A 57671-nucleotide genomic window follows, 5' to 3' on the forward strand; every position below is an offset into this window, starting at 1 on the left:
GTGAGATTAATCGCTTAAGATAATGATTTCCAGGGTTTTAAACAAATATTTCTGATGTTATTTTATTGATTTTCAAATATTTAACTAAATTATTAGTAAAGTAGTTTCAACCCTTAATTCGCATTAATAACTATTTTTGTTTAACGGCTTTAAATATTACAAGGACCTAACTCAGGTATTTGCAGTTTAACTCCATATTTTATCATAAATAGAATCAAAATCGTCGGCTTCAATTATATCAAAACCTAAGGATTTTATAAAGATTTTTTTGCCCTCAATATTTTTATCTTCAGAATCCTTTTTGATTAAACACTAACTATTGTCTTTCTATCAGGTATTTCTTAAAATATTTTGCTCGTTCAATTAATAACCTCACTCCCCAAGTTTTAATAACTCTTTCTTAAGCAATTTCAGAATTGGTTTGATTTGGATATTCAGCTCATCGGTTAGATCTTTTGCTAAATGAAGGTTCTCCTTCTTATCTTCCAACTTTTCAATCTTTAAAAGTAATCCTGCAATATTATAGATTTTAAACTGTCTGAATGCAGGTTTCATCTTATGTGCAATTGCCGAAGCATTTTTCAGATCCTTCTCCTGAATATGGCTATTCAGTTCGAGAAGATTCTTATGGGTATTTTCCAAAAAGGTTGAAAGAATCAGTTTCGCCGATTGCATATCGCCCCCAGAAAATCGGAAAATATCGGTTAGGTCGTACCCTAAATCACTATTTACATCATCTTCAAAATGAGGCATATCCACTTTTTGTACCTCAACAAACGGTTCAACGACCTTCATTAAGTCCTCCTCGGAAAAAGGCTTTATTAAGTAACCCGAAAATCCTTTTTCGATAAAATAGTTAGGGTTATCAATTACGCTATTCGCTGTAATCGCAATTACAGGCATTGGTTTTTCTAAACTATTTATCATTTCAACAATATCGTAACCGCTTATCCCAGGCATGTGAATATCAGTAAATATGATATGATACTCTTTTTTAGAAATCAAATCCATCACTTTACAAGGATCGCCAGTTGAGTCAGCAGCAATTCCTAAGGTTTTAAATAGTTCCTCAGATATAATGCGATTAACCTCATCGTCATCAACTACCAGAACCCGAATATCATTGCTAACAATAAGCGGATTAATCGATTCCTCCCTCCTCTTTAGATGTTCACCCTTCAATCGGTATGGTATGGTAATATTTATTGATGTACCCACACCCTGCTGGCTCTCAATACTTACCTCCCCTCCCTGAAGTTCAGTTAGTCTTTTAACAATTGTAAGCCCAAGCCCAGTTCCACCGTACTTGCGGGTAGTACTCGGATCTGCTTGGGTAAACTCTTCAAAAATAAAAGATTGATGCTCGGGTGAAATGCCTATGCCTGTATCCTTTACGGTAATACGCACCCTAACAAAATCCTCATTTATATCGGTAAAGTTTGATATTAGAGTTACACTACCAATTTCGGTAAATTTAATTGCATTGCTAAGTAGGTTTAAAACTATCTGTTTTAATCTGAATGGATCGCCCCAAAGAGTAATATTTTCATTGTCATCAACAATAAGATCGAGAATGATTCCTTTTTCGTTAGCTTTCTCGCGCATAGTATTCAAAGATTCCTGAAGAACCTCTAAAAGGTTAAAGGGCAGGTTTTCGATTTTCATCTGTCCCGCTTCAATCTTGGAAAAATCGAGAATATCGTTTATAACACTAAGTAGATGATTAGATGATGAAGTAAGCAGTTTAATATAATCGGTTTGTTTTGTATTAAGGTCTGTTCTTTCGATTTGCCTTGACAGTCCTATGATTGAACTCAAAGGTGTTCTAATTTCATGGCTCATATTTGCCAAAAATTGTTCCTTCACCTTAAGCAACTTCTCAGCATATTTTTTTGATTCATAAAGTTCGTTCCTATAATAATTACCTTTTGTGATATCTCTAAAGATTACTGCAAGAAAGAGCAATAGCATTATTAGGGCAGCACCCCCAAGTGCCAGTACTATGATGGTTGATTTATATACAACTTCTTGGGCATTATTTGCACGTTTATAGGATTGGGATAGTTCTTCGCGCTCAAGGAGTGATACGATAATCCGAATTTGATCCATGAGTTCCTTATCACTTTTTAGCAATTCCAGCTCTTTTGAACTGGCAAGATCTCTGGCAATCTCCTGCTCTTTTTTTATTTGGTGAAGAATTCCAATAACATTCCCCATCACACTATCGGATACATAGCCAGAACGAACTATTGTATCTATTCTGGTTTCAACCTGAACATTGGTAAAGATTGTATCAACCTTTTCTTTCCCTGATATCCAATTCTTTATCTTACCAAAAAAACTAGCCTTTTGATTTGTAGAGCGTTCAACGATAGTATCCTTCTTTGAAGTGGTTGTGGTTGTTGTTTTAGCAACAACTGGTTTTCTTGTATTAGGATTCGATTGGGCTTTTGCTATCTCATCAAGAGCCCTATCGTAAAAAATCGATGAACGATCTTTCTTTTTAAGATCTATAAATTCATCGAGTACTTTTTCTTTTCGCCCCAAAAACTGCTTAATGGTCTTGATTTTAGCCCGTTGACTCGAATTATCTTTAGTTAAGTAAAGTAGCGAATCAACCTTATCATTAATTTTCAGAAGAAATGAAAAATAGAAGTTCAAGTAATCCTCATTCTGGGAAAGATTATAAGCACGAATATTACTTTCAGCTTCGTAAATATCTGCAAGAACTGAATTTAATGTGATTAACTTTTTATTGGGATGCGATAGCGATTGCTTAGTTCGAGAGAGTTCAATAAAGCCATTATAAGTTATTGATATTGCTGCTATAGCAAAGGCTAGAATAATAGTAAAACCAGCTAATACTTTTGGTTTAATCCAAATCCGAATAGGACCTTCTACCTTTGACATCTAGCAATTTATGGTTTTAGCTAATTTATACAGTTTTTAGAAACAAAAAACAGAAACCTTAAAATGCCTAAAAATAAATAAGGGAAAGCATTTCTGCTTTCCCTTATAAAACGTTATTACTAACTATTATTCAACGACTAAAACAAGATATTTTGATGCACTCCAAAATTTATTAGCATCTAAAATCTCTATTTTTTCAACAACACCCTCTTGATTTGCAACTAGTTTATAGGAATCGCTTGGATGTACAGTAATTATCTTCACTTTTTTGCTTGATAATGGGATACTAGCAAGTTTTGTAATGTCGATTTTTGTAAAATAGCTGGTGTTAAAATCATCTTTCAGTTTACTTGTTTTTCCAAGACCAAGGAAACCACCTGTTTTATCAATGATCTTATTCAACTCAAGTTCCTTTTTTGTACCAAATGCATAGTAAGCAGTATTAATTGTTTCAACCTGTTGATTTACTGTTTCTGTCAGTTTGGTTTTCTCGGTATTTAGTGTATCAACCTTTGCATTTAAAACTGTGATTGAAAAATCCATTTGGGAAAGTTTATCTTTAAGAACTGATATTTCAGCATCCCTTTCCTGAATAGTTTGATTTGTTTGCGCAATCAACTTCTCGAATCCAGCAATTTTAATATTGGATTCTTTGAGTTTGCTGTTCAAATATTGGATAGAGCGCTTATTCTTAGCCATTAATTCGTTGATAACTTTAATATCCTCATTAATCTGCTCGCGAGTATCCTTTTTAAGTTCTGTTCCAACGGTGGTGTTTTTCGAGATAACATTCTCTTTCTCTTTTATTAGCGCAAGATTGGACTCAATCTCATTTAACATCTGAAAGAATCCATTAATCGTTGAGTCTTTCGCTTTAGTCTCGGTGCGTAATGCAGCATTCTCCTTGGTCAGAAGTTCTATCTGTTTCTTTTCCTTTTCTTTGCAACTAGTAGCAACTAAAACAAGTGCCAATGATGCAATAATCATTATTCTGTTCATGTTTAGTATTTTTTTTCACAATAAGTGCGAAAATCGATCCAAATAGTATGAAGACTATGCATACAATTCATACCAGTCTAACATTATGACACTTACATGCATAATGAATAATAGTTCCATTTTATATAACTGAGTATCTGTGGATAATATTCAACAAAATGGGGTTGAAGAATTAGAGGATTCCAAACCATTTTACCTTAATTCGACTATTAGTATAACGTAAGTTCGATACAAGAATCTCATTAAGAATATAATAAACAGATATTTATAAATATAATATTTATAGACGGAATAGTGAAACAATGGAACTGGAGCGAAGCGAAACTCGGCGAAGTCAATATTGGAAAACAAGAAGTTAGATTTTTGCTTATATCTTCCATTTTTCCAACATTCCACTGATTCAAAATAAAATTATTGATACCTAGGTTAATACATTGTTTCTTACATCGAACTAACGTTAGTACAATAAATCAAATCAATCACCTTCAAAGCATTTTGAAATGGTTGAGTATAAGTCATCGGATTCTATCGGTTTGATTATATAGTATTTGCATCCAGCCTCAAGCGAAAGATTTTTCTCTTCATCTAGCACATTTGCTGTTTGGGCTATAACAGTTAAATTCTTTCTTATCGATTTGATCTGTTTAGTAGCCTCATGCCCAGACATGAAAGGGAGTTGGATATCCATTAGGACAAGATCAATCACCTCGTCAGATTGGCAAATGGTTACGGCATCCTCACCACTTTTTGCATGAATAAGCCTAAGACCGCTTCCTTTCAGGATTGCTTGGATAAACTGAAAACTGATTTGATCATCCTCTACAACAAGTACGACTTTATTCGGCCAGTAATTAGTATTCTTTTTAGGTATCGAGGTAGTGTTATTATCAATTAATTCAGCAGGAGTAAAAGGGATAACAAAATAGAATAAAGAACCTTTATTAGGAATGGACTCCACATATAAATCACCACCTAAGATGTTTGCCAATCGCTTAGATATAGACAAACCCAACCCTGCGCCACGATGCGAGGGTTGATTAGGTTGAATATGCCGGTAAAAGCGATTAAATATTTTATCCAACTGATCTTCAGGAATTCCAACTCCCGTATCTTTCACATAAAACTTAATGGTATTATGCTTTTCGAATGAATAGCCAAGCTCAATTTCACCTTCGCTTGTAAATTTATATGCATTATCAATAAGATTTATTAGAATTTGCTCAACTCTAACCGGGTCTATAACGATATTACTCTTTTCGTTGCTTTGCGTTTTAACTATTTTTAAAGCAACCCCATCTTTTTTATAAAGGTAGGTTGGGTTGTTAAAAATTAGTGAAAGATCATCGAGTTTTTTATTGATATTGCAGGCGGTATTCTTAATTTCCATTTGACCTGCCTCAATCTTAGACAGACTGATTATATCATTTATTATTTGAAGCAAACTTCTACCCTGCCTATTAATTACATCAAGGTAAAGCCTCCTATCTTCTGCTGAAAGTTCATTATTTTCAAGGACTTTAGCAAAACCAAGTATCCCATTCATAGGTGTTCGAACCTCGTGGCTTATATTGGCTAAAAATTCACTCTTGAGTTTATCAGATTCCTCTGTTTTTCTTAATGCATCAGTGAGTTCTTTCGTTTTCCTAGCGGTGTTAGCCTCAAGTTCAACATTTAGATTATTTAACTCCTTATTAATCTGCACAACCTGATAATTCTTAATACGTAATTTTCTTAATAAGAAAATTGTATAGATGAGAAGGGAAATAAAAACTATACAGATAATAAAGAAAAAAAACTGTACCTCTTTTGATCGCTGAAACCTTACACTTTCAATTTCAAGATTTGCTTGTAGAAATTTATTTTGATACTCTTTCTTTTCAGTTTCATGCTTAGCAGTTAGTTCCGATAACTTATCAGAGACTTGTTTGCTGAAAATTCTCTCAACCATTAATGCGTATTTAAGCATCATTGCACGTGATTGATAAGGATTTCCAATGGCTAAGTTGTAATCGGATAGAACTTTGTAACTGTCTTTTAAGGCTATATAATTCTCAACATGCTCGGCTTTTTTTTCAATCTCCGACAAGTATTCATAAACTTTCTGATAATTTTTTATCTTAATGTTAACGCTCGCCAAACTGATATAATCCTCTACCACACCATAGTTATTTTTGATAAGTTGATGAAGTCTTAAGGCTTCCGAATAATATTCTATTGCTTTACTAAAGTTATCAATTTTTTCGTGTACTTGCCCTATACTCTCATAGGTATTAGCCAGATTTAAGGTGTCATTAATTTCATTCTTAATTATTATTGCTTTATTGAACCACACCAAGGCCTCTTGGTACTTACCAATAGAGCTGTATGCTAATCCAATATTATTTTGAGTAGATGAGTAACCCTTTTTATCGCCAATCTCATTGAAAAGTAGTAGTGCTTGATTATGGTAGTTTAGAGATTGATCATATTGCTTAGTTTGTTGGTAAATTATCCCTAAATTATTGAGAATTGAAGCATTTATTTTTTTGATCCTCAAATTTTCGCTGATTTTTAGTGCTTTTTGCAAATATTCAATTGCTCTATCATACTCGCTTATCATCTGGTAGCAATTACCAATATTATTCATCGCACCAGCTAAAGAAGCACTATCCTTCAACTGGATAAATATTTGTTCTGAACGTTTATAGAAATCTATTGCAGTGCTAAACTGATTTAAATCGCGGTTTGATTTTCCTAATAGTTGATAAGCCTTTGCCACTAAATCTGGTTTATCAACCTTTGAAAGCAAAGCAAGAACTTGATTAGAAAGTTGAATTACCTGCTCAGGCTTACGACCATCCTCGGAAGCTATCTTTAATATTGTAGCAGGATCCTCTCGATCAATTCGATTCTGAGATAATAATGGAGTTAAAGAGGAAACTGAGATGAAAAATAATAGCAGGAAATATGTAAACTTATTCATATCATTAATTTACTGGTTGCGAATATAACTTGCATTTTCTTTAAAGTCAACATTTGATTGATAAGATAATCGTTACTTACCATGGGTAATAAATTCTTATCTTTGTTCACTTTTTAATAATTATGCCTAAAACACAAAGCGTTGGTAATGGTTTCTATCTCTGGATCGAGAGTCTAGCCGAAAGGGTATTCAATTACTGGGAAAGTCATAAAGTCGGAATACTTGGTACTATTTCTATTCACCTTTCAATTCTAATTGTACTACTTATCGTAAAAATGAAGAGTAATCCAGTAGTTAAAAACGACATAGAGATAAACTTCAACAATGAGTTTCTTCCTATTTCTGAGGAACAAAAAGAAAAAATCGACAAAGAAGCTTTGGCAATAGAAAAGTTACTCCATCAAGGGTTGGAGGCTAATGCCGTAAAAAATGTAACTGTTGATGCCGCTACTTCTAATGAGTTAAACCCAACTCTACAGGACGACAAAGGGATTAATGCTTCGGATTTGTATCAAGAAGCAGGAAGGGTTAAAGAAAAATTAAATCAAAGCAAGAATCTTTACGAGGAATCGCAGTTAAAGGGTCAGGAGGAGATTCCAAATACTCCTGATAAAAATACGATTCCAAAAGATGAAAGTAAATATAAAGGACCAGCAGTAATATCATACTATCTAGAAGGAAGGAAAGCGATTTCACTACCAGTTCCATCCTATAAATGCCAATTCGGAGGGCAAGTTGTTGTAGATATTGAGGTAGGACGAGATGGAAAGGTTGTCAATGCTAGAATTGATTCAAAAAACTCATTAAATGACGATTGTATTGATGAAGCCGCAATAAAATCAGCATACGACAGCAATTTTACCGTATCACCAGATTCACCAACAAAACAAAAGGGGAGTATCACATATCTATTTGTACCACAATAGCTAAAAAGCAGCCATCAGTAAGTTGATATCTCTTGAGGGAATATTGTAGAGCCTTCCCAGATAATCATTTGTTAGTATGCCGTTAAAAATATATACGCCATTTCTAAGACCAGGATCATCTTTCAGCTGCGATTTAATTCCGCCAGCCTCCGCTATTTCAGTAATTAAAGGTGAAAAAACATTGCTCATGGCAATAGATGCAGTACGTGCAACCCTTGATGTGATATTCGGCACACAATAGTGTATTACATCATGTTTAACAAAAGCAGGTTTGCTATTATCACGCATTTCGGATGTTTCAAAGCATCCACCTTTATCAATACTTAAATCAATAATAACAGAGCCTTTCTTCATCTTTTTAACCAACTCCTCCGAGACAATAAACCCACCCTTAATCTCTTCTGGCGAAAGTGTGCCAATTACAACATCAGCAGTTCTAAGAACCCTTTCAAGAACCTGGGGGTGAAAAATTGATGTATACAACCTTTGTCCAAGGATATTTTGAAGATCATTCAGCCTCTTAATGGAATCATCAAATACCTTTACCGTAGCGCCTAAGCCAAGAGCCGCTCTTGCAGCAAATTCTGCGGCTGTTCCTGCTCCAAGGATAACAACTTCGGTTGGTGTTATACCTGTAACGCCACCAAGCATAACTCCCTTGCCTTTATTTACATTGCTTAAGTACTCTGCTGCAACAAGTATGGAAGTACTACCTGCAATTGAACTCATGGCTCGCACAAGAGGAAAAGCTCCATCCTGATCGTGTATGCTTTCGAATGCAATAGCGGTGATACGCTTTTGCATAAGGTTTCGAAGATATTGACCCGCAGATGAGTTCAAGTGTAGAGATGATATTATAACCTGCCCCTCATTTAAATACTCGGTTTCCTTTAATATTAAGGGTGCAACCTTAAGAATAATCTCACTTTTAAAAACTTCCTGAGATGTTTCTACAATTTGTCCGCCACGTTCGCTATAATCAGTATCGGTATAATTAGTTAGATTCCCAGCTCCTTTCTCAATAATTATTTCATGCCCCTGATCAACTAGCATCTCTACTGCTTCTGGGGTTAGTGGAATTCTACACTCTGTAGCATCAGTCTCTTTTGGAATTCCGATTGTAATACGCTTATTCCTCCTACCAGTTTCTAGCATTTCCTCTTGTGGCATAAGTCCTTTTGAATAAGGAAATTGAGGCGTAGGTTTAGATATCCTTCCCATCATATACAGTATTATATATCAATTATTTAAATCTAAATAAAAGTAAATTCAATTGAGTTTTACCCTTTAATTATAAGTCGCTTATAAATATATGGTAAAGTTTACCTTTAATCAACTTAAAATATGAATATATTAAAATATAGAAGAGAAAAATATATATAAAATTTTATTCAACTCTTGTTATAACTCTACTCCCATCGCTATTAGCGAGGATAGATATTTTGCATACTCTTTCAACAGGTAGAATTTCATCAATAAGTTCAGGCCATTCAATAAAACACAAACCCTCTGTTTTATAGAAATATTCCTCATAACCAAAATCAAAAACCTCTTCAATTTTATTAATTCGATAAAAATCAAAATGGTAGATTGGTTGTAAGTCTTTATCTCGATACTCATTTACCAATGCAAAAGTTGGACTTGCCACATTATCCTTAACTCCAAGTTCTTGGCAAATCGCTTTTATTAAAGTTGTCTTCCCAGCACCCATGCTTCCATAAAAACAAATAATTCTGTTTTTATCAATCATCTGCAAAACATCTTTTGCAGCTCTATGGATTTCTGTGAGCGATTGTATTGTAATTGATTCCATTAATGACTAGTCTATAGGTTTTAGTTCAATAAAAGGAATAAGCATCTCCTCAAGTGAAATTCCACCATGCTGAAAAGTGTTACGGTAATATTTAACATAGTGGTTATAGTTATTGGGGTAGGCAAAAAAGTCTGCATTTAAAGCAAAAATGAATGATGAGCTGATATTCTGTTTTGGAAGATGCACCTCTTCAGGTTTTCGGATCTCAAAAACCTCTTTGTGATTGTAATTCAGGTTTCTTCCAAGTTTGTATCGAAGATTTGACGAAGTATCTTTATCACCAATCACTTTAACAGGATTTTGCACCAGAATAGTTCCGTGGTCAGAGGTAATAATAAGTTTCACTTTTTGAGTTGCTGCCTCCTTGAGTAATGCCCAAAGTTCAGAGTGTAGAAACCAAGATTTGGTTATAGATAGATATGCAGCCTCGTCTGAGGCTAATTCTCGCATCATTTCCATTTCGGTACGAGCATGGGAGAGAATATCAACAAAATTATATACAAGAACAGTAAGATCTTTTTTTAGAATCTCTTTAAGGTTATCAACTATTTTCTGCCCAGGTTTAAGGGTATTACTTTTTTCATAGTACCATTTGTAGTTCTTACCTAATCGGTGTAATTGCTTACTCAATAGTTCCTCCTCATGAAGGTTTTTTCCCTCATCCTCCTCGTCGAACACCCATAAATCTGGATATAATTTTTGTATCTCGAATGGCATTAATCCTGCAAAAATTGAATTTCGAGCATATTGGGTTACAGTAGGTAGAATCCCGCAGTATAGATTCTCGTTTTCAACTCTCCATTGTGTTGAAATAATTGGCTCGATGATTTTCCACTGGTCAAATCTAAAATTATCGATTAATATAAAAAGCACCTTCTGTCCTGAATCAACTAAAGGAAAAACTTTAGATTGAAATAGGTTTGGAGAAAGTAGTGGCTTATCAACAGTTTCTGAACGAAACCAACTTACATAATTATTCTTAATGAATTTTGAAAATTCGTTATTTGCCTCAGTCTTTTGATGTTCTAGAATTTGGGCCACCCCTTGATCGTTAAGATCTGCAAGTTCTAAATTCCACATCACTAGTTTTCGAAAAACATCTGTCCAATCGTTAAAATCTCTTGCAGAACTAATTAGCTGACTTATTTTCCCAAACTCGGAGCGGTAATCAGCCGTTGTTTTTTCGCTTACCAGCTGTCGGTTATGTACATTTTTCTTTATTGAAAGGAGCACCTGTTTTGGGCTTACTGGCTTTATCAAATAATCAGCAATTTTAGAACCAATTGCCTGATCCATAATGTTCTCCTCTTCACTCTTGGTTATCATAACAACAGGAAGAGCCGATTTAATTTCCTTTATAATCGTTAGCGTCTCCAGACCGCTTAAACCTGGCATATTTTCATCTAAAAAAACGAGATCAAGGTCGGTTTCCCGAACGATATCTAGTGCATCCTGCCCGTTATTGGCAGTAAGCATGGTATACCCTTTCTGTTCAAGAAAAATAATATGAGTTTGTAAAAAATCAATCTCATCATCAACCCAAAGAATTGTAATATTCATATCAAAAGGTATTGTAAAAAATTACTTATAGGTTGAATTGAAAAACCTGAGATAATCAACTAAAGATTTATCCACAAGGAAAAGGGAGTAGTTCTCCGAACTAATAATAAAAAGGGTATACTCCTCTGGCTTTAGAGGGTTAAACAAACCTTCTTTACTGATAATTGCTTGGTAGTACTCCATTGCCTGCTTACTATCCTTGAACTTCTCCACACGAATTAGATCAAAGAATTCGTTCAAAGGTTGGCTATTTACTGATAGATCAATATTAATAAATGCATCAACGTTGAATGAAACCAAATTAAACTTAAGCTGATTTAGATTTGATTTCTTAGGCACTACAGCTATAAATAAATGTTCCCCATTAGGTTCATTAAATGCTATAGCCGTTTTAACATCTGTTTTTATAGTTTCTACATTATTTACCGTGTCCTTGGTTTGAACTGAAGCGAGTTGAAGTTCTTGTTTTCTAATATATTCTAAGATATTAGTTGCCACTTCTGAAACTTCCGTTTTTGGATACTTTTCAACTATTTCATTTAACGATGTTCTAAACGTATGTAAATCGGAGGTTTTTCCGATACTTAGGGATTTGAGAAGATTAAATTGAGATTCAAGTTTTGAACCCTTAAATTTACTCAAGCCCAGATCCGCTTGTGCTATGGTATTTAAAAAATCTCCTTTTTGATAATTATCGTAAACCTCCTGATAGAATCTATTCTCTTCATTCTGCTTTTCTGATAACTCTTTAAGGTAGTTAGGATTGGTAAGCATTAGAGCATAGACACTTGATGGAAAGCGTGATACTATGATATCTTTATATTTCTGTGCATTTATGGTATTATTGGTAAACAGGCTAACCTGATAAAGGTTGTAATATGCCTTTAGAGTATAAGGGTTATCGGGGAATCGTTGAGCAAATTTTTCAAAAGCTTTTACGGTTTCTGAATAATCTTTTAAGTCGTTTTGGTAAACCTCGCCAACCTTAAACATAGCATCAACTATTTTCTCATTTGAAATGCGAATTAATGAGTCATTCGTAGGTAAATCCTGTAAATAGAATTCAATACTTTTATTAGAAAGCACTTTCTGAGGGGTTTTACTTGAATCAGAAGAATTTTGCTGATTTGCTGTTCCAATTTCAATATTGGTTATCCGTCTATTCTTCCTTCTCCAGTTATCCTCCAACTTCCTCTTTCCCCATTTCATCTGAAATTCAGACTGCCCAAAACTAAGCTGTGCCTGATTATAGAAATACCATTTTCCACTTTGAGTTTCGTTTTGCTTGTATTGCATATTCTGTTGGTAAAGTGCAGAACGTTGTCTATCCTCATTCTCTTCGGCAATCTTTTTTTCCTCTTCTACTCTAATCTTATTGATTATTCCGGCAATTAGAGCATTTCTGTCTGTTATAGACATTTTCGCAATACGTTGTAAACTGTCCTCCCTATTGACAGTATTAAGGTTTTCAACTAGTTTTGTCAGGTAATGTGTTTTAGTTTCCAGTTTTTGATAATCGGGGAAAGTATTATCAAGCGATGTTAAAGCGCTATCATAGTAAGCTTGTGATTGGGTATAATTAGGTTTTGCAAAATAATAATCGGCCAAAGTCAGATAGGACATTCCTTTCTGATGATTATTTCCACTGCTTTTTGATGCAGAGAGTTTAAAGTATTCAATAGCTTTTTCAGTATTCCCTTCCGATTTTTCAATATTCCCTAAAGCATAGTAGATTTGATCGAGATATTCCTTATTTTTTTCATCTTTCGAAAGTTTAATAAGCAATTTTTTCATTTCTCGCTCATTACCAGCACCTTTAACAACTGAAGCTAAGCCAATTTTAGCATTAAAGGCCATCTCGTATGATGGATTCATCCTAATAATCTTTGCAAAGTAAAGTGACGCATCGTCATTTTTTTCGGCCTTAAATGATAGCTGAGCAAGTAGATACGTAAGCCTCAATCTCTCGCTCTTAAAGGATGATAAATCAAGAGTCTTCTTAATATATGGAATAGCCTCATTATACTTAGCCTGCTTTGCGTAAAAGAAAGCCCATGTTGATGATAAAAGATATTTATATTTATTTGTCTTAGGCCTCTTTTTATTCGACTCAATTGATTTTAACTTGTCCTCTGCATTTAAATAATCTCCATTGATTATACTAATACGCGCTAGCCAAATCTGTGCTTCAAAAAAGATTGTAGAATTGGGATATTGAATTGTAATGTACTCAAATGTCTGCGTTGCCTCATCAAAAGAACCCTTCCATGCTCTAGAAATACCAATCAGCAACCATGCTTCACGCACCCACTTAACATATTCAGTTTGACTGTAAAATTCTTTTTCCTTAAGCGTTGTAGCCCCTTTTTTTCGAGCAGGCTTAACGGTAATTGAATGTTTGGTGATAAGATCGGTACTCTTTTTAATTGCCCTATCCATATCACCACCAACTATTCCGGCCACATCGCTATTGCCCAATAAAAGAACCGGTAGAGGAAAAGTGTAATTATACTTATAGGTTTGATCAACCCTACGGAGGCTTCTTTTATAACTCTCGTAAGCATTGAAGTAGTAATTATAATATGATGTTAACTCATGAAAGTTTCTACTAACCAATGTGTTTTTTTTGGTTGAGCAGGAGAAAAGTACTAAAATTGCAAGTACACAGAGGGAAATCTTCGATTTAAAACTTTTCAAACTATAATTGTTTTGATATGTAAACTACAAAAAACACTCATTATTTTATATACACAAATAAAAATCAATAAAACCTGAATAGCCTACAATATTAATAAATTCTAATCAGAGTTCAGAATTCTTTAATCATATGGTAATCTTTTTAAATAAAAAAGGGAAGGAGATTCCCTTCCCAAATACTATTTAGAGTTATCTCACCTATGCCATATTCACTGCAACAACCTCTTTAATTTCGGGCACATCACGACGAATAGCTTGCTCAACTCCATTTTTCAGAGTCATCAAACTGTAAGGGCAAGTACCGCATGCTCCATGTAATTTTACTTTTACAGTTAAATCTTCAGTTATTTCAACAAGGGAAATATCTCCACCATCATTTTGCAGATATGGTCGGATAACGTCTATTGCAGTGTTAACTTTGGTAATAATTTCTTCTTTAGTAGCCATAATGACTTTATTTTTTGGTTTAAAATTATTTCTTTAGTTCTACTTTACGTGTTGGAGGCATGTTAAGGTTACGCTTATCAATCTCCAAAATTAAGTTTTTAGCTAACAAATCAAAAGCTTCTGCCATTAAAGTATTTCCTAAGGCAGCAGGTTTCCCATAATCTCCCCCTTCACGGATTCCCTGTACAATAGGAATCTGTCCGAGAAGAGGTAGTTTCATCCTCTCAGCAAGTTTTTTACATCCATCTTTCCCGAAAATATAATATTTGTTGTTTGGAAGTTCCTCGGGTGTAAACCAAGACATATTCTCAACAAGACCAAGAATTGGAACGTTTATACTCTCTGAAGTAAACATACTTACCCCTTTAATTGCAGCAGCCAATGCAACATCTTGGGGTGTGCTTACAATCACAGCACCTGTGACCTTTATCTCTTGAACCATCGTTAGGTGTATATCACTGGTTCCTGGTGGTAGATCGATAAACAGATAATCGAGTTCACCCCACGCTCCCTGATGGATAAGTTGCTTGAGAGCACTGGTTGCCATTGGCCCACGCCAAATCAATGCGTTATCGGGTTGTACAAAAAATCCAATTGAAAGAATTTTCACACCATAGTTTTCAACAGGTTCGATTAGCTCCATTCCATCCTCTTTCAGCATCACAGGTTGAGCCAGTTCAAGGTTGAACATTTTGGGAATAGTAGGGCCATAAATATCAGCATCAATAAGACCAACCTTTGCCCCTGTTTTGGCAACAGCCACGGCCAAATTAGCGGCAATTGTTGATTTCCCAACGCCTCCCTTCCCAGAAGCTACAGCAATAATATTTTTTACTCTACTAACAGATGCCTTGGTTTTATAAGGGGACTCAGGTTTTGCACCTACATTGGCTTTAATCTTTATATCAACACTTAGATCATTCCCAAAATTCTCGGTAATAATTTTTATACAAGTTTTTTTTATTGAACTTGCGAATGGATCATTCCCTTTTTGAAGAGATAAACTTAAAGAGACATTTTTTTCGCCTACAACAAGTTCCTGAACCATTCCAAGCGATACTATGTCCTTCCCATGCTCAGGATGTACTACTTGCTTTAAAACCTCTAAAACGGTATTGTTAGATAGTTCCATTGTTATAATATTAACCTTATCAAAAAAAATTAATGTTTAATTTTTCTATCCATTAGAGAATACAACAAATCAACCTAGTTCAATGTTCGGATCCCAGTAAAGTTTTTCGAAATCAACAACTTTATCGTCCTCAACCCTTACTCCTTCACTCTCTAATAGTTGTTTCATTGTATCAGAACCCGGGAAATGGTGCTTTCCACTCAACAAACCAAACCTATTCACCACTCTATGAGCCGGAATCCAATCCTCTGTATTATGGCAACCATTTAACGCCCAACCAACCATTCTGGACGATTGCCCAGAACCCAAATATCTTGCAATTGCCCCATAACTAGTCACTCTCCCGTATGGGACTAATTTTGTAACCTGATAAACCTGTTCAAAAAAATTAGGTTCGTTGGTATTTGTATTCGATAAAGGGTTGTTCATTTGACAATTCAAAGCAGATGTAGGTGATTGGAAGGTTTTGTTCTAAAAACTTCTCCTCGTAGAATGTTTTTATTGTAAGAATTTGATCTTCAATACCACTACCGTATAAATCTTCGGTTGATGTATGAACTTTCAAGTTATTCAATTCTACAAGAGAGCTAGTATAACGATGCAAAGCAAGGCAATCGGTTTTAAGATGGATAAGGCCATTTGGTTTCAGAATGGTTTTATATAAACCCAGAAAAGCACTTGAAGTAAGTCGTTTCATTGAATTGATTCGTTTCAACTGAGGATCAGGAAAAGTAATCCAAATCTCACTCACTTCATTAGCACTAAAGAAAGATGATATATGTTCAATTCTGGTTCTTATGAATGCCACATTACTCATTTTACTTTCATGAGCAGTTTTTGCACCACGCCACATTCTAGCACCCTTAATATCAATTCCTATAAAATTCTTATTGGGAAACATTTTAGCCATCCCAACCGTGTACTCTCCCTTACCGCATCCCAATTCAAGAACAATTGGATTTTCATTTTTGAAAAAGGTTTTATTCCAATTGCCTTTTAATGAGTAATCGGTTCTAAAAACCTCATTCAATTTAGGTTGGATGAGATTTGGAAATGTTGTATTCTCGGCAAATCGTTTCAGCTTATTTTTACCCACTGTGCTATAATTTTCAGGAAATAAAAACCGGAGGGTTTATAATCGTTATAGTTGAAATTTATTTGTGATTATTCCTTTCAACCCTTATACCAACAGAAGCAATACCTTTTAGTTCTTCGGTGCGCATTGCTTGTTTGAGTTCAAATTTATATGACCCCTTTAGAGGAAACCGAATATTATGCTTGTACGGAATACGGTTATCGCGAATATAACCAAAGCCTTTTCCTAGCCATTTCCCTTGCTCATCGGCAAGAAAACATTCAAGAGTATCCAGTTTAGTAAATCCTGCAGGCGATGTAGTGGTTATAAACAAGTACAAATTGCTGTTAGAATAATCTGTTGTGTTTCTAACATTTACATAAATATTATGGGATGAAATGGTGTCCTCAATTTCAACCTGGAATTTTGCTGTATTAGTTTCACTCCAAGAATTTTTTAGAGTATTAATATTTTCTTCATAAACACCATTCCTATCGCATGATAATAGCCCTAAACTAGATATAAATATGATGAAAAATTTAGCTTTGCACATTGTTATCTGGATTTCTAGGCTTATGTTTTTTCTTTTTCTTCTTTGGCTGACTCCTTTCATCAAACCTTGTCAAACTACCTTCCTCAATAACTCCATGATAATCAAGTTTAACTTTTTCTAAAGGTTGTTCCAATCTTTCCTCAACTAATCGACTTGCTCTTAATCCTTTTTTATTCATCTCCATAACCTCAATTACCCTATCAACAGGAACGGGCGTAACGTTAACTGCCATATCAGGAGATGAACTAAACCACATTGTCCGATTGAATATATCAGTCTTCATATGGTAAAAAGTTGCGTCCTTTGTCTCGAGTGGAATATTAGTTTCGGGGAAATCCTTACGGGCATCAACATAACAATCCAACTCATAGTTTAAACAGCATTTGAGTTTGCTGCATTGACCTGCAAGTTTCTGAGGATTAAGGGAAATCTCTTGGACCCTAGCAGAGTTTGTTGTTACAGAGATAAAATTAGTAACCCATGTAGAGCAGCAAAGTTCACGACCACAAGAGCCAATACCTCCAATACGTCCAGCTTCCTGTCGAGCTCCGATTTGTCGCATCTCAACACGAATCTTAAACTCTTCCGCTAATAATTTAATCAACTCCCTAAAATCAACCCGTTCATCTGCTATATAGTAGAAAATGGCCTTTGTTTTATCTCCCTGATACTCAACATCTCCAATTTTCATGTTGAGTTTAAGACTTTCGGCAAGTCCTCTGGCCTTAATCATTGTAGCATGTTCAAGAGCAATCGCTTCGAGCCATTTTTCAGTATCAACTGGTTTTGCTTTTCGGTAAATCTTCTTTAGTTCAGTTGACTCAGGATCGACATTTAATTTTTTTAGCTGCCTAAGCACAAGCCAGCCAGTGAGAGAAACAACTCCAATATCATGTCCAGGAGAAGCCTCAACAGCAATAATATCGCCTTTATTCAGATGAAGTTGATTAGCATTACGAAAAAAAGCCTTTCGTGTATTCTTAAACTGAACCTCAACAATATCATAGTTTTGTAAAGTTTTCGGAGTGTCATCAACCCAATCGAATGAGCTCAACTTCGAACAGCCTTTACAATGAGTAAGTACAGGTTCAGGGGTATCCCCCTGTTTTATAATTATTCCTCTGGAGCGAGTGCTCTTATCGGTTTCCACTATTTTACGTTTTTACAAGAACGCAAAGTTAGCAAATTTTCAAATGTTTAATACTACCCAAAATAGTTGTTTCGCAATTTATTAATAAGAGCTAGGGAGGTAAATATTGTAATTATCCTTTTATCGCTTATTTTTGCAAACAGACAAAACCTAAATGACGTTACCTGCAGGCAATCACTCTAAGGAAGAACTGGCTAAGTTTAGATCGATATTCGATCTCTACTATGAGACCATCCGTAGTTTTGCCTATTACAAAACAGGTGATGTTGATTTAGCTGATGACATTGTTCAAGAAGTATTTCTTAAACTATGGTCAAACCTTAAAGATGTTAAAGAGGAAACTGTAAAGGCACTTCTTTATACTATCGCTTCGAACACTATAAAAAATCACTTTAAGCATCAAAAAGTAGTTTTTAATTTTCAGAAACAAGATCAAAACAATAATACTGAAGACGAAGCCGATTCCTCTCTTCGACAGGAAGAATTAAACAGAAAACTGCAGGATGCTCTAGCCGAGATTCCTGAAAAAGCTCGTGAAGTTTTTTTGATGAATAGAATTGAAGGTTTAACCTACGTCGATATTGCAGAAAGGCTTGGGTTGAGTGTAAAAGCTATTGAGAAAAGAATGTCAGAGGCTCTTAGTATCCTCCGATCACGCATAAGCTATAAGATATGAGCAAGAAGGAAAGAGAAATATTGAATAGTAATTCGGACTCTGACTTCGAGAGATTTTTTGAATCAACCTCAAAGTTGAAAGTGCCCTCCTCTAATTTAGGAAAAGAGGCTACTTGGGATAAACTTATGCAATCTATTGAGCAAGAAAGCGCTAAAAAAACAAAAGTAGTGCGTATTTCACCCTTTATTGTTCGAATGAGCATTGCAGCAACCCTTATAATCCTTTTCACAATAGCCACATTATCATACAAATACTCTACCTTAGAATTTATATCACAAAAAGGAAGTACAGCAAATATTGTACTACCTGATAGCTCTAGTATAATATTAAATGCTGATTCGCGAATCGAATATCGTCGATTTGGCTGGTTGTCGGAAAGAGAGATAAAACTTAATGGGGAAGCTTATTTTAGCGTTAAGCATGGCAATCGCTTCTCAGTTTTAACCGAATTCAACAGGAATATTATTGTTACAGGAACAAAGTTTAACGTTTTTACAAGAGGTACTCAATTTGAGGTAAAGTGTTTTGAGGGTTCTATAAGAGTAGAGATTCCTAAAACAAAACCTATCACTTTATCAAAAGGGAAAGGAATCAATTTCAGTATAGAAGCTGAATCCCCTCAACAAGTTGAAGTAGATTCAACATTAACGACTCCAAAATGGATAGGGGGTGATTACTATTTTAACAATGCTCCTCTAAGCGAGGTTCTTGATGAGCTAAGTCGCCAGTTCAATGTAACTATTAGCATACAAGGGTTTAAACCAGAGACCAGAAATTACACTGGGTTTTTTAAAAGCAAAAACCTCTCCCAAGCACTTGATTTAGTTTGCATTCCAATGGGTTTAACCTATCAAATATCATCAGATAGCACTTCTATAATGATCAAAAAATAGCACAAAAAGTATTAGGGTAAAACCACTTAGCGTTGTATTATCTGAAACCATAGTGAATTATTAAGGTGATTTATTAAAATGAGCATTAGACTAAAATACCTATCACTTTTAATTTTAGTAATCCTTTCTGGATATAATACTGCTTTATCCCAAACTCGAATTTCTGAAACATTCGATGGTAAACCGCTGAATAAAGTACTGGATTTAATATCGAAAAACTATAGTATAAAATTTGCTTACGACAATTCGGCATTAGATACAGTTGTTGTATCAGGGAATTTTAGGAATGAGTCAGTTGATGATGTTCTTAATCTACTTCTAAAAAAAACAAACCTTGAGGTACTACATATTAATGAGGTCTACATTATAAAACAGCGAATTGAACTACCAAAAACTGAAGTTAAGGTTGAAGTTGTTAAACCAATAAAATACAGGGTATTGGGTATTGTTAAAGAAAAGGGTACAGGAGAGAGCTTGCCCTATGCCTCGGTTGCAGTTCAGGAAACACAAAATGGAACATCTACTAATACTGATGGATATTTTTCACTCTCTAGCAATAAAACAGATTCACTAACATTAATGGTAAACTATTTAGGATTTCAGCCAGTTCGACTCAAAGTGGCCCCTTTGTTTAAAAATGAGATCATTACCATCGAACTTAATAGAAATAATACCTTAATATCTGATATTGTTGTTATAAAAAACCTACATGAATCATTGGCCGTTAAAGAAGAACCTGGTGTTTATCAGTGGAATTCCAAAAACAATGCAACTTCTCCATGTCTTTCAAATCTAGATATTGCAGCACCACTACAACTACTTCCAGGCATAGATGGCACAACTGAATCCCTCTCTGGACTTGTTGTGCGCCATTCCCCATCGGATAAAAATCTATTTGTTTACGATGGGTTTACCATCTACCATATCGACCATTTTTTTGGAGCATTTACAAGTTTCAACTCAAAGGCTATAAAAGATATTAGAATAACCCGCGGAGGGTTTGATAGTCATTGGGGAGGCAGAGTTTCTTCTGTAATAGAAATTACTGGGAAAACTGGAAATGAAAGGAAATTTATTACTGATATTGGCTTAGATCAACTAAGCTCCGATATTGAACTTGAAGGTCCCATAGGCAAAAAAACAACTTTTGTTTTTGCCGCCCGAAGATCTTATACTGATTTGTACCATAGTAATTTATATTACAATTTATTCGAAAGTGCTCGCTCAGATCTTTCCTTGCTAAAAAAAGTTCCGACCTCATTCACAACAGATCCTAGCCAACCAGGATACTATTACTATGACATGAATGCCAAAATCAGCTTTAAGCCTGGACCAAAAGATATTGTTTCTGTCAGCGGTTATCAGGGGTACGACAATCTTAATCTCAACGCCACAGAATCAATTCCAATAGTTAAGGAAAACTCCAGCTGGGGCAATAAGGGTGCTGGAATGCGTTGGTCTCGCCAATGGAATAATATCTTTTATCACAATATAACAGCAGGAATATCTAAGTATAATATGCATTACAATCACTTAGATTATAGGCTAAGAAACAGATTCGTCAACGATACTATTGCTTCCCATACATATTTAATCAACAACCAAATTAATGATATCAATATCAACTTTAATGGAGAGATTAATATTGGCTCAACAAACAAAATCGAATTTGGATTAAGCGAAAATAGTGTTAGTATTAATGCCAATGATGGTTATAGCTATTATTCATTAGGCGCAAGGATTATAGACACTTTAAAGGTATACGACAATAGAGTAAGTAATTCAACCTTTTGGGCTCAAGGATTTGTCTCTGATGGTCCATTAAAAGCGTTTAGATTCGGAGGGAGAATAACCTACAATAACTTAACCAATAAATACTATTTCGAACCGAGATCCCAACTCGAAATTCAACTTTCGAAAAAATTCTCAATCAAAATGGCTGCTGGCTTATACTACCAGTTTGTAAATAAAATTAACTCTTACAGCAATGGTAATTATAGAAGTATCTGGAAAGTATCCGATGGTGACCGATTTCCGGTAGTTAAATCAACCCATTTGATTGGAGGTTTCCTTTGGGATATAGGAAGTGGTTTTAGTCTTGATTTCGAAGGATATTTAAAAAAAACAAGCAATCTTAGCTTTGAGCAATCCTTAATAAAAAGAATTGACGGTGTTAAGATAGTTGAAGAGCAAAGAGTTTTTCAAATAGACAATAAGGCCTTGGGGGCTGATATGCTTCTAAAAAAGAATTGGAGCAAAGGACAATCTTGGATTTCCTATTCACTCAGTAGATCATTGAACCAATCTAAGAAGCTGAATGGTAATAATGAATACCCTGCTCTTGATGATCATTTAAGTGAACTTAAAATTGTAAATGTAATTAATCTTAAGCATTGGGATTTTACAATTGCCTGGATTTATGGGTCAGGAAATCCTTGGGATGAGATTCTATTAACCTCATCACTTCAACTCTCACCCTATTACGAAAAAAATTCTGCTCGTTTATCGCCCTACAATAGAATAGATTTAGGGTTAAACTATAATTTCAAAATAAAAAATGGTGAACTAAAAATTGGAACCAAAGTTTTCAACCTTCTCAATGGCACAAACATTCTATCAAAACCATATCAACTCTCCGATACACCATTCCAAGATTATCTTGATGGTAAATCACCTATTGTGTACAAAGAAATTCCCGGAATGGGATTCACCCCCTCTTTCTTCATAAACCTTAGATTCTAACCTCTACACCAACCATTTTTCTTTTGTTTTATTAATTATTTTATCCTTTTGGTAGGGTGAACCTCATTTGTATTGTATTAATATCAAAGCAAAAAATGTTCTTTAAATATTTTGAATTTATTTTTAAAAAGAGGTAGGGTAAAATAAAAGTCCGTTGTATTATATGTAAACAAGCTAAACTTAATTCTTGTGAACCGAATAATTAAAAATAGAGAGAATGGGTTGACCGGTTCAACAGAAAATAAAACCAGAGATGAGTTTGATGCTATAATAAGTGATCTTAGAGTACCATCAGGCAAGTCGAAGGAACAGGCTTGGCAGGCGATCTTTGAAAAATTAGAAGAAAAACCGAGTACAAGAACTATTCCTTTAATTCGGATTGCACTAAAAGTTGCAGCGTCATTAATTATCCCGATTGCGATCGGTGGTTCAATATGGGTTTGGGGGTATGGAAAAGTAGATATCTACTGTCCAAAAGGGCAACATATTACTCAATTGTTACCCGATAGTAGTAAAATTCAAATAAATGCTGACACACGAATTTCTTACAACAAAGTTCTTTGGTTTACTAGTCGTAAGATATACATAAAAGGCGAAGCCCTTTTCAAAGTAAAAAAAGGGAAGCAGTTTGATGTTATTGCCGACATGGCAACTACATCGGTACTAGGGACAACCTTTGATGTTTATGCCAGAGATGGAAAGGTAAAAGTTAGCTGTATTGAAGGGCGGGTATCAGTTAAGAACAATGACTCAAACAGCAAAGTTATTCTTACAGCTGGTCTTCATACCCAAGCCGTCAAGAAGGAACTAACAAAACCTGTAGAAATGATTAAGGACGAAGAATTAACATGGCCCTATGGTGAATTCTATTTCAACAACACCCCCTTAATTGATGTGTTAAAGGAAATTGAGAGGCAGTTTAATGTTGATATTATTTTTAAAAGCACAGAAAAAAGGTTCTATACAGGGTACTTCAAAAACAATGATTTAAACGAAGCCCTAAGGTTGGTATGCATACCAATGGGAATAAGTTACACCGTAAATGAGAGATCGATTGAAATAAAACAAATAAAAAAATAATTGTTAAACCTTAAAATTAAAAGTTATGAAACGTACAAATGTAATTTTCGCAGCAAGCCTATTTGTGTTTGCAACTTCTTTCTCCGCATGTCAAAAATCTGAGACAACCGATCCTTTGGTAGATTCAAGCCAGGATGACGATCAGGTAACTGCGCTAATCGACAATGTTCAAAGTGAGGCTGATGAAGTTATATCGGCACCTGCAAAATCACCTGCAGAATCTGCTGATTATGCAATGCTAACTGCTGGATCTGGCACACGTACAATTGTTACATCCTTTTCCGGAGATACCCTTATTAAAACCATTACTTTCGCAAGTTTTATTAATGGCAATTCTCAGAATGGTCATGTAAAGAATGGTGTTATTATTGTTAAAATCCTTGGTAGACCTTCATTGGCTCAATTCTTAAAAATTGTTACCCTACAAAATTTTACTATCGATGATATTAAAATTGAAGGTAAAACTACAACCACAAAAACTGGGGATTATACGTTCTCAGAAGCTCTTATCGGTGGCAAAATAACTCTTCCTGATAATACAACTTACACCCGTGCTTATAACCATACCCGTACATGGACTGCTGGTTTTGACACGCCAATTAATATATGGGATGATGTTTTCACAATCGAAGGAAACGCTACGGGAATCAACCGTAAAGGGAACACCTACACTCATACAATTACTAATCCACTTGTTATTGAAAATGATTGTCGTTGGATTGTCCAAGGTACAATTGAATTAACTACTAATGGCCAAACAGCAACCCTTGATTATGGAATGGGCGATTGCGACAATCTAGCAACCATCACTATCAACGGTAAAACCACTGAAATCAAGATTAGAACTAAAAGATAATTTAAACATCTTTTAATTTTTAGAATAGGAAACCGCCCTGAAAGGCGGTTTCTTGTTTTATAACAAGATGTAAATCATTGATAATAAACAGTATGAATATCTATAATCATTACTAATATCAACCTGTCTATCATTGATTTCAGTTTTTTACATCGTTATGTTTACTGATTTTATTTTTTACGCTGACAGCCTAAAAAAAGTTGGTTTTATTGTATTATAGATCTAGCCATCCTTTACAAAAAAATTATATTTTAACAATTGAACCTTTTTACATCCAAAATGCGTATTAAATGTTGTGTTTAATGGCATAATATATTACCTATTTGTTTTTTATAATAAAATTTATTATTATTGTAATCATATATATGTTGTTGATATAAAACAAATCTAATTATGGACTTGAAGGTTACTAGGGAAATGATTTCTGCTTTTTTGCTAAACACACTCCCTATGGAAAAAATGTCTTTGGTTGCAGATGCAATACTTTCCAACGAACGTTTAGGAAAAATCTACAATGAAGAAAAACTTAAATACGATGCACGTAGATACCGTGATAATAAGTTGGATTCATCCCAACAAATAGAGTTTGAGTTCGAACTAAAGAAGCGTCTAGAACTTATAAAGGATTTTAACCAACAAAGAGAGATAGACAATCTCTCAGAGGACAATCTCCTTAAACTACAACTTGAGGAGGCTTACAACAACCATATCGCCTATCAAGAACAGAAAAGCAGCACCCGTCAAACACACACTATTGGTATGAATATTAAATACTGGCTAGTTGCCGCATCCATTACTGCACTAACTATTCTAGGAGGAGGGGCTATATTCTTTTTTCAAAACGGGGATTCTATAGAGAACAAGCTATACGCCGAATACTATTCTCCACTTAGCAAACATAATTTCTACCTATTCAATAACAGCTCTTTGGCTATTGCCAAGCAGAAGTATATGGATGGGGATTACACCAACGCCATACTACTTTTAAAAGACTTACCATCGTATGTTACCATTGAGGCTGAAAAAAACCTATTCATCGGTTTATCTTTGATTGAAATTGGCGAATATAAAGGTGCTATAGATTATTTCGAGGAAGTTCTAAATGCCCAAAAAAAGCATGAATACATCCAACAGGTTAGGTGGTATTTAGGGTTATGCTATCTGAAAGTTGGCGATAGGAGAAAAGCGATAGATACCTTTCGGAGTATCGCTGACAATAATGGCTATAACTATAAAGAAGCTAAACAGATTCTGAAAAAACTTCGAGATTAACACTCCTTCTCATTACGGGGATTGTTCAATCTAAAATATTTAAGAAATTCAAACTCTGATAGGTTCTTCGAACTCTATCAGGTTATTCTTCTACGCATGACCTTTCGGAGTCGCTAGACCCGAAAGAGTCTGTATAAAAATATTACGATGCTGTATATTTCAACCTAGCCAAAACACCGATAGGTCTTTGAGACCCTATCGGGTTTTTCCTTTAGGCAAGACCTTTTGGAGTCGCCAGACCCGAAAGAGTCTAAAAATCTTCCCCGTTTTATCTATCCTCTTCTCTTTTATATAGAAAATTTCTCATCGCTTTCCGCTTCCTAAAAGTAAAAACCAGTGCCAAAATTACGATTGTAACAAAAATCAATTTCTTTAGATACCAGTAATGATACAACTCATTCTGATTGCCATTTACCACTATACCTGCCCAAAAACGAGGGTGTGCATAAATTGGATCCGCCTTTGCGAGGTTTTTTAATTTGGCAAGCCTTAGAGCCTCATCCTTACGCATCCCCTTTAGAAGGTTCAGGAAAAAATCGTTAAGCATATTGTTTGTTGTCCTATCGGCTGCTGCCCAAAGCGACATCACCACGGACTTGCTACCAGCAAACATAAAACTTCGACTTATGCTTAGCACCCCTTCCCCCTCGGATAATCTCCCAGAGCCAGAGTAGCATGATCCCAGCACTACCATCTCCGCATTTAAATGCATGTTGTATACCTCCCATGCGTGCAGGTAGCCATCCTCTGAGGAATCGGTTGGGTTAGATAGAACGAGCTTTGAGTTGGCAGGGTTAAGGGTATCCTCAAGCCCATGGGCATAGAATTGGATGATACCGTATTTGCTAAAGTACTTCTTAAAATTCGCTTCCGTTGCTTTGTTCCCGGTTAGGGATTTTCCGAGGGTTAGCAGAGCAACCTTTCTTACACTCCTGAGTCCCATCGGGATACTCCTTAGCGAATCCTTTGAGTTTTTATAATCGGGGGCAATTCCAAGAAAATTGGGGGAGCCTTTATAATTGCTATTTAGGGTATTCCTGTAAAGAGTGGCTGAATAGGCGTAGCCTATCGGGTATTTCCTAAGCAGGTACGATTCATTAGCATAATCGCAATTATCGCTATCCTTGTATGGTTTATCGATAAGTACATCAAAAGGGATAATGCTCAGCCCACCATCAGGGATTATTAGCAGACTTTTGTTTTTTAGCAGTGGTTCAACCGGGTATATAAGTTTTCTGTAAAGGGTATACGCCACTTCCCTGTAAGTAACATAATCCGATGAGTACTCGCTGTGAAGGGCTGATATAAAAAATTTGAGGCTTGAATTGAAGGTACTATCAACTTCCTGCTTTAGCAGATGGAATGTATCCTTAGTAATGGTAAAGGTATATAATGCACTGTCACTTAGCACATATTCGAGAATAGCCTCCTTTTCCCCCATTGCTTTTTGTAGCTGCGGTACGCTTACAACCTGATTGCTGTATTTTAGCCTGTAGTAATCGGGGTAATTGCTCTCAAGCAGCTGCACAAGCCCTTCGAGCCTCTGCGTTAGGGTAAACAGTTGCCTGTTCCACTCATCAATCTTCGCTCTGTTAGGGTGCTCCTGCTTGCTCTCCCCCTCAACCTGCATCCTTATATCGCTAATCTGCAATTCTATACCTCTTTCCTTTTTGCTGATGCTATCGGGTACTCCAGCAATTCCTTTGGCCATCTCATCATTCTTCAACTCCCTTAGCACGGCGTACTTGCCATACTCAGCGTACCGAAATGCTACAGCCATGTACTTTGAATCCCCCGAAATTTCGTATAGAGAATTTGCAATTTTCACCAAGGACAGATAAATTTCGTGCTCCTTTGCTGCCAGCTGCAGCTTAGAACCCTCGTACAGGTAACCCGTGCGCAAACGCTCAATAAAGGTAGCAGCCAGCTCAAGCGTTGCAAGGGCAGCATTTAGGTTCCCCTCCCTGCGCTCCTGTTCAACCAACCTCTCAAAGGCTTGCGCCTTTAGCTTTAGGATATCCAGCAAATCCATATCTGGGAGTACATCAACGCTGGGATTTGCATATACTGAACTATCGTTAAAATTGTATATCTTGGATACTAAGGATTGCTGGTAGTATTTTAACGCCCGCTTATAATTTCCTGTTCTATAGTATATTTGTCCGTTATTTACTAAGCATAAAGATGTGTAAGGATGTTTAATTCCGAGAGTACTGGTTAAGATTTTATAAGCCTTCCTGTAAAGTTGTTCACTTTTAAAGAACTCTCCTGTTTCTGAATAAAAGAAAGCATAATTTATATATGCCATCCCGGTCATGTAGTGATTTTCACCAAACTCAATGACATTAAATTCTATTGCCTTTTTAAAAAAGTAATCCGCTCTATTTAAACTATCCAACTTCTGATATACTAGCCCACAATTAAAATATGTCACGCTATTCTCCCCGAGTTTATTCTCCTTAGATATTTGAATGCTTTTCAGATAACTTACTCTGGCAAGTTTATAGTTTCCAAGTTTGTGGTAGGAGTAACCCAAATTATGATAGTTATCAACGATATAGCCGTATTTCTTCTTGTCTTTGCTCTTTTCTAGCACCGATAGTGTATTCTCTATATAGTAAATGGCCTTAGGGTAATCACCACTAAAAGAGTAGATAATAGCAATATTCCCATTTATAACCGATAAACTAAAAACATCAGATGTCTTTTCTTTTGCCTTTTTGTAATAATCAATAGCTACGCTTAGATTACCAGACTCTCTATTCACCAATCCAAGTAGGTTATACACCCTAAAATATTCTGGGCTAATATCCTCTGGTATTTTACTCTTTAAAGCAAGAATCCTATTAAGAGATACTAAGGCACTATTATAATCCCCTGCGGCATAGTAAGCCTTGCTGCTATCGTAAAGCGCATTTATTTTATCGGTATTGTTAACCTGCTGAGCGACAATCCTTGATTGGTTAATAGAAATAAATACTATTGGCAAAAGAAGGAGTTTGAAAACCAGTAAATTAAAAGAATTCATTATTATTGCGATAATGTTCTTTAAATAGAGCAAAAATAAACCTAAAAACTTAACTTAAAACTTAAAATCATGAAAACGTTAAAAAAAATGAAACAAAACAGGACTTTAGAGGGATTTATTGCTATTAAAGCAAAGCACTTACAAGAAATCAAAGGTGGCGAGGCTGCCCCACTTCCAAGAGGTAGTGTTCTTTAGCTAGCAATACCCACAAGAACATAAGGAAAAAACCCGCAGATAGCAGAATGGGGATTTTGGCTGTCAGAGAATTAAGCTGTATTCTAAAAGAATTCATTATATTGCTATAATGTTCCATTGTTGGCACAAAAATAAACCAAATGTTTAACTAAAAACCGAAGATTAGGAAAACCAAAAAATGAAGAGAAGAAGACGGTAAAAGGGTTTAGAACCCTTAATGTGAAGAAACTATTACAGATCAGAAATGGTAAAAAGATATTGTTTTTTAATTTGCAATAAAAACAAAAATAAATCCAAATGATTGTTTTTTTACTAAAACACTTGATTTTGAAATAATATAATAAAGCCATACTGTCCATGAAAATTCTTTTACCAAGGTTTTAATCAATAAAAATAAGGTTTATAGATTAAGTCGTTTTGAGTTTGATAAGAGTTCCGAACTTTTAAAAAGTTCGGAACTCTGGTGTTTTAAGGGATTATTCAACATAGATATTAGGAGATTCAAACGCTGTTAGGTTCTTCGAACTCTATCAGGTTAAGACCTTCCAGAGTCGGCAGATCTGGAAGAGTCTAAAAGTAAACCCGTCATTGCGAGCCTCGTTCTTTGAGGCGAAGCAATCCGACCCCAAACATGGGATTAACCTTGTAGAGTTCACACATTCGGATTGCTTCGCAAAAAACGTTCGCAATGACGGCGAATAACAATGATTTATGGAATGACGAAGATTCTATAAATATTGGGGTGTTCCGCATTGTAACCCTACCGAAACGCCGATAGGTCTTTCAGACCCTATCAGGTTTTCCCGCTAGGCAAGACCTTCCAGAGTCGGTAGACCTGGAAGAGTCTGTAGTTTCAGTATAGAACTAAATCTTGGTAGAATCTGTCGGGCGTTTCCTATAAATCAGATATTTTGGGAACAGTAGACGTGAAAATTTGCAAGCAACACGCCGATAGGCTTTTCGGATTATATGTAAAACCTGCATTTTCAGAGTCAACAGACCTGAAAGAGCCTGTGATGCGAGGATTCTTCCTGTCTTTTTTGCTTTATGCGGAAAGCTTCTTATCGCTTTCCGCTTCTTAAAGGTAAAAAGTAGCAGTAAAACTATAATGGTTACAAGAATTATTTTCTTTAAGTACCAGTAGCGGTACAACCCGTTCTGATTGCCGTTCACTACAATACCAGCCCAAAACCGGGGGTGTGCCAGAACGGGATTTGCCTTTTCGAGGTAGTCCAGCTTGGCGAGCCTCAGCGCCTCATCCTTGCGCATCCCCTTTAGCAGGTTCTGGTAAAAGCTATTTAGCATACCGATTGTTGACCTATCGTATGCCCTCCATAGCGACATCACCACCGATTGGCTACCCGCATACATAAAACTTCTGCTAATGCTCAGTGCCCCTTCCCCTTTGGATAATTTCCCAGATCCAGAATTGCATGATGCCAGAACCACCAACTCCGCGTTTAGCTGCATGCTATTTATCTCCCAGGCATGTAGGTAGCCATCGTCCGTTGAATCGGCTTGGGGCGATAGGAATAGCATAGAGCTGGCAGGGTTTAGCGTATCCTCAAACCCATGCGCGTAGAAATGGATGATATTGTACTTACCACAATATTTCTTAAAATTCCCTTCCGTTGCCGTACTCCCAGCTAGCGGTTTCCCTAGGGTTAGCAGGGCTACCCTTCGTACGCTCTTTAAACCCAAGGGGATGCTCCTTAGGGAATCCTTTGATCCCTTGTAATCGGGGGCTATTCCAAGAAATTTGGGTGAGCTGCTGCCCTTACTATTTATGGAGTTATAGTACAGGGTTGCGGAATAGCCGTAGCCTATAGGGTATTTCCTTAGCAGGTACGACTCTTTCCCGTAGTCGCACTTATCGCTATCCTTGTAGGGCTTATCGATTAGGACATCAAAAGGGATCAGGCTTAGCCTACCTCCTGGGATTACCAGCAGGTTTTTACTCTTTAGCAGGGGTTCAGCTGGGCGGATAAGCCTTTCGTATAGGTTGTACGAGGCATTTCTATACGCAACGTAATCCGATGAGTACTCGCTGCGCAGGGCGGAATTAAAGAAGTTCAGGTTTGCATAGAAGGTGCTATCGGCTACCTGCTTGGTCAATGAAAATGTATCACGAGTGATGGTGAAGGTATACAGCTCATTACCCTCCAGAACGTATTCGAGTATAGCCTCCTTTTTGCCCATTGCCCCCTGTAGCTGCGGTAAACTTACAACCTGGTTGCAGTACTTCTGCCTGAAGTACTCGGGGTACTTACTCTCAAGCCGTTGCTCTAATCTTTCAAGTCTCTGCGTTAAAGTAAACCGCTGCAAGTTCAATTTCTCAATTTTCCCTTTACTAGGATGCTCAAGCTTATTCTCCTCCTCAATCTGCATCCTAGTACTGCTAATCTGCGCCTCTACTCTTCTTTCGCTATCAATAATGCTATCGGAAATTCCTGCAACCCCCTTTGCCAACGCCTCATCCTTCAGCTCCCTTAGCACGCCGTATTTGCTATATTCGGAGTACCGGAATGCTAACCCTGCATACGTTAAATCCCCTGAAATTTCGTATAGGGAATTCGCAGTGCTTACCAGCGATAAATAGATTTCATGCTCCTTTGCGGTGAGTTGTAGCTTAGAGACTTCGTATAGACAGCCTGTGCGTAGCTGCTCAGTAAATGTAGCAGCAAGCTCAAGGGTGGCAAGGGCAGCTCTAAGGTTTTCCGTTCTGTTTTCATTCCCTGCTAGCTTGGTAAAGGCCTGCGCCTTTGATTTCAGAATATCCAGCAAATCCATATCGGGGAGTACATCCGCTTTTGGATTAGCATAAATTGAGCTATCGTTGAAATTATAAATCTTTGATATTAGCGATTTTTGGTAATACTTTAATGCTTGTTTGAAACTTCCTTTCCGATAAAATAGTTGTCCGTTATTCATTAGGCATAAAGAGGTGTACGAATGCTTTCTTCCAAGGGTATTAATCAATATCTTATATGCCTTGCTGTACAACTGCTCACTTTTTGTTAACTGTCCAATTTCCGAATAAAAGCAGGCGTAGTTAATATATGCCATCCCTGTCATGTAGTGATTTTCACCAAACTCCTTGGTATTGCAGGCTATCGCTTTTCTAAAACAGTAATCAGCTTTGTCTAAACTATCCATCCTCTTGTATGCCAACCCACAATTAAAGTATGTGTCGCTATTCTCCCTTAGTTTATTCTCTTTAGATATTTGAATGCTTTTCAGATAACTTACTCTGGCAAGTTTATAATTTCCAAGTTTGTAGTAGGAATAGCCTAGGTTATGGTAATTATTTGTAATATATTCATACTTCTTCTCATTATCACTTTTTTCAAGTACCAACAAGGTATTCTCGTAGCAGTAGATTGCCTTGGAGTAATCGCCTCGTAAGGAGTAAATATTGGCGATATTATCGTTTATTACTGATAGGTTAAATATATCCGAGGTACTTCTTAATGCCTTTTGGTAGAAGTCAGTAGCAATGTTTAGTTCACCTAGGTCTTTATAAGCTAATCCTAGCAAGTTATATACTCTAAAATATTCTGGGTAGGTGTCAGCTGGTATTTCGCTCTTTAGCTGAAGTACTTTGGTCAAAGCCCATGTGATACTGCTGTATTCCCCAACTGCATAGTATACCTTGCTGCTATCGTAGAGCATACTGGCATAGCTGGTATCCTTTGCTTGTTGAGCATTTACACTCGGCAGGCTAAGGGAAATGCCAACTAATAGCAAAATAAGAGCTTTGCCTACCAGAGTTTTAAATTGTGATTTAAAAAAAGTCATTCGTGTTGTATTAATGTTTTAAAACAAAAATATACCAAATTGTTAAACAAAAAACTAAAGGTTATGAAAATGCTAAGAAAAGGAGAAGAAAAAAATGGTAAAAGGATTTAGAAACCTTGGAGATAAGAGTTCCGAACTTTCTAAAAGTTCGGAACTCTGGCATTTAGGGATTGTTCAATGCAAATATTATGAGATTTAAACTCTGATAGGCTCTTCGAACTCTATCAGGTTTTCCCACTAGGCAAGACCTTCCAGAGTCGGCAGACCGTGAATGTTATGATGCTTTATATTGTAACCATGTCAGGGTTTTAAACTGGTGTGTTAATTTTGATATATTTATTGATACTATTTTTCATATACATATTGAGTTCTTTTAATAAGGTAATAAGGTTCAAGCCTTGTATAAACAATAATTTTCCACTAAGGTTAAATATCTGAAAATAAGGTTTTTAAAACTTTAGTAGAAAATCGAACAACCTAGAGAATCAACCTTATTACCTTATTTTATTAACACAAATGTTGTAAGAAATTTATTAAACCTATTTCATTCAAAATTAACACACCAGTTTAAAACCCTGACATGGTTAAACGAAGATTCCATGATGGTGAATAATTCTACAAATATTTGGGGTGCTCTGCACCTTTTTTGCTGCTTAGCAGCCAAATACTTTGAGAACGAGAGGTATGTAAAGAGTTCCGAACTTTTAAAAAGTTCGGAATCCTGTTGTTTAAGAAATTGTTCAGTATAAATATTAAGAGGCTCAAACGCTGATAGGTTCTCCGAACTCTATCAGGTTTTCCCGCTAGGCAAGACCTTCCAGAGTCGGCAGATCTGGAAGGGTCAGGGAGCGTTAACCCGTCATCGCAAGCCTCGTTCTTTGAAGCGAAGCGATCTGTCTACACGCATGGGGTTAGCTTCGTAGAGCTCACACATTCGGATTGCTTCGCAAAAAACGCTCACAATGACATCAAAATACGAATTAACATAACACTAGTGTTTTATAACCAGCTGTTGCCTATATACATTCTTCCCATCGGTTATTTCAACAACGTAAATCCCATTGTCTAGATTCTCAACTGGTAGAGTAACCGTCTCACCCGATCTGTTTAGCGTAACTTTTAACGCCCCGAAACTATCTAAAACACGGATAGTATAGGCTTTCGTTGATATGTATTTTGAGGTTAGAGTCTTTGTACCTGTTGGGCTGCTAATCATTGAAGAGGCATTATCTGCGCTACCAATTGTTAGAGTGATATTATCCGATGCAGGATTAGGGGAAATGGTAAAACCGTAGTAGCAGGGATCTTCAACGGTTTCAGTATGGCTTATACTTGACACGCCGCAGGCGTTCTCCTCTACCACATCCACGTAGTACACATGTCCGCAGTTATTTAATTGTCTCTGGAAAATAACGCTGGTGCTAGGTGTGGTATATTTTAAAACCCCATCCAGATACCATTTGTATGTGTTAGCGGTAGCCACACCATCAATGGTGGCTGTAAACCTTCTTGGGGGTGCATCAAATTCTATGGCAATTGCTCCTGGTACTGGCGAGCCAACGGTAACGTAATATGCCGTGGGTACAGGAACATCTCCACAACCCGAGTTAAACGATGCGCTAACCCACCCATTACCGCTACCATTTGAACGAAGATAGTACGAGTTAGTGCTTTGCCCTGATGTTGAAATCAGATTTCCGCTTTGATTCCAAGTTACCGAGCTGGCAAAAGCGGGTAGGTTAATGGTGGTAAACGGTGTTGAAGAGCTGCAGATGAGCGAGCTTCCACTTATGTATGGAATTGCGCTTGCCGGGTACGTAACGGGGTTGGCATAGTTCCTTGTGTTTGTTGTGCTTTGATTCGTTGCAGGTATGGTTATTTGGCAGCTGACATTACCACCCGTACAACCATCGGGTATTACGGCTGCAGTAGCCGATGTATTACCCCCCTGCCATTGCCATGTGGCTGGTTTAGTCCAGGAGTACTGTGCATACGACCAGTTTGGAACTGAAACCGTAATAGGCCTTTTATCCCCCTGAACGCTTGAGTTAGATGTAGAGGCAGCAATGGCTAAATTTGATGGAAATACACGTGTAATGGTGAGACTCCGCGGGTTGCTATCGTAACCCCCACCACAATTGCTATGCCCCCAAACCTTTATAGCTCCAGAGCCTGTTGGGTTGGGCACAACGGATATGGCGTTGGTTAAGCCCGTGAATGGAGTAGTTCCATCGCTCACCTGCCCATTAAGCGTCCAACCTTGAGGAATAAGCCATTTGTAGGTATCAACCGAAAGCGTAGTAGCATCACCCGAACCTAAATTGGGGTAAACCAACTTTGGGCAGGAATAGGTAAGGGAACCCGCATTGAAAGGAACTGCCGGAGGACCCGTTATCTCACCAGGGGTAACTCCATTTATGCTAAGGATGTGATAAAATACTTTTTTTTCAAGATATTGTTTATTATCTGAATAACTAGTTGCTCTAACTTTTATAGAACCATCTTGAGTGGTATTATTCCATGTAACATTTATTATATTACCCCCTGAAAATGTAGATGTTCCATCCTGTTGAATGGTTCCATTGAGGATAACTCCGTTGGTAACAGTCCAATCGTAGTAATAATTGTCTATTAAATCTGCTGTGTAGATAAAGCCAGCACCATTGCTCTGGCTACCTGGGCATACTCCAAAAGTTCCATTTGGAGAAATACTGATTTGTCCAATAGTATTGGAACTAAGAAGGAATAAAGTAAACACCAATATTATTGCCTTTAGAGTAGAGATAAACAATTTATTCATGGTTCTAGTTTTTTTTAAAAATTAACGTTAATACTAATTGTTGATATTGGTATTGTACTAATAATCATATTATTGCTATTATACCAATCATCTCGATTCCCATCATACGGAAATTCTTTATAATAACTATGCCCCCGATTCTTAATCATACTATAAAGTATAGAACAATTGGATTCGAAGGATATAGACATTTTGTGTGTAATGGAATATGAAGCACCGACTACCCCAACAAATCCAACTTGTAACCGTGTATAAGTTCTGGTAAAATAGCATTTGTAGTAAGCATTGTTCATTAATATTAATCTCCAGTAATAATCTTCAAAAAATTGATAATATGATAGATGCAAATCAGCACCCCAGAAAAGTTTTAGCCTATTAAAGCTATATGTGAGTTGATACCCCTGACGAAAGTAAAATGTACTCGTTCGTGAATTATAATTTTCACCATCATCGATAGAACCAGTCACATTAGTTGAATCTTTCGTTTTCAAGTTAACCCCAAAAGAAAACCGAAATGCGCCGGGGTGTTTCTTAGAGTTTGTGTTAACCTTGAGCTGTAGGCAGTAACCGGGTAAGCTGTTCTTATCAACTAGCCATAGAAGGTCTGTGCCAACCTCGAACCGATATCGTGCAAGGCTATCCTTGCTATTTGCCATCCTACCCGATTTGTAGCTGGTTTGCGAGTAGCTGAAAAACGCAAGGTTAAAAAAGAGTAAAAGGAAGAGTGTTTTTTTCATTATTAAATACTTTAATGGGTTTATTATATTATTTGTGGTTCTATTTATTCGCCTTAAATTATTCACATAATATGCCGTTATGCTAAGCAACGGATTGTGCATTTTTTATAATATTAGGCTATTACAATACTTAAATGCTTTAACGAATTTAGGAAATTCATCTTACTTGTGCAACTATTTCAGTAAATTAATGGACAGTGCCCAAAAAATTGGAAACGCCATTTGTTGTGCTTCACTCAAGGATAAATCCGTTGGTAACAGTCCAAGTGTAGAAATAATTGTCTATTAAATTTGCCGTGTAGGTAAAGCCAGCACCATTGCTCTGGCTACCTGGACATACTCCAAAAGTTCCGTCTGGAGAAATGCTAATTTGACCTATAGCATTGGCATTAAATAAGGAAATAATACAGCCAACTATTATTAATTTAAAAGGAGATAAAAAAATATTTTTCATAGTTTTTTTTAAAAGTGAATATTAATGCTTATTGTTGATATTGGTATAATATTAACATCTAGGACATTGCTATCATACCAATTGCTTTTATTGTCATTTTCAGAACCTGGAAAATCAGGATAATACGAATGTTCTCTATTCTTTATTTTACTATATAGCATAGAGCAATTGGATTCGACTAATACAGATACTCTGGGTGTAATACTATATGATGCACCAATAAATCCGATTAATCCATACTGAATGCGAGTATATGTTCTGGTATTATACATTTTATAATTATCTGTACCAAGTCGCCAATAGTAATCATTAAAGAATTTATAGTAACCTAAATGCAAATCAACACCCCAGAACAATTTTAACTTGCTATAGTTGTACGAAAGTTGATATCCTGAACGAAAGAAATATGAACTCGTTCGTGTTTTATAAGTATCATAATCATTAGTAAAAGTAGTTAAGTCGGTAGTATCTGTCGTTTTCAAATTCATGCCGATTTTAAACCGAAATGCGCCAAGGTGCTTTTTCGATCTATTATTAATCTTGAGCTGTAGGCAGTAACCGGGTAAGCTGTTCTTATCAACTAGCCATAGGAGATCTGTACCTACCTCGAACCGATAGGTCGAAAGGCTATCCTTGCGGCTTACGCTTTTATCCGATCTATGATTGTTTTGTGCGCTACCGAAAAGCGCAAAGCTTAGAAAGAGAAAAAGAAAAAGGAATCTTTTCATGATTAGTTGCTTTTTAGGTAAAAGGTACGTTATGATATTATTTTACTTCTTATTAGTTTTTATTATAGATACAATTGCCATTAATGGGTAGAATAGATTTACTATTTGTTCAGTTTTATTTCTGTTTAATTCATTCCTATATCAGAATTACAAAAAATTTAGAAATTTCAAAGAGTATGGGTTGTTACTATAACATTCTTATACATCAAATGAAGTAACATCATTTGATTATATCAAATACTTTATCACGAACACGTAAAACGAACTCATAAACAAGCATTTTTATATGTTGAAATAGCAAATATTGTAATATCAATTTTATTCATTAGACTTTATATAGGTTAATATAATAGGGATTACTTTTCCCTTAATCCCGCATTACGGTATTGCTGGTAGTTCTTCTATTTGATAAGAGTTTCGAATTTTTCAAAAAGTTCGAATTTCAGGACTTACTTTCTTTTACGAAGGTTAGAGTCGTTGAGTAAGTTTATATAACAGTTGATGCTTAAAACATAAAGACACCTCCAAACCAAGGGGCAACCTCTTTTATTATCTCAAAAAAAACATCATATTTGAGAAAAAAGAAATCATGTTCACCAGAGCCATTGTCAGAAAACCATGCAAAAACATGGTTAATGGGATTACATCAGCAAATTATGGAATTCCAAACTATGAAAACGCATTATATCAGCACAATAACTACGTTGAAGTTTTAAAAAAATGCGGGTTGCAAGTTCATGTTATGGATAGTAACGAACAATTCCCCGATTCTGTATTCGTTGAAGATACAGCTTTACTTACCCCATCATTTGCAGTAATTACAAACCCGGGAGCACGATCTCGAAAAGGTGAGATTATTGAGATGGAGGCTACACTCACAAATTTTTTCCCAACTATAGAACACATAACAAGCCCAGGAACTTTAGATGCAGGAGATGTAATGATGGTGGGGAGTCATTTTTATATTGGCCTTTCTAAAAGGACAAATCCCGCCGGCGCAGCACAATTAATTTATCTTTTGAAGAAATATGGATTTTCGGGATCAACAATTTCATTGAAATCGGTTTTACATCTTAAAACAGGTGTCTCTTATTTAGACAATAATTATATGCTCGCTTGTGGAGAATTCCTAACTAAGACCGATTTTGGCAAATATCACATCATTGAAATTCCTACAGCCGAGTCATATGCTGCCAACAGTTTATGGATTAATGGAAATGTTCTTGTTCCGAAGGGATTTCCAAAAACATTGAACTTGATTAAACGTGAAGGTTTCAAGACAATTGAAGTGGATGTTTCTGAATTTCGAAAACTCGATGGAGGCTTAAGTTGCCTTTCGTTGAGATTCTAAACAATAAAAAAACCCCGAATTAATTCGGGGTTTTAGGTTGGCTATAACTCTATCTCGATATCGTTCCGATCAAAAAAATGGAACTCCAGTAATTGGTAGGATGAAATTGGTATAACTTTTATTCTACAAGTATACTTAAACATCCATTTAATGCGTTTAGAAATAATTCCTTTAGAAATAAACGCTGCAATGTAGGGGTGCAGCTTAAGAACAAGGTTGTTTAGTCCCCTTTCATTAACAAAAAAAGCAAGTTGATTTTCAATCTGTTCATCAAAAATAATTGTTGGTGAAACCTCCCCAGATCCTTTGCATGTTGGACATTTCTCAACAGTACTTATGTGCATCTCAGGTCTAACCCGCTGACGGGTTATTTGCATCAATCCGAATTTGCTTAAAGGCAAAATATTGTGTTTAGTTCGATCCTTCGCCATGATCTCCTTCATCCGTTCAAACACAATCTGCCTGTTTTCCTGAGAGTGCATATCGATGAAATCAACAACAATAATACCACCCATATCCCTTAATCTAAGCTGACGAGCAATTTCTTCTGTTGCCGATAGATTTACATCAAGAGCATTGGTTTCCTGATCGTTGGTTGCTTTAGAACGATTTCCGCTGTTAACATCAAAAACATGAAGTGCCTCGGTATGCTCAACAATAAGGTAAGCTCCGCTTTTGAAAGATACTGTCTTCCCAAACAAACTCTTAATTTGCTTTTCGACACCAAACTGTTCAAAGATTGGAACGTCCCCCTGATAAAGTTTAACAATTTTCTCTTTTTCAGGAGCAATTGTGTCAATATACTCTTTAATATCGTTGTAAACGTTCTCATCGTTAACATGGATGTTGTTAAACGAAACGTTAAGCATATCGCGAAGAATAGCAGAAGTACGTTTAAGTTCACTTACAACAAGGCTTGGAGCTTGAGCGGTTTTTAATTTCTCAAGAGCACCCTCCCATTTTTTGATAAGTCCACGAAGCTCTGCATCGAGTACTGCAACTTTTTTCCCTTCGGCTGCAGTACGTACAATCACTCCAAAGTTTCTTGGAATAATGCTCTCCATTAAGCGTTTAAGCCGCTTTCTCTCTTCGGGAGAAGAGATTTTCTGAGAGATTGATACTTTATCGGAAAAAGGCATCAATACAATATTCCGTCCTGCAATGGAAATCTCTGAGCTTAACCTTGGCCCCTTAGTGGAGATAGGTTCCTTTGCTATTTGAACTAAAACCTGTTGTCCACTAGTAAGAACATTGCCAATCTTCCCGTTTTTATCAATTTCTGATTCTAACTTCAGCTTGGATACCGGAAGTGGCTTATTCTTTTTAGATAATGTGGCTTGTAAAAATTTATTGAATGATTGGAATTGTGGTCCAAGGTCGAGGTAATGAAGAAACGCATCTTTTTCGTAGCCTACATCTACAAATGCAGCGTTCAACCCGGGCATTATTTTTTTTACCTTACCGAGATAGATGTCGCCAACTGCGAACTGAATATTACTCTTCTCCTTATTGAGTTCAACAAGTTGTTTATTCTCAAGTAAAGCGATTGCAATTTCAGTTGCATTTACATCAATAACGAGTTCAATGTTCACTTATTTTAATTTTGTGATAATGGTAAGGTAACCAGAAATGCAGCAACCTAAAGAACTCAAGGGTCTTTAGGTTGACAGCATATTCACGAATATGTTAAGAAAAATAGGAATTGCTATTTTTTCTTTTTGTGACGGTTTTTACGTAAGCGTTTTTTCCGTTTGTGGGTGGCCATTTTATGCCTTTTTCTTTTCTTTCCGCTTGGCATGATCTTAATTTTTATGCGTTAAAAACAAATTCCATTATTTCTTTACATGTGATTTAACCTTGCCTACAAAGGTTTTTGCTGGTTTGAAAGAAGGTATGAAATGTTCAGGAATAATAATGGTAGTGTTTTTTGAAATGTTACGAGCAGTTTTCTTAGCGCGTTTCTTTACAATAAAACTACCAAATCCTCTGAGATAAACATTTTTCTCTTTTACTAAAGAGTCTTTTACTGTTTCCATGAAAGCCTCAACGGTCTTCTGAACAGTTACCTTCTCGATTCCAGTATTCTTGGAAATCTCATTTACGATATCTGCTTTTGTCATGATTAAAATTCTTTAATTATCAATTGATTATACTTGTGTTTTTTTATTCGGACTGCAAATATAAATGATTTATATATATAAATGAAATACATTAGGGTTATTTTTGATAACTTATTTTTTGGTTTGATTTGATCTTATGGAATTTAAGGATATTATAATTAAATGGTATAACGAGAACAGACGAGACTTACCCTGGCGTAACACTGATGATTCCTATTATATATGGATATCGGAGGTTATTCTGCAACAAACAAGAGTTGCTCAGGGATTAGATTACTATCTCCGTTTTATAAACTCATTCCCCACAATTAAAGATCTGTCCGAAGCAAATATTGATAAGGTAATGAAAGTTTGGCAAGGGCTTGGTTACTATTCCCGCGCCCGAAATCTACACAGTGCTGCTCAACAAATTATGACTGATTATAATGGAATGCTTCCCCGCACATATAAAGAACTATTAAAGATTAAAGGTCTTGGGCCATACTCCGCAGGCGCAATCGCTTCATTTGCATTCAAAGAGGTTGTACCTGCTATTGATGGCAATGTTTATCGTGTTCTTTCGAGAGTTTATGGAGTATTTGTGTCACAGGAAACATCAGAGGGGAAAAAAGAATTCTTTGAGCTAACCATGGAACTTATTGATAAAAATCAACCTAATGTTTTCAATCAAGCACTCTTGGATTTTGGTGCTATGCAATGCATCCCCCGAAGTCCAAATTGTTTAGCATGTCCATTCAGCGATATATGTTATGCTTACCGGAATAATCTAGTCAATCAACTTCCTATTAAGGGGAAAAAAATTGCTACTCGTGATAGATTTCTGAACTATGTTATGATAAGGTACAAGGATACTACATTTATACAACGCCGTTTGGCTGGCGATATATGGACGTACTTGTATGAATTTCCTTTAATCGAAACAAAAAGTCCAACTGAAATTGAAGCATTAATAAAGGGGTCTACTTGGAAAGAATTATTCGGGAAGGAAAAGGTTAAAATTCTACATATCTCGCAATCAATTAAGCATCAATTAAGTCATCAAACGCTTTTCGTACAATTTATTATTGTAGAAATTAGAAAACCTACCTATTACTTAAATTCGAATTTCCTTAATGTTTCAATTAGTAACTTACAAGAGTATTCTGTTCCAAAAGTTATCGATAATATTTTAGCAGCAGAACCCACGGAAAAGTATTTTCTTAAGGACAATCCTACTCAATAGTTCGCAACTAATAAACATTTTAAATTTTTCTAAAAAAAGTTGTTTTGATTGTTGAAAATCAATTTTTTTTCTAATTTTACTTTAATTGTATAATTTACAAACAGCTTAAACCCTAAAAAATGTCAGTAAACAAAGTTATTCTTATTGGAAACGTAGGCAAGGATCCAGACGTTCGGCACTTAGATAGTGGTGTAACAGTTGCTCGCTTTTCACTTGCCACAAATGAAACCTACACCGATAAAAGCGGTAAGAAAGTTACCCAAACCGAATGGCATAATATTGTTGTTTGGCGCGGTCTCGCAGAAGTTGCTGAGAAGTATGTTAAAACAGGTAAACTACTTTTTGTAGAAGGACGTATAAAAACCTCCTCTTATGAGGATAAAGAGGGGAACAAAAAGTATACTACCGAAATTTTGTGTGATAATTTCCGATTCTTAGGTTCTGCGGGAAGTTCCGATTCTAGTGGTAGCGGAAATCAGGCAAAAGGAACTGATCAACTAAACGTTTCGGAACCTCAGGTTACAATCCCAGAACCAGACGATTTACCATTCTAACAAAAGGATTACTCCCTAAAGTAAAAGGCTATTGTTCAATATCAAACAATAGCCTTTTTATTTTGTAAATATTTAAAGAAATCAACTAAATTCATACAGTTTTAAATCACACTGAACAAGCAGCAAGTATCAAGTTATTAAATCGTTATCATGAAAAAAGCATCTCTAAACATATTGTACTTTGTGTTTATTGGTGGTTTATTAACCTTTTTTTTCGGTTGTAACTCCACTCCTATTCCAAAACCTCGTGGTTATTTTAGATTAGAATTTCCCGAAAAACAATACAAATCTTTCGATTCCATATTCCCTTACAAATTTTACTACCCTGTTTACGGAAAAGTTGTTATGGATAATCAAGTTGGTGCTGAAAAGTACTGGGTTAATATTGATTTCCCCGGATATAAAGCAAGAATTCATATAAGCTATAAATCGGTTAATGGGAATATCGATAACCTAATTGAAGATGTTAGAACTCTTGCTTACAAGCATACCATTAAGGCGGATGCAATTAATGAGAAAGTTTTTTCGAATCCAGAAAGAAAAGTATATGGCATACTCTATGATATTAAGGGTAATGCTGCTAGCTCATACCAATTCTATGTTACCGATTCAGTAAAGCATTTCCTTAGAGGAGCATTATACTTTAATGTTCATCCCAATAAGGATTCGTTATCCCCTGCAGTTGAATTTTTTGGTAAGGATATGAGATATTTAATAGAATCGCTTGAATGGAAATAGAAATATTGTAATATGGGGCTATTTAGATTAGTTGAAGATGAGAACTCTCAAATTGCTCTTTGGGAAGTAATAGAATCTGAGCAAGAACTTAAAAATTTAACTGGTTTAGATTTAGAGAATATCTATGCATACCCTCGTCGTAGGATGGAACGAATGGTAGTAAGGGCAATACTTAACCAGTTAAATCATTTTGAACCAGTAAATTATCATCCAAACGGCAGACCATATTATTCTGAGGGTAAACCTCATATCTCCATAAGTCATTCAGCAAAAATGGTTGCTGTAGGTTTTTGCCAAAACCTGAGCATTGGGGTTGATGTAGAACAAACAAACCGAGATTTTAAAGCTGTTGCCCATAAATATATCACCAAAAAAGAGTTGAAATGGATTAATTTGGAGCATCAGAAATCGTTAGCATTGGCTTGGTGCATAAAGGAATCTATATATAAATTACCTTGGAAGGTAATTAAATGTTTTTCTACCGATATAAACATATTAGAGTTCGGAGAACTTTCCAATAGCGGAACTGTTAAGGTTAATGTAATTGACATGGATATTAATCATCACCTTGAGTTGAATTATCTTTTTTTTGACGAATTTTGTCTTTCGTGGGTATTAAATGATTTACAAACAGCTGCTGATTAATATGATTTACAGTAAGATTATTGAATCTAGAGGGAAAGAGAAATTATTTGCATTACTTCTTGATCCTGATAAATGCAACCCTGAACACCTTCGCAAGGTTTTACACATTGCCTCGCAAAGTAAAATATCTATGCTATTGGTTGGAGGTAGTTTGGTAAATACAGATATCAATAGTTTTGTTTCCAAAATAAAAGCAGAATCTCAAATACCCGTTGTTTTATTTCCAGGAAATGCTATTCAATTTGCAAAAGGTGCTGATGCAATTCTACTTCTTTCGTTAATATCAGGAAGAAATTCAGATTTCCTAATTGGCAACCACGTTATAGTCTCAGGAGCAATCAAACGTAGTGGTATAGAAGTAATTCCAACTGGCTATTTACTTATCGATGGGGGTGTTCAAACATCAGTTCAATACATGAGCAATACCATGCCTATCCCCGCTTCAAAGATTGATATTGCAGTTGCCACAGCAATAGCTGGAGAGCAATTGGGTTTAAAAATGATTTATCTTGAAGCTGGAAGTGGTGCAAAATTCCCAGTACCAGTTGAAATGATAAGTGCAATTCGAAAAGAAATCAGCATTCCTTTGATTGTTGGAGGAGGTCTAAAATCACCCGAACAGATTAATTCGGCATGGGATGCAGGAGCCGATATGGTTGTTGTTGGAAATGCAATTGAAAATAATGTGGAGTTTGTATCTTCATTTTTTCAAACTAAATAACTGCTTATTTTAAAGAGTGTTCATGTTTTTGCTATACTTAACTTTCAAAAAATAGAGAGTTTGTATTAGTTACAAACCCTCTATTTCCAACCAAACCTATCTAGATATGAAAACCTAATCTTTTAAAATTTTTGTTGAAACAAATTGATTCTCTTTAGTAACCACTCTTATAATATAATAACCCCTTTGAAGGCTTGAAATATTAATGGATACATTATTGATATTTTCAAAAACCTTATGTAGTACCTCTTGTCCATGGGTGCTATAGATTAATATTTTCTTCATTGATTTCGCTGACTGAACATTAAGAATATCTACTACGGGGTTAGGATAAACCTTAATCACGATAAAATCAGCATTTTCAATTCCTGTATTATTAGTTATTTCAAAATCAGCGGAAATAAATGAGATGCTATAATTAGAACCTGCTGTGAGCGTCCCTACTAAAATTGGATAACTTCCTACAGTTTCTCCGGTCACACGTGATAAAGCACCTGAAATAAGATCCCCCCCAATTAAACTGCCGTTAGTTATCAGGTATGTAAACACTGGGTCTTGCTCTCCCACTTTCTTGGATTGACCAGAATTTGCAGTAATTTGAATTGATAATGGGGTAATATTTGCTGTTAGTGTAGGTTGTGTCAATGTATAGTTACCAATGGCGGTCCCGGTAATCGTCATGGATGGGATAACATTGATTCCAACTCCAGCATTGGATGAGGCAAAAGAACCTGTTGTTGCAGTAGCAAGAATCACATCCTCTAAGCCAACAATACCGCTAAGTGTACCGCCAACTATTGTTGCATTTGTGTTTCCATCGTAAACCTTATTCTGGGCATTTGCTCCAGTAATTGTAAGTGCTTTTGCAGTGATATTCGCCAAAAGTGTTGGTTGTATTAACGCATAGTTGCCGATGGCTGTACCTGTAATTGTCATGGATGATGCGATGCCTATCCCCACACCAACATTTGGGGAAGAGAATGTACCTGTTGTGGCAATGGCAAGGCTCACATCCTCCGAGCCAACAATACCGCTGAGTGTACCGCCAACTATTGTTGCGCTTGTGTTTCCATCGTAAACCTTATTCTGTGCGGTTGTCCCAGTAACTGTAAGTATTTTAGCAGTAATACTTGCTGAGAGCGTGGGTTGTGTTAACGTGTAGTTACCAATGGCTGTACCTGTAATTGTCATGAATGGGGTAACGTTTATTCCCACGCCAACATTGGATGTAGCAAACGTACCTGTTGTTGCAGTAGCAAGGATCACATCCTCCAAGTTAACAATACCGCTGAGTGTACCGCCAACAATTGTTGCGCTTGTGTTTCCATCGTAAACCTTATTCTGTGCAGTTGCCCCTGTTACCGTTAGAACTTTGGCTGTGATATTTGCTAAGAGAGTGGGTTGTGTTAACGTATAATTGCCGATGGCTGTACCTGTAATTGTCATGGATGGGGTAACGTTTATTCCCACACCAATATTGGATATCGCAAACGTACCTGTTGTTGCAGTAGCAAGGATCACATCCTCCATGTTAACGATACCACTGAGTGTACCGCCAACAATTGTTGCGCTTGTGTTTCCATCGTAAACCTTATTCTGTGCGGTTGCCCCTGTTACCGTTAGAACTTTGGCTGTGATATTTGCTAAGAGAGTGGGTTGTGTTAACGTGTAGTTGTCGATGGCTGTACCTGTAATTGTCATGGATGGGGTAACGTTTATTCCCACACCAATATTGGATATCACAAACGTACCTGTTGTTGCAGTAGCAAGGATCACATCCTCTAGGTTAACGATACCACTGAGTGTACCGCCAACAATTGTTGCGCTTGTGTTTCCATCGTAAACCTTATTCTGTGCGGTTGCCCCTGTTACCGTTAGAACTTTGGCTGTGATATTGGCAGAGAGAGTAGGTTGTGTAACTAAATATTTCCATGATTGTGTTCCTACAAGCGTTACAGTTGGAGTAATAGAAATTCCTACACCCTTATTTTTCGATGAAAAAGTTCCAACTATAGGCATTTCAATAGATACATCATCAGAATTAATTACACCAGTTAATGATCCTCCAGTAATCAAAGCATCAAAATTTCCATCATAGGGTTTATTAGATGCAACTGCATCTATTACGGACAATTGCTTTTTACTTACATTAAATGATTGTAAAACCTGAGGTGCAGCAGAATAAATTGCATCTCCTGTTTGATCCGCATATATAGTTACTAGTCCAACACCTACTATACTTACCTGACTACCAGTTATAGTTGCTATTGAAGTATTGCCACTCGTAAATGTTACCGTTAATCCAGAAGTCGCAGTTGCAGATAATCCAAAATCTAAATCTCCATATGTCTTGTCAACAAGAATATTAAATGTAATTGTTTGAGGAGTTTTGGTTGAACTTGTAGTAAAGGAATATTCTGCACCATAACCTATTTGTCCTAAATTATTAATAGCGTATGCCCTTATGTAATATTTAGTATCAGAAGTTAACCCTAAAACAGTAGAAGTATAATCTCCAGTACCTATTCCATCATCCGTTTTACTATTGGAAGTTGTAGGCGAGCTAGAAGTATTCCAACAAACACCGCGATTAGTTATTGAACTACCATTACCTAATCCACCTACATTGCAATCCACTTTTGCTCCCGTTTCTGTTATATTATAAGGGGTATTAGTAGTAACAGCGGGTAGTGTAGGACTCCAGTAATTAACAAGTTGAAAACTCCCTGGCCAAGAACCATAAGTACCTGATGTAATTCCATTATTATCGCACCCTACGTATGAGCCTAATCCCGGTAAAACTTTTACCTGAACAACCCATTGTTCGCCTAAAGTCAAGCCCCAGAAATGCACAATTGCAGTTCCAATATTCGAATTGTCAGTATAAGAAAATGGGGTGTTGCACCCTCCCCAAACATTTCCACTATTTGTTGCTGTAACCAAAAAATAGTAAGAAGTATAATCATCTCCCCTGTAGCTAACCATATTTCCAGGATCGGCTAATGCTGTTGTTTGTGCAGAGGAATAGATAGGTAAAATTAATAGCATTAAGAAAAATATTAATGCTATGTATAATTTACTTGAAGCAATAACTCGCTTAATAAGTCTGTAATCTTTTTCTATTTTCTCCATGGTACTAGTTTTTTTTTTGAAATTTACAAGGAATTCTAGCAATAGAATGTCTTATACACTCAAAATGAACCAACTAAAGTTAGTGTGAAGAATAGAGAAAAGATTACTATTAAGGATGTTTCTAATTACTGAAAAGAGTGATTTAACTCATCTTTTCATAAATAATAGATGTTTCATAAATAATTAAAGATGATATATTTATGGATTTTAAAAATGAAGGGTATTTTAATTCCAAGTTTGTATTTAGAAAAAATGCTCTAACAATAAATCTTAGGTAAATCTTATGGCAAATTCTTTTCAGAGATAGCCTTACTTAAGCAATCAAAATCCAGAAATTAGAAATAAATTATTCAATCAACTCCTTAATCGGATTCCCAGTAGCTCCATTTGGCCAAGTAATACCTATTAAAGTTGATAGGGTTGGAGAAATATCTGTCATATTTACAGGAGAGAGTATTGAACGACGCTTAATCTTCCACCCATACCAAATAAGCGGAACATGAACATCATAGCTATAAGCTGAATTTCCAGATGTAATGCCACCATTACTTTCAACCCAACCTGGTTCAAGGTTTATTATAACATCACCTGATCTGCGCTGATTATAGCTATTCTGAAACTTTTCAAATATTCCTGTTGTAAAATTCGAACTTTGAAGTGTACTCCCGGTTATGGCATTAGAAACTCCAGAAAATTCAAGCATAAAATCTGCAATTTTTTGTTGAAAATCGGCAAGTTTCAAATTTGAATCCTCAATTAAGCGACGATTTAGATAAATTTGTTTTTCGTAGTATGCTGTAACCCAACTCCCTTGCCCATAAATAGCTTTAAGGTAACTTCCGAGTAAGGCCATCGCCTTTTTAGGATCAAAATAGCCCCCAGGTATTTTCGATTTTTCAAGATATGCTGGAGTTGAAGCAATTCCCTGATCGGATGTTAGAACAACCAAAATATTCTCTCGTCCAACAGATTGGGATACAAATTGTAAAAAATGAGCAAGTTCCTTATCGAGTTTTATGTAAGTATCTTCAACCTCAATGGACTGGGGGCCATACTTATAACTAATGTTTCGATTAGCGGAAAATGTTACAGCAAGCAAATCAGTATGATCATCTGCGCCTAAATTCTCACCCACGATTGATGCAATGGCAAAATCTTTTGCAAGTAGGTTTCCATAAGGTGTCTCTAGCAGAGATGAATATGTTAATGTTGGGTTTTTTTTAAGGATTACCCCGTCCCACATCGATTTTAACTTATCAATCAACTTCTTTTTAACCTCTGGTGCTTTAATTTTATTTGTATCGGCTTCATCGTAGGTATTTATTGGCTTTGAAGCATTCCACTCTCTATCAGCATATAAATTTGCAAATTTTTTAGTATTAAAGGTGTCTGCCCAAGCAGGCAAGGTTGACATAAAAAATGAACTTGACACCCAATTCCCCTTTTCAGCATCAAACCAAAATGCACCAGTTGGATTATGACCAGTAGTCAGAATTGAGGAACCCGGATCAAGAGAAATGCCAATAACCTTTGATAATGGATCGTACAAATTCAGTTCATCACCAAATGTGCTTGTTATTATATTTTTGGGTGAAAATTTTCCACTAAAAAAACTACCACCAACAGTGTTAACTTTTTCATCTGCAACTGCATCAATTGCATCGCCACTTGATATTCGATACCACTTGTTTGAGATAATTCCATGAACCATTGGATTTGCACCAGTTGATATTGTTGCTAGTCCAGGGTATGATTGAGTTAACAAATAGTTATATCTGGCATTTTTGCAAAAAGCACCCTCGTTCACTAATAATTTAAACCCTCCATCACCAAATTTATCCCAATAACGATGAATATAATCGTATCGCATCTGGCTAACAATTATTTCAACTATCAATCTTGGTTTCTCAGAGGGAATAGACATTCTTTGTTGAGAAAATCCAGTATTTACCAACCCTACAAAAACTAAAATACTAATTAACGTTTTATTCATATATAAAAAATTAAAGGGTGCTTAAACTATTTTAAGCACCCTTACAAAAATATCAAAAAAACTATTGATTACTTTATATGCACTATTATCTGTGAAAATGTTTTTTTATCTACATTCAAAACAACAATGTAGCTACCTGCATTCAAACTACTTGAATATCCAGACCAAGTGATGGTATTTAATCCCTCATGATACAATCCATCTGCAATTATAGCAATTTTACGACCATCCATTGAGTAGACTGAAAGATTGATATTAGAAGGCTTTTCGAGGTCAAACTGAAAATTGATATTATTGTTAAAAGGATTTGGCCAAGAGTAAAGAAGGTTTTTACTAGCATCAATTTCTAAAACACCAACAGGTGTTAACTCAACATTGATGCTTTTATTTTCCAAAACATCAACCTGACTAGTAATGCCGTGATAGCCTGTTAAACTTACCGAATAGTTATATCCCATACCATAAACAACATTACTAAAAGATGTCGACCCACTTATATCGGTTTGTTGACTTAAACTATTAAAATCAATAGTGGCATTTGCAACAGGGAGTCCTTGGTTACTGACATTGAATATTACATTGTACAAGGGTAGTAGTTCAATTGCAATATTTTTATCACTTGTTAAATCAACCTGTCCTATCACTGATTTATAGCCTAACTTGCTCACAGTATAACCATACCCATTACCATTCGGAATATCAGGAAACGATACTGTTCCATCTATACCAGTTTGTTTTATCGTTCCATTAAAATCAACATTTGCATCAACGATTGCGACGCCCAACAGTTTAACTGTAAATATTACAGAATATGTAATTGGAGACAAATCAATATCTATTGTTTTATTGGTAGAAACATCGGTTTGAGTTGATTGCGTAACATATCCGGTTTTACTTACGGTATAATTATAGCCAATTCCTTGTGGAATATTTGCAAAAACGATAGTTCCATTTGATGGAGTCTGTTGTTCAATTCCATTAAAAATAATAGTTGCGTTGGCAACTGGCAAAGATTGATGTGTCACATTAAAAGTTACAGAATACACAGTTGTTGCATCAGGAACTAAATCAACATTGAAGGTTTTATTATCAGTAACATTGAACTGACCGATAGCTGTATGGTAACCGCTTAAACTAATAGTATAACCATAACCAGTTCCCTCTGGGATATTTGTAAATATGGCTAATCCACTTGATGAAGTAAGTTTATCAACACCATTGAAATGTACATTCGCATTTAGTACTGGTGAATTAAGGTGATTCACACTAAAGGTAACTGTATACTCAGGGATTAACGTAATATTTTTTATAACGCTGGCCTCCCAATCATTTACTACAACATTTTGTGTTTGAGAAATATACCCGGGAGCCGAATACGTAACCTGCCAAGTACCTGGTTCAATAGGCCGAGCATAAAACCCAGTTGTTTGGCTAGAGTATATATAAGAGCTGTCTGCATCGTGTCCAGAAATAAATACTTTAGCCTTAACAGGGTTTCCTGATGTATTGGTGATAATTCCATTAAACCCTTTTGTCGCCGATTCTAAATACCCAAGCAGAGCTGCTTTATTATAGTTCCAAAAGTTTGGCAACAAATTGGATGATGGTGTTTTTGCCATTGACAATTCAATTGTAACCTCCTTACAATGATGCCACCAGTTCATATAATCTTGCCGACCTCCAGCAACAACATACCAATCGCCACCATTGGTAATACCATTAATATTTACATCAGTAAAATAGCCCACGGAGCCATTAGCCTGAACTGAATCTGCATACAATTTTGAAAAATTGATAAACCAGTTATTGTCTGGATGAATTTTCGATGAACTAATCCAAGTATCCCAAGGATAATTAACCACCTCCGAACCACCATGAAAATTCGCAGAGACAGTAAAGTGCCTTAAGGAGGCAAAGTTCATCATAATTTGGGTTTCTGGTGTCCATGCTCCATTTGGATGATCACCTAATCTTGGATCTGGAAAATTACGGTTAATATCCACATAATTTGCATTGTATCTTATTGCACCCGAAACAGTGTTGTCTCCTCCCATGTATGTTCCATCAGGGTTTGCATCTGGATTTATGTAGATGACCATGCTATTCAGCATCGAAGTGATTTGTGTATCAATAGAATATCTAGAAAGCATATAATCGATTAATCTTAGCATCAAGATATACCCTGTTGTCTCATCGCCATGCATGGTGCTGGTATAGAAAACCTCAACTTCTGGTTCTTCAACAGTTACATTATTTGAAATTTTAACTACATATAATTTATGTCCGTTGGTAGTTGTTCCTATAGAATCAAGTTTGCAAATAGATGGGTAATCCTGCTCAAACTTCTTCATCATCGTACGATAAACCTCATAGGTAGGATATCTATCCCAGTTTGCCATCTGGTCAATTGTTGTTGCCATACTAATGGACTTTGTGTTTAAGGTAGATGGATGTGGGAGAAGAATGTACTTGTAGCCAAGCTTTTCAAACCTTTTTAGCTCATCGCTATTTGCATAAGCGTATACAGTATCATGGCGAATCCTATCAATAGAAATTATACGAGTAATAACAGTATTTATAGTATTTTTATTGGATTCAATAAATCTAAAAAAGAACTCATTTTGTTGACTCTTTGCTGATAAGAAAAAAAAGAATACAAATACTATAATACCAAGTTTTTTCATAATCTTCTTTAGTAGCAAGTAATTTACAAATTTACGATAAAAAAATAGTGAAGTTACGTTTACACTCTTGATTAAAACTTCTTGATAAACAAAAAATAGAATATTATTCCTACATACCGCAGAGAAAATATTGTAAAACTTTAACTGTTTATTTATAATTTGAATAGTTTAAGAGCCTAATAAACTTCTTAAAACTCAGTTGAATTAATAGGGATGTTTATTTTCTCGTTAAGCTATTAAATTCCGCAATATTATGGAGATTTTTTAAAAGAGGATCATTATGAAGCTTTGAGAAATCAGAAAAACCAAATTTTATAGCATTTCTCAATGACTCAATAGCTCCTTTGGGTTTGCTCGTATTTGCTTGTAAACATGCAAATGCATACCAACTATCGGGATTTTCAGGATCAACTTGTAGATAAATTGATGTAAAATAATCCGCCGCCTTCCAATCCTGCATGTTTAACACTCTATTCACGTAACTATAGCAACTTAGGCTAATATAGCCTAATAATCGTTTTGACATATCAACTTTTAAACTTCTAGAAGACGCCTTTACTGCGTCATTTAAGAGTCTTATCTCATTTTTCCACCATCCTGCAGGCTTAGTCCCGAAAGAAGAAACAAATTCACTTTGCTTTTGTGATTCATAATTCTCCAAGGATATTCGATCCTTTAGATACTTTTGCAACTCTGGATTTTGTTTTAACTCCTCCACAGCCAATTTAGTAGATACAATGTCAGTCAAACCATCAAGTATTTGATCGGTTCTTTCGGTGAGCATTAATGCAATAGCAAGGCTATCGGTGCAGCCTCCTTTCATCAGATCAGAGACTCTGTTATTACTTTTGATTACAAAATTAGAAACATAGTTTTTATTCAAAGGGATCAAAGAGTCCTTCATTGCATACAGTTCAAGCATACTAATTGATTCTGAAATAACTGATTCTGGAGGCCATTGGTGTTTTCCTTTGAAAACTAGTAACTGATGGGGTTGATGAAATGACTCCAAATAATCGCCGAGTTGTTTCATCTCCAAGTAATTCATATCCTGAGTTCCAGCAACACCAATAAATCTGAACGTCAAAGGTCTATTATCTGGTTGAAACCCAGCTGAACATGCAATAACCCCTTTTACCTTTCCTGTATATTGCGCCATCAAACAGGCAACCCTTGCACCACCCGAAAAACCAATAGTATATATTCGATTCGTTTCGATTGATATTTTCTGTTGTGTGTCGGCTAGCAAATTATTAATTATGCTATTGATTTCATCCAAACTAAGTCCATTCCTTGAAATGTTAGATCCAACAACAATATACCCAAGTTTTTCAGCACAGTTCTTCATTAATGCAACGGGGATATGTCCATTACCATGAGGATCAAATGCATAAATCACAGGATAGGATTTATTTACATCATAACTTGTAGGTAGGTACAAGCAATAACTTTGATTTGGCTCGATTTTACAAACAACTTTATTTATAATAACACCCCGTTGAGCCCATTTAACAAATTGTTCTTTAGGGTTTTCAACATGTTTGCACGAATTTATAATTAGGAGAAAGCCTAGTAAAACCATTGATCTATTCATTGTAGTTTGTCTTTTATGCAGATGAAAATAGAATATGGCTTGCAAAACCATTTTTGCAAAAATAAAAAGACCTGATGGGTTTTCATCAGGTCTGGGTTTATTTATTACTAAGAATTACACGTTAAATCGTATATGTAGAATATCTCCATCCTCAACAATATAGGTTTTACCCTCAACATGAAGTTTACCTTTTTCCTTACAAGCATGTTCAGATCCAAGAGTTATAAAATCATTGTATTTAATCACCTCAGCACGTATAAAACCCCGCTCAAGATCGCTATGGATAACACCAGCAGCTTGTGGTGCAGTCATGCCCTTTTTTATTGTCCATGCCCTATTCTCCTTTTGACCTATTGTAAAAAAGGTTTCAAGGTCAAGCAGTGTATATGCAGCACGTATAAGTTTATTCACACCTGGTTCGCTCAAACCAACATCCTTAAGGAATGCAGAACGATCCTCTTCGCTTTCGAGTTCTGCAATATCAGCCTCAACCTTACCAGCAATTATTAGTATTTCTGTATTCTCGCTTTTTAAAAACTCCTTAGCTTTATCAACATACTTATTCCCATTTACTGCGGATGACTCATCGACATTACAAACATAAATAACTGGTTTTGTAGACAACAAAAATATATCTGCAATAAACCTTTTATCACTCTCTTCAACAGGAGCCGTTCTTGCACTTTGAAGGGATTCTAAATGATCTTTATAGATATTAAGGACTTCTAGCCCATGTTTTGCATCCTTATCTCCTGTTTTGGCAGTTTTCTCTAACTTCTGAATCTTCTTTTCAATTGACTCAAGATCTTTAACCTGTAACTCAAAATTTACAGTTTCAATATCCCTAACAGGATCAACAGAACCATCAACATGCGCTAAGTTCTCATCATCAAAGCAACGAAGAACATGAATTAATGCATCACAGTTCCTGATATCACCCAAAAAACTATTCCCAACACCTTCTCCTTTATTGGAACCTTTTGCTAGTCCTGGAATATCTACAATTTCAACCGTTGTATGAACAGTTTTATCCGTTGGTTGGAATTTTTCCAACACATAAAGCCTGCTATCTGGAACATTTATTATGCTGATATTCGATTTGTTTGAGCTGAATGCAAAATTACTGGCTTGTGCTTTTGTGCTCGACATGCAGTTGAAAATGGTTGTTTTTCCAACATTTGTAATACCAATTATACCACACTGTAAACCCATTGTATTAATAGTTTGTTAGGGGTGCAAAGTTAGGTTAAATTTCTAAAACTTTTTAAAAAATCATACTACCACACAACATAATAGATAAATATACTCCATTTTCAGCCTTGCTATTTTATTTATCTGACGATGATAACGTAACAGATTTAAATTACATTTGCAAATTGGATTTTTATTGATTTTTTTAATCTATAATTTGTTTTAAATGGCTGATATTCAAAAATTAAAAACAATTGCAGCACAAGTTCGCAGAGATGTAATTCGCATGGTTCATAAACCAGCAAGTGGACACCCAGGAGGCTCACTCGGTTGTGCTGATTTTTTTACCGCTCTATATTTTGACACTTTAAGTATCGATCCCAAAAACTTTACGATGGATGGCAAAGGTGAGGATGTTTTCTTCCTCTCAAATGGACATCTCTCTGCTGTTTGGTATAGTGTTTTGGCTCGTAAAGGTTTTTTTGAAGTTAATGAACTAAATACATTTCGCATACTAAATACTCGATTACAAGGACATCCAACAACGGCTGAACATTTACCCGGTATCAGAATTGCATCTGGTTCTTTAGGCCAAGGGCTTTCTGTTGCCTGTGGTGCTGCTTTAGCGAAAAAACTAAATGGTGACAATCATCTTGTTTATACCTTACACGGTGATGGTGAATTACAAGAAGGTCAAATTTGGGAAGCAGCACTATTTGCAGCAGCAAAAAAAATCGATAACATTATATCTACCATTGATTACAACGGAAAACAAATTGATGGGCCTGTGGATGAGGTAGTATCACTTGGAGATCTTAAGGCTAAATGGCTTGCCTTTGGTTGGGATGTTGTTGAAATGAATGGTAATGTCATGGAGGAGGTAGTTAAAGGTTTTACCGAAGCAAAATCAAGAACCGGTAAAGGAAAACCAGTTGTTATTATCATGAAAACAGAAATGGGAATGGGTGTTGATTTTATGATGGGAACCCATAAATGGCATGGCAAAGCACCAAATGATGAGGAGTTTTCACGAGCCATGGCTCAACTTCCTGAAACAATTGGCGACTTTTAGCTATTCAAAGCATTATATAATAATTTGTTAACGATTAGTAAAATGAAAAATATTGCAGTAATTGCACATGATGCAAAGAAACCAGAACTGGTTAGATTTTTACAGGAACATAAAGATTGGCTACCAGGTGTAAACCTATTAGCAACTGGACGTACAGCAGAATTTGTAGAATCACAGGGTCTAAATTGTAAACATCTTAGCCCTGGTGTTTCAGGAGGATACAACCAGATAACTGAAATGATTGGACGGAAAGAGATTGATATCGTTATTTTTCTTCGTGACCATAAAGTTGTTCAGCAGCATCATGAAGATATTCGCAACCTTCTTGAAGCTTGTAATACTCATAATATCCCCCTTGCTACTAACTATGCAAGTGCAGAACTGATAATCCTTGGCTTAATCAAAAAAGAAGCTACTGAAAGAGTGCAAAGAAACAAGTAGAATACACTTACTTTTTTAATCTCTAATGCATTTGCGAAATAGTTTTTGTAACTCTTCACAAACAAGATAATTAAATGAAGAAGATAATTTCAACTGGTAATAAAGATACTCGTTCGGGCTTTGGTGCAGGTCTTCATGAACTTGGCAAAAAGAATCCTAACGTTGTTGCTCTATGCGCAGATCTTATTGGCTCTTTAAAAATGGAGGAATTCGCAAAAGAATTTCCAAATCGTTTCTTTCAAACCGGAATTGCCGAAGCCAATATGATAGGTTTAGCCGCAGGGTTGACAATTGGAGGAAAAATCCCTTTTACAGGAACCTTTGCTTCCTTTTCAACAGGTAGGGTTTACGATCAGATTAGACAAAGCATTGCCTATTCCAATAAAAACGTCAAGATTTGTGCATCTCACGCTGGTATTACCCTTGGTGAGGATGGAGCAACCCACCAAATTATGGAGGACATTGGGTTGATGAAAATGCTCCCAAACATGACAGTCATTAATCCCGCTGATTACAATCAAACTAAAGCCGCAACACTTGCTATTGCTGAAATGAATGGTCCTGTTTATCTTCGATTCGGGCGACCTGTTGTTCCAATTTTCACATCCCCAGACGAACCTTTCATTATTGGCAAGGCAATAACAATGATTGAGGGTACTGATGTTTCGATATTTGCAACCGGTCACCTCCTATGGAAAGCAATAGAGGCCGCTGAAATTCTTGATCAGCA

General features: G+C 36.0%; 43 protein-coding genes (1 of these 43 running past the window's edge). 17 read left to right on the plus strand and 26 right to left on the minus strand.

Going from position 1 to position 57671, the window contains the following annotated elements; translation table 11 throughout:
* Window positions 1–372: 372 nt before the first annotated feature.
* The 3 genes from HOO91_04170 to HOO91_04180 form a co-directional block, all read right to left on the minus strand.
* Complete coding sequence (locus tag HOO91_04170) at window positions 373–2910, minus strand: response regulator (protein ID NOU16734.1); 2538 nt, start codon at window positions 2908–2910, stop codon at window positions 373–375.
* Window positions 2911–3036: 126 nt separating this feature from the next.
* On the minus strand, window positions 3037–3909 hold the full coding sequence (locus HOO91_04175) for a hypothetical protein (protein NOU16735.1): 873 nt from the start codon (window positions 3907–3909) through the stop codon (window positions 3037–3039).
* 475 nt (window positions 3910–4384) lie between these two features.
* The gene (locus HOO91_04180; protein ID NOU16736.1) at window positions 4385–6871 is read right to left on the minus strand and encodes a tetratricopeptide repeat protein; all 2487 of its coding nucleotides are present in this window, start codon (window positions 6869–6871) and stop codon (window positions 4385–4387) included.
* Between the two features lie 122 nt (window positions 6872–6993).
* On the opposite strand from HOO91_04180, the gene HOO91_04185 reads away from it, so the two are divergent.
* Entirely contained in the window at window positions 6994–7797 is an 804-nt protein-coding gene (locus tag HOO91_04185; protein NOU16737.1) for a hypothetical protein, read from the plus strand.
* Here HOO91_04185 and HOO91_04190 read toward each other — a convergent pair whose 3' ends face one another.
* The 10 genes from HOO91_04190 to HOO91_04235 form a co-directional block, all read right to left on the minus strand.
* The gene (locus HOO91_04190) at window positions 7798–9021 is read right to left on the minus strand and encodes an alanine dehydrogenase (protein NOU16738.1); all 1224 of its coding nucleotides are present in this window, start codon (window positions 9019–9021) and stop codon (window positions 7798–7800) included.
* Window positions 9022–9184: 163 nt separating this feature from the next.
* Complete coding sequence (gene tsaE, locus HOO91_04195; GenBank protein NOU16739.1) at window positions 9185–9610, minus strand: tRNA (adenosine(37)-N6)-threonylcarbamoyltransferase complex ATPase subunit type 1 TsaE; 426 nt, start codon at window positions 9608–9610, stop codon at window positions 9185–9187.
* 6 nt (window positions 9611–9616) lie between these two features.
* Window positions 9617–11170, minus strand: coding sequence for a PglZ domain-containing protein (locus HOO91_04200; protein NOU16740.1), 1554 nt, complete (start codon window positions 11168–11170; stop codon window positions 9617–9619).
* A gap of 21 nt (window positions 11171–11191) precedes the next feature.
* On the minus strand, window positions 11192–13867 hold the full coding sequence (locus tag HOO91_04205; GenBank protein ID NOU16741.1) for a tetratricopeptide repeat protein: 2676 nt from the start codon (window positions 13865–13867) through the stop codon (window positions 11192–11194).
* Window positions 13868–14065: 198 nt separating this feature from the next.
* Window positions 14066–14314, minus strand: coding sequence for a NifU family protein (locus HOO91_04210; protein NOU16742.1), 249 nt, complete (start codon window positions 14312–14314; stop codon window positions 14066–14068).
* Between the two features lie 25 nt (window positions 14315–14339).
* A complete protein-coding gene (locus tag HOO91_04215; GenBank protein NOU16743.1) occupies window positions 14340–15446 on the minus strand; it encodes an Mrp/NBP35 family ATP-binding protein in 1107 nt (368 codons plus the stop codon).
* 69 nt (window positions 15447–15515) lie between these two features.
* Complete coding sequence (locus HOO91_04220) at window positions 15516–15875, minus strand: MGMT family protein (GenBank protein ID NOU16744.1); 360 nt, start codon at window positions 15873–15875, stop codon at window positions 15516–15518.
* A complete protein-coding gene (trmB, locus tag HOO91_04225) occupies window positions 15835–16542 on the minus strand; it encodes a tRNA (guanosine(46)-N7)-methyltransferase TrmB (protein NOU16745.1) in 708 nt (235 codons plus the stop codon). Before trmB ends, HOO91_04220 begins: the two co-directional genes overlap by 41 nt.
* A 58-nt stretch (window positions 16543–16600) precedes the next feature.
* Window positions 16601–17074, minus strand: a complete 474-nt coding sequence (locus HOO91_04230) for a gliding motility lipoprotein GldH (GenBank protein NOU16746.1) — start codon at window positions 17072–17074, stop codon at window positions 16601–16603.
* Window positions 17061–18185 carry a hypothetical protein gene (locus HOO91_04235; GenBank protein NOU16747.1) on the minus strand — a complete coding sequence of 375 codons (1125 nt, stop codon included), beginning with the start codon at window positions 18183–18185 and terminating at the stop codon, window positions 17061–17063. Before HOO91_04235 ends, HOO91_04230 begins: the two co-directional genes overlap by 14 nt.
* Window positions 18186–18378: 193 nt before the next feature.
* Here HOO91_04235 and HOO91_04240 point away from each other — a divergent pair, with 193 nt between their 5' ends.
* The 6 genes from HOO91_04240 to HOO91_04265 all read left to right on the plus strand — a co-directional run bounded on the left by HOO91_04240 (window position 18379) and on the right by HOO91_04265 (window position 25743).
* Complete coding sequence (locus HOO91_04240) at window positions 18379–18900, plus strand: RNA polymerase sigma-70 factor (protein ID NOU16748.1); 522 nt, start codon at window positions 18379–18381, stop codon at window positions 18898–18900.
* A complete protein-coding gene (locus tag HOO91_04245; GenBank protein NOU16749.1) occupies window positions 18897–19793 on the plus strand; it encodes a FecR family protein in 897 nt (298 codons plus the stop codon). The genes HOO91_04240 and HOO91_04245 overlap by 4 nt, the downstream gene beginning before the upstream one ends.
* A 78-nt stretch (window positions 19794–19871) precedes the next feature.
* On the plus strand, window positions 19872–22535 hold the full coding sequence (locus tag HOO91_04250; GenBank protein ID NOU16750.1) for a DUF4974 domain-containing protein: 2664 nt from the start codon (window positions 19872–19874) through the stop codon (window positions 22533–22535).
* Window positions 22536–22724: 189 nt separating this feature from the next.
* Complete coding sequence (locus HOO91_04255; GenBank protein NOU16751.1) at window positions 22725–23615, plus strand: FecR family protein; 891 nt, start codon at window positions 22725–22727, stop codon at window positions 23613–23615.
* Window positions 23616–23640: 25 nt separating this feature from the next.
* Complete coding sequence (locus HOO91_04260; GenBank protein NOU16752.1) at window positions 23641–24471, plus strand: hypothetical protein; 831 nt, start codon at window positions 23641–23643, stop codon at window positions 24469–24471.
* Window positions 24472–24864: 393 nt separating this feature from the next.
* On the plus strand, window positions 24865–25743 hold the full coding sequence (locus HOO91_04265; protein NOU16753.1) for a tetratricopeptide repeat protein: 879 nt from the start codon (window positions 24865–24867) through the stop codon (window positions 25741–25743).
* A gap of 268 nt (window positions 25744–26011) precedes the next feature.
* On the opposite strand, the gene HOO91_04270 is transcribed toward HOO91_04265, so the two are convergent.
* A complete protein-coding gene (locus tag HOO91_04270) occupies window positions 26012–28771 on the minus strand; it encodes a CHAT domain-containing protein (protein NOU16754.1) in 2760 nt (919 codons plus the stop codon).
* Window positions 28772–28840: 69 nt separating this feature from the next.
* On the opposite strand from HOO91_04270, the gene HOO91_04275 reads away from it, so the two are divergent.
* Window positions 28841–28966: a ComC/BlpC family leader-containing pheromone/bacteriocin gene (locus HOO91_04275; GenBank protein NOU16755.1), complete on the plus strand. Its 126-nt coding sequence runs from the start codon at window positions 28841–28843 to the stop codon at window positions 28964–28966.
* Between the two features lie 864 nt (window positions 28967–29830).
* On the opposite strand, the gene HOO91_04280 is transcribed toward HOO91_04275, so the two are convergent.
* From HOO91_04280 to HOO91_04300, 5 genes are all read right to left on the minus strand, one after another.
* On the minus strand, window positions 29831–32764 hold the full coding sequence (locus HOO91_04280; protein ID NOU16756.1) for a CHAT domain-containing protein: 2934 nt from the start codon (window positions 32762–32764) through the stop codon (window positions 29831–29833).
* Between the two features lie 991 nt (window positions 32765–33755).
* Window positions 33756–35564 carry a T9SS type A sorting domain-containing protein gene (locus tag HOO91_04285; protein NOU16757.1) on the minus strand — a complete coding sequence of 603 codons (1809 nt, stop codon included), beginning with the start codon at window positions 35562–35564 and terminating at the stop codon, window positions 33756–33758.
* 14 nt (window positions 35565–35578) lie between these two features.
* Window positions 35579–36301, minus strand: a complete 723-nt coding sequence (locus HOO91_04290) for a hypothetical protein (protein ID NOU16758.1) — start codon at window positions 36299–36301, stop codon at window positions 35579–35581.
* A 232-nt stretch (window positions 36302–36533) separates the two neighbouring features.
* Window positions 36534–36755: a hypothetical protein gene (locus HOO91_04295; GenBank protein ID NOU16759.1), complete on the minus strand. Its 222-nt coding sequence runs from the start codon at window positions 36753–36755 to the stop codon at window positions 36534–36536.
* Between the two features lie 8 nt (window positions 36756–36763).
* Window positions 36764–37483 (minus strand): hypothetical protein, encoded by a 720-nt coding sequence (locus HOO91_04300; protein NOU16760.1) that lies wholly within the window; start codon window positions 37481–37483, stop codon window positions 36764–36766.
* Window positions 37484–38072: 589 nt separating this feature from the next.
* Here HOO91_04300 and HOO91_04305 point away from each other — a divergent pair.
* The gene (locus HOO91_04305) at window positions 38073–38834 is read left to right on the plus strand and encodes a N(G),N(G)-dimethylarginine dimethylaminohydrolase (protein NOU16761.1); all 762 of its coding nucleotides are present in this window, start codon (window positions 38073–38075) and stop codon (window positions 38832–38834) included.
* 41 nt (window positions 38835–38875) lie between these two features.
* Here HOO91_04305 and HOO91_04310 read toward each other — a convergent pair whose 3' ends face one another.
* Together HOO91_04310 and HOO91_04315 are read right to left on the minus strand one after the other, a co-directional pair.
* Window positions 38876–40426 (minus strand): Rne/Rng family ribonuclease, encoded by a 1551-nt coding sequence (locus tag HOO91_04310; protein NOU16762.1) that lies wholly within the window; start codon window positions 40424–40426, stop codon window positions 38876–38878.
* A gap of 240 nt (window positions 40427–40666) precedes the next feature.
* Complete coding sequence (locus HOO91_04315; GenBank protein ID NOU16763.1) at window positions 40667–40954, minus strand: integration host factor subunit beta; 288 nt, start codon at window positions 40952–40954, stop codon at window positions 40667–40669.
* 136 nt (window positions 40955–41090) lie between these two features.
* Here HOO91_04315 and mutY point away from each other — a divergent pair, with 136 nt between their 5' ends.
* The 5 genes from mutY to HOO91_04340 all read left to right on the plus strand — a co-directional run bounded on the left by mutY (window position 41091) and on the right by HOO91_04340 (window position 44834).
* The gene (gene mutY / locus HOO91_04320; protein ID NOU16764.1) at window positions 41091–42176 is read left to right on the plus strand and encodes an A/G-specific adenine glycosylase; all 1086 of its coding nucleotides are present in this window, start codon (window positions 41091–41093) and stop codon (window positions 42174–42176) included.
* 119 nt (window positions 42177–42295) lie between these two features.
* Entirely contained in the window at window positions 42296–42730 is a 435-nt protein-coding gene (gene ssb / locus HOO91_04325; GenBank protein ID NOU16765.1) for a single-stranded DNA-binding protein, read from the plus strand.
* Window positions 42731–42880: 150 nt separating this feature from the next.
* On the plus strand, window positions 42881–43468 hold the full coding sequence (gene gldD / locus HOO91_04330) for a gliding motility lipoprotein GldD (protein ID NOU16766.1): 588 nt from the start codon (window positions 42881–42883) through the stop codon (window positions 43466–43468).
* 12 nt (window positions 43469–43480) lie between these two features.
* Complete coding sequence (locus HOO91_04335) at window positions 43481–44113, plus strand: 4'-phosphopantetheinyl transferase superfamily protein (protein NOU16767.1); 633 nt, start codon at window positions 43481–43483, stop codon at window positions 44111–44113.
* Window positions 44088–44834, plus strand: a complete 747-nt coding sequence (locus HOO91_04340; GenBank protein NOU16768.1) for a geranylgeranylglyceryl/heptaprenylglyceryl phosphate synthase — start codon at window positions 44088–44090, stop codon at window positions 44832–44834. The genes HOO91_04335 and HOO91_04340 overlap by 26 nt, the downstream gene beginning before the upstream one ends.
* Window positions 44835–44948: 114 nt before the next feature.
* Here HOO91_04340 and HOO91_04345 read toward each other — a convergent pair whose 3' ends face one another.
* From HOO91_04345 to ychF, 5 genes are all read right to left on the minus strand, one after another.
* Window positions 44949–47966, minus strand: a complete 3018-nt coding sequence (locus HOO91_04345) for a T9SS type A sorting domain-containing protein (protein NOU16769.1) — start codon at window positions 47964–47966, stop codon at window positions 44949–44951.
* A 346-nt stretch (window positions 47967–48312) separates the two neighbouring features.
* A complete protein-coding gene (locus HOO91_04350; protein ID NOU16770.1) occupies window positions 48313–49959 on the minus strand; it encodes an alkaline phosphatase family protein in 1647 nt (548 codons plus the stop codon).
* A 68-nt stretch (window positions 49960–50027) separates the two neighbouring features.
* Window positions 50028–52643, minus strand: coding sequence for a T9SS type A sorting domain-containing protein (locus tag HOO91_04355; GenBank protein ID NOU16771.1), 2616 nt, complete (start codon window positions 52641–52643; stop codon window positions 50028–50030).
* A 217-nt stretch (window positions 52644–52860) separates the two neighbouring features.
* The gene (locus HOO91_04360; GenBank protein NOU16772.1) at window positions 52861–54237 is read right to left on the minus strand and encodes a hypothetical protein; all 1377 of its coding nucleotides are present in this window, start codon (window positions 54235–54237) and stop codon (window positions 52861–52863) included.
* Window positions 54238–54351: 114 nt separating this feature from the next.
* Window positions 54352–55449, minus strand: a complete 1098-nt coding sequence (gene ychF, locus HOO91_04365; protein ID NOU16773.1) for a redox-regulated ATPase YchF — start codon at window positions 55447–55449, stop codon at window positions 54352–54354.
* 205 nt (window positions 55450–55654) lie between these two features.
* Here ychF and HOO91_04370 point away from each other — a divergent pair, with 205 nt between their 5' ends.
* The 3 genes from HOO91_04370 to HOO91_04380 all read left to right on the plus strand — a co-directional run.
* Window positions 55655–56500, plus strand: coding sequence for a transketolase (locus HOO91_04370; protein NOU16774.1), 846 nt, complete (start codon window positions 55655–55657; stop codon window positions 56498–56500).
* Window positions 56501–56542: 42 nt separating this feature from the next.
* On the plus strand, window positions 56543–56941 hold the full coding sequence (locus HOO91_04375) for a methylglyoxal synthase (protein ID NOU16775.1): 399 nt from the start codon (window positions 56543–56545) through the stop codon (window positions 56939–56941).
* A 74-nt stretch (window positions 56942–57015) separates the two neighbouring features.
* Window positions 57016–57671, plus strand: partial view of a transketolase family protein gene (locus tag HOO91_04380; protein NOU16776.1) — the 5' portion only. Its footprint extends 298 nt past the window's final position; the window shows 656 of its 954 coding nt (coding positions 1–656); the start codon lies at window positions 57016–57018; the stop codon falls past the right edge of the window.

It is taken from the genome of Bacteroidales bacterium (assembly GCA_013141385.1).
In the GTDB taxonomy this organism is placed as follows: Bacteria; Bacteroidota; Bacteroidia; order Bacteroidales; family Tenuifilaceae; genus UBA8529.

Coding starts and splice junctions, on each gene's coding strand:
- HOO91_04190 (NOU16738.1), bottom strand. CDS start 9,021: ATGATGGGAAGGATATCTAAACCTACGCCTCAATTTCCTTATTCAAAA.
- HOO91_04360 (NOU16772.1), bottom strand. CDS start 54,237: ATGAATAGATCAATGGTTTTACTAGGCTTTCTCCTAATTATAAATTCG.
- ychF (NOU16773.1), bottom strand. CDS start 55,449: ATGGGTTTACAGTGTGGTATAATTGGTATTACAAATGTTGGAAAAACA.
- HOO91_04335 (NOU16767.1), top strand. CDS start 43,481: ATGGGGCTATTTAGATTAGTTGAAGATGAGAACTCTCAAATTGCTCTT.
- HOO91_04290 (NOU16758.1), bottom strand. CDS start 36,301: ATGAAAAAAACACTCTTCCTTTTACTCTTTTTTAACCTTGCGTTTTTC.
- HOO91_04355 (NOU16771.1), bottom strand. CDS start 52,643: ATGAAAAAACTTGGTATTATAGTATTTGTATTCTTTTTTTTCTTATCA.
- HOO91_04295 (NOU16759.1), bottom strand. CDS start 36,755: ATGAAAAATATTTTTTTATCTCCTTTTAAATTAATAATAGTTGGCTGT.
- gldD (NOU16766.1), top strand. CDS start 42,881: ATGAAAAAAGCATCTCTAAACATATTGTACTTTGTGTTTATTGGTGGT.
- HOO91_04280 (NOU16756.1), bottom strand. CDS start 32,764: ATGACTTTTTTTAAATCACAATTTAAAACTCTGGTAGGCAAAGCTCTT.
- HOO91_04350 (NOU16770.1), bottom strand. CDS start 49,959: ATGAATAAAACGTTAATTAGTATTTTAGTTTTTGTAGGGTTGGTAAAT.
- HOO91_04370 (NOU16774.1), top strand. CDS start 55,655: ATGGCTGATATTCAAAAATTAAAAACAATTGCAGCACAAGTTCGCAGA.
- HOO91_04180 (NOU16736.1), bottom strand. CDS start 6,871: ATGAATAAGTTTACATATTTCCTGCTATTATTTTTCATCTCAGTTTCC.
- HOO91_04245 (NOU16749.1), top strand. CDS start 18,897: ATGAGCAAGAAGGAAAGAGAAATATTGAATAGTAATTCGGACTCTGAC.
- HOO91_04285 (NOU16757.1), bottom strand. CDS start 35,564: ATGAATAAATTGTTTATCTCTACTCTAAAGGCAATAATATTGGTGTTT.
- HOO91_04345 (NOU16769.1), bottom strand. CDS start 47,966: ATGGAGAAAATAGAAAAAGATTACAGACTTATTAAGCGAGTTATTGCT.
- HOO91_04230 (NOU16746.1), bottom strand. CDS start 17,074: ATGTGCAAAGCTAAATTTTTCATCATATTTATATCTAGTTTAGGGCTA.
- HOO91_04250 (NOU16750.1), top strand. CDS start 19,872: ATGAGCATTAGACTAAAATACCTATCACTTTTAATTTTAGTAATCCTT.
- HOO91_04210 (NOU16742.1), bottom strand. CDS start 14,314: ATGGCTACTAAAGAAGAAATTATTACCAAAGTTAACACTGCAATAGAC.
- ssb (NOU16765.1), top strand. CDS start 42,296: ATGTCAGTAAACAAAGTTATTCTTATTGGAAACGTAGGCAAGGATCCA.
- HOO91_04185 (NOU16737.1), top strand. CDS start 6,994: ATGCCTAAAACACAAAGCGTTGGTAATGGTTTCTATCTCTGGATCGAG.
- HOO91_04240 (NOU16748.1), top strand. CDS start 18,379: ATGACGTTACCTGCAGGCAATCACTCTAAGGAAGAACTGGCTAAGTTT.
- tsaE (NOU16739.1), bottom strand. CDS start 9,610: ATGGAATCAATTACAATACAATCGCTCACAGAAATCCATAGAGCTGCA.
- HOO91_04175 (NOU16735.1), bottom strand. CDS start 3,909: ATGAACAGAATAATGATTATTGCATCATTGGCACTTGTTTTAGTTGCT.
- HOO91_04275 (NOU16755.1), top strand. CDS start 28,841: ATGAAAACGTTAAAAAAAATGAAACAAAACAGGACTTTAGAGGGATTT.
- HOO91_04220 (NOU16744.1), bottom strand. CDS start 15,875: ATGAACAACCCTTTATCGAATACAAATACCAACGAACCTAATTTTTTT.
- HOO91_04270 (NOU16754.1), bottom strand. CDS start 28,771: ATGAATTCTTTTAATTTACTGGTTTTCAAACTCCTTCTTTTGCCAATA.
- HOO91_04340 (NOU16768.1), top strand. CDS start 44,088: ATGATTTACAAACAGCTGCTGATTAATATGATTTACAGTAAGATTATT.
- HOO91_04375 (NOU16775.1), top strand. CDS start 56,543: ATGAAAAATATTGCAGTAATTGCACATGATGCAAAGAAACCAGAACTG.
- HOO91_04260 (NOU16752.1), top strand. CDS start 23,641: ATGAAACGTACAAATGTAATTTTCGCAGCAAGCCTATTTGTGTTTGCA.
- HOO91_04170 (NOU16734.1), bottom strand. CDS start 2,910: ATGTCAAAGGTAGAAGGTCCTATTCGGATTTGGATTAAACCAAAAGTA.
- mutY (NOU16764.1), top strand. CDS start 41,091: ATGGAATTTAAGGATATTATAATTAAATGGTATAACGAGAACAGACGA.
- HOO91_04215 (NOU16743.1), bottom strand. CDS start 15,446: ATGGAACTATCTAACAATACCGTTTTAGAGGTTTTAAAGCAAGTAGTA.
- HOO91_04315 (NOU16763.1), bottom strand. CDS start 40,954: ATGACAAAAGCAGATATCGTAAATGAGATTTCCAAGAATACTGGAATC.
- HOO91_04265 (NOU16753.1), top strand. CDS start 24,865: ATGGACTTGAAGGTTACTAGGGAAATGATTTCTGCTTTTTTGCTAAAC.
- HOO91_04300 (NOU16760.1), bottom strand. CDS start 37,483: ATGAAAAGATTCCTTTTTCTTTTTCTCTTTCTAAGCTTTGCGCTTTTC.
- HOO91_04200 (NOU16740.1), bottom strand. CDS start 11,170: ATGAATATTACAATTCTTTGGGTTGATGATGAGATTGATTTTTTACAA.
- HOO91_04305 (NOU16761.1), top strand. CDS start 38,073: ATGTTCACCAGAGCCATTGTCAGAAAACCATGCAAAAACATGGTTAAT.